The sequence below is a fragment of the candidate division KSB1 bacterium genome (assembly GCA_034506335.1).
In the GTDB taxonomy this organism is placed as follows: Bacteria; Zhuqueibacterota; Zhuqueibacteria; order JANLFK01; family Oleimicrobiaceae; genus Oleimicrobium.
Genome location: JAPDPR010000012.1, coordinates 1 through 57671, shown reverse-complemented (window position 1 = coordinate 57671; position 57671 = coordinate 1). Strand labels below are relative to the sequence as shown.

The 57671-nt window shown below is 58.0% G+C and carries 46 protein-coding genes and 8 tRNA genes (1 of these 54 running past the window's edge); 3 read left to right on the top strand and 51 right to left on the bottom strand.

Annotation, left to right across the window (positions count from 1 at the left end; all coding sequences use genetic code 11):
• The 8 genes from ONB25_05975 to ONB25_05940 all read right to left on the bottom strand — a co-directional run.
• Positions 1 to 355: the beginning of a PorV/PorQ family protein gene (locus tag ONB25_05975; protein ID MDZ7392425.1), read on the bottom strand. 671 nt of this gene lie to the left of the window's left edge; only the first 355 of its 1026 coding nucleotides appear in the window; it begins with the start codon at positions 353 to 355; its stop codon lies beyond the left edge, outside the window.
• Positions 356 to 389: 34 nt separating this feature from the next.
• Positions 390 to 2429 (bottom strand): T9SS C-terminal target domain-containing protein, encoded by a 2040-nt coding sequence (locus tag ONB25_05970; protein ID MDZ7392424.1) that lies wholly within the window; start codon positions 2427 to 2429, stop codon positions 390 to 392.
• A gap of 195 nt (positions 2430 to 2624) precedes the next feature.
• Positions 2625 to 5492 (bottom strand): TonB-dependent receptor, encoded by a 2868-nt coding sequence (locus ONB25_05965; protein ID MDZ7392423.1) that lies wholly within the window; start codon positions 5490 to 5492, stop codon positions 2625 to 2627.
• A 79-nt stretch (positions 5493 to 5571) separates the two neighbouring features.
• A complete protein-coding gene (locus ONB25_05960; GenBank protein MDZ7392422.1) occupies positions 5572 to 6804 on the bottom strand; it encodes a glycoside hydrolase family 88 protein in 1233 nt (410 codons plus the stop codon).
• A gap of 171 nt (positions 6805 to 6975) precedes the next feature.
• Positions 6976 to 8340 carry a pectate lyase gene (locus ONB25_05955; GenBank protein ID MDZ7392421.1) on the bottom strand — a complete coding sequence of 455 codons (1365 nt, stop codon included), beginning with the start codon at positions 8338 to 8340 and terminating at the stop codon, positions 6976 to 6978.
• 36 nt (positions 8341 to 8376) lie between these two features.
• Positions 8377 to 9813 carry a glycoside hydrolase family 28 protein gene (locus ONB25_05950; protein MDZ7392420.1) on the bottom strand — a complete coding sequence of 479 codons (1437 nt, stop codon included), beginning with the start codon at positions 9811 to 9813 and terminating at the stop codon, positions 8377 to 8379.
• 672 nt (positions 9814 to 10485) lie between these two features.
• Complete coding sequence (locus ONB25_05945) at positions 10486 to 12135, bottom strand: T9SS type A sorting domain-containing protein (GenBank protein ID MDZ7392419.1); 1650 nt, start codon at positions 12133 to 12135, stop codon at positions 10486 to 10488.
• A gap of 108 nt (positions 12136 to 12243) precedes the next feature.
• Entirely contained in the window at positions 12244 to 15255 is a 3012-nt protein-coding gene (locus ONB25_05940; protein ID MDZ7392418.1) for a TonB-dependent receptor, read from the bottom strand.
• Positions 15256 to 15793: 538 nt separating this feature from the next.
• Between ONB25_05940 and ONB25_05935 the strand changes: the two genes are divergently transcribed.
• On the top strand, positions 15794 to 17044 hold the full coding sequence (locus ONB25_05935; GenBank protein ID MDZ7392417.1) for a helix-turn-helix domain-containing protein: 1251 nt from the start codon (positions 15794 to 15796) through the stop codon (positions 17042 to 17044).
• 153 nt (positions 17045 to 17197) lie between these two features.
• On the opposite strand, the gene ONB25_05930 is transcribed toward ONB25_05935, so the two are convergent.
• From ONB25_05930 to ONB25_05805, 26 genes are all read right to left on the bottom strand, one after another.
• Positions 17198 to 18574 (bottom strand): tetratricopeptide repeat protein, encoded by a 1377-nt coding sequence (locus ONB25_05930; protein ID MDZ7392416.1) that lies wholly within the window; start codon positions 18572 to 18574, stop codon positions 17198 to 17200.
• Positions 18575 to 18640: 66 nt separating this feature from the next.
• Positions 18641 to 18717 (bottom strand) — tRNA-Arg (locus tag ONB25_05925).
• 9 nt (positions 18718 to 18726) lie between these two features.
• Entirely contained in the window at positions 18727 to 19614 is an 888-nt protein-coding gene (folD, locus tag ONB25_05920) for a bifunctional methylenetetrahydrofolate dehydrogenase/methenyltetrahydrofolate cyclohydrolase FolD (GenBank protein ID MDZ7392415.1), read from the bottom strand.
• Between the two features lie 47 nt (positions 19615 to 19661).
• Complete coding sequence (rny, locus tag ONB25_05915) at positions 19662 to 21221, bottom strand: ribonuclease Y (GenBank protein ID MDZ7392414.1); 1560 nt, start codon at positions 21219 to 21221, stop codon at positions 19662 to 19664.
• Between the two features lie 130 nt (positions 21222 to 21351).
• Positions 21352 to 21717: a cell division protein ZapA gene (locus ONB25_05910; GenBank protein MDZ7392413.1), complete on the bottom strand. Its 366-nt coding sequence runs from the start codon at positions 21715 to 21717 to the stop codon at positions 21352 to 21354.
• Positions 21718 to 21777: 60 nt separating this feature from the next.
• Complete coding sequence (locus ONB25_05905; protein ID MDZ7392412.1) at positions 21778 to 22053, bottom strand: cell division protein ZapB; 276 nt, start codon at positions 22051 to 22053, stop codon at positions 21778 to 21780.
• Between the two features lie 12 nt (positions 22054 to 22065).
• The gene (gene pheT / locus ONB25_05900) at positions 22066 to 24447 is read right to left on the bottom strand and encodes a phenylalanine--tRNA ligase subunit beta (protein MDZ7392411.1); all 2382 of its coding nucleotides are present in this window, start codon (positions 24445 to 24447) and stop codon (positions 22066 to 22068) included.
• 24 nt (positions 24448 to 24471) lie between these two features.
• A complete protein-coding gene (pheS, locus tag ONB25_05895; protein ID MDZ7392410.1) occupies positions 24472 to 25500 on the bottom strand; it encodes a phenylalanine--tRNA ligase subunit alpha in 1029 nt (342 codons plus the stop codon).
• A 4-nt stretch (positions 25501 to 25504) separates the two neighbouring features.
• Positions 25505 to 25852 carry a 50S ribosomal protein L20 gene (rplT, locus tag ONB25_05890; protein MDZ7392409.1) on the bottom strand — a complete coding sequence of 116 codons (348 nt, stop codon included), beginning with the start codon at positions 25850 to 25852 and terminating at the stop codon, positions 25505 to 25507.
• Between the two features lie 33 nt (positions 25853 to 25885).
• Positions 25886 to 26080: a 50S ribosomal protein L35 gene (rpmI, locus tag ONB25_05885; protein ID MDZ7392408.1), complete on the bottom strand. Its 195-nt coding sequence runs from the start codon at positions 26078 to 26080 to the stop codon at positions 25886 to 25888.
• 18 nt (positions 26081 to 26098) lie between these two features.
• Positions 26099 to 26608, bottom strand: a complete 510-nt coding sequence (infC, locus tag ONB25_05880; protein ID MDZ7392407.1) for a translation initiation factor IF-3 — start codon at positions 26606 to 26608, stop codon at positions 26099 to 26101.
• A gap of 35 nt (positions 26609 to 26643) precedes the next feature.
• Entirely contained in the window at positions 26644 to 28557 is a 1914-nt protein-coding gene (thrS, locus tag ONB25_05875; protein ID MDZ7392406.1) for a threonine--tRNA ligase, read from the bottom strand.
• Positions 28558 to 28627: 70 nt separating this feature from the next.
• Positions 28628 to 28704: transfer RNA gene (locus ONB25_05870), tRNA-Val, on the bottom strand.
• A gap of 101 nt (positions 28705 to 28805) precedes the next feature.
• Positions 28806 to 28891, bottom strand: a tRNA-Leu gene (locus ONB25_05865).
• A gap of 26 nt (positions 28892 to 28917) precedes the next feature.
• Positions 28918 to 28990: transfer RNA gene (locus tag ONB25_05860), tRNA-Cys, on the bottom strand.
• 6 nt (positions 28991 to 28996) lie between these two features.
• Positions 28997 to 29071 (bottom strand) — tRNA-Gly (locus ONB25_05855).
• Positions 29072 to 29147: 76 nt separating this feature from the next.
• Complete coding sequence (locus ONB25_05850; protein ID MDZ7392405.1) at positions 29148 to 30407, bottom strand: 4Fe-4S binding protein; 1260 nt, start codon at positions 30405 to 30407, stop codon at positions 29148 to 29150.
• 337 nt (positions 30408 to 30744) lie between these two features.
• Positions 30745 to 31674, bottom strand: coding sequence for a DUF362 domain-containing protein (locus ONB25_05845; protein MDZ7392404.1), 930 nt, complete (start codon positions 31672 to 31674; stop codon positions 30745 to 30747).
• 80 nt (positions 31675 to 31754) lie between these two features.
• On the bottom strand, positions 31755 to 32786 hold the full coding sequence (locus tag ONB25_05840; protein ID MDZ7392403.1) for a tetratricopeptide repeat protein: 1032 nt from the start codon (positions 32784 to 32786) through the stop codon (positions 31755 to 31757).
• 43 nt (positions 32787 to 32829) lie between these two features.
• A tRNA-Leu gene (locus tag ONB25_05835) sits at positions 32830 to 32913 on the bottom strand.
• Between the two features lie 42 nt (positions 32914 to 32955).
• On the bottom strand, positions 32956 to 33324 hold the full coding sequence (gene secG / locus ONB25_05830) for a preprotein translocase subunit SecG (GenBank protein MDZ7392402.1): 369 nt from the start codon (positions 33322 to 33324) through the stop codon (positions 32956 to 32958).
• Between the two features lie 56 nt (positions 33325 to 33380).
• Entirely contained in the window at positions 33381 to 34139 is a 759-nt protein-coding gene (gene tpiA / locus ONB25_05825; protein MDZ7392401.1) for a triose-phosphate isomerase, read from the bottom strand.
• A gap of 74 nt (positions 34140 to 34213) precedes the next feature.
• On the bottom strand, positions 34214 to 35227 hold the full coding sequence (gap, locus tag ONB25_05820; protein ID MDZ7392400.1) for a type I glyceraldehyde-3-phosphate dehydrogenase: 1014 nt from the start codon (positions 35225 to 35227) through the stop codon (positions 34214 to 34216).
• Positions 35228 to 35257: 30 nt separating this feature from the next.
• On the bottom strand, positions 35258 to 36184 hold the full coding sequence (fba, locus tag ONB25_05815) for a class II fructose-1,6-bisphosphate aldolase (GenBank protein ID MDZ7392399.1): 927 nt from the start codon (positions 36182 to 36184) through the stop codon (positions 35258 to 35260).
• Positions 36185 to 36489: 305 nt separating this feature from the next.
• On the bottom strand, positions 36490 to 37200 hold the full coding sequence (locus ONB25_05810; GenBank protein ID MDZ7392398.1) for a ComF family protein: 711 nt from the start codon (positions 37198 to 37200) through the stop codon (positions 36490 to 36492).
• A 419-nt stretch (positions 37201 to 37619) separates the two neighbouring features.
• Positions 37620 to 38933 carry a hypothetical protein gene (locus ONB25_05805; protein ID MDZ7392397.1) on the bottom strand — a complete coding sequence of 438 codons (1314 nt, stop codon included), beginning with the start codon at positions 38931 to 38933 and terminating at the stop codon, positions 37620 to 37622.
• A gap of 205 nt (positions 38934 to 39138) precedes the next feature.
• Here ONB25_05805 and ONB25_05800 point away from each other — a divergent pair, with 205 nt between their 5' ends.
• Positions 39139 to 39771 carry a cyclase family protein gene (locus ONB25_05800; GenBank protein ID MDZ7392396.1) on the top strand — a complete coding sequence of 211 codons (633 nt, stop codon included), beginning with the start codon at positions 39139 to 39141 and terminating at the stop codon, positions 39769 to 39771.
• 226 nt (positions 39772 to 39997) lie between these two features.
• On the opposite strand, the gene ONB25_05795 is transcribed toward ONB25_05800, so the two are convergent.
• The 13 genes from ONB25_05795 to ONB25_05735 all read right to left on the bottom strand — a co-directional run bounded on the left by ONB25_05795 (position 39998) and on the right by ONB25_05735 (position 53573).
• Complete coding sequence (locus tag ONB25_05795; protein MDZ7392395.1) at positions 39998 to 40903, bottom strand: TIGR00730 family Rossman fold protein; 906 nt, start codon at positions 40901 to 40903, stop codon at positions 39998 to 40000.
• Positions 40904 to 40925: 22 nt separating this feature from the next.
• Positions 40926 to 41675, bottom strand: coding sequence for an alpha/beta fold hydrolase (locus ONB25_05790; protein MDZ7392394.1), 750 nt, complete (start codon positions 41673 to 41675; stop codon positions 40926 to 40928).
• Positions 41657 to 42964 (bottom strand): (Fe-S)-binding protein, encoded by a 1308-nt coding sequence (locus tag ONB25_05785; protein MDZ7392393.1) that lies wholly within the window; start codon positions 42962 to 42964, stop codon positions 41657 to 41659. Before ONB25_05785 ends, ONB25_05790 begins: the two co-directional genes overlap by 19 nt.
• On the bottom strand, positions 42965 to 44308 hold the full coding sequence (locus ONB25_05780; GenBank protein ID MDZ7392392.1) for an FAD-binding oxidoreductase: 1344 nt from the start codon (positions 44306 to 44308) through the stop codon (positions 42965 to 42967).
• Positions 44305 to 45711 (bottom strand): FAD-binding protein, encoded by a 1407-nt coding sequence (locus ONB25_05775; GenBank protein MDZ7392391.1) that lies wholly within the window; start codon positions 45709 to 45711, stop codon positions 44305 to 44307. The genes ONB25_05780 and ONB25_05775 overlap by 4 nt, the downstream gene beginning before the upstream one ends.
• Before the next feature lie 27 nt (positions 45712 to 45738).
• Positions 45739 to 47400, bottom strand: a complete 1662-nt coding sequence (locus tag ONB25_05770) for a thiamine pyrophosphate-dependent enzyme (protein MDZ7392390.1) — start codon at positions 47398 to 47400, stop codon at positions 45739 to 45741.
• Positions 47401 to 47438: 38 nt separating this feature from the next.
• On the bottom strand, positions 47439 to 48854 hold the full coding sequence (locus ONB25_05765) for a peptidylprolyl isomerase (GenBank protein MDZ7392389.1): 1416 nt from the start codon (positions 48852 to 48854) through the stop codon (positions 47439 to 47441).
• A gap of 117 nt (positions 48855 to 48971) precedes the next feature.
• Positions 48972 to 49044 (bottom strand) — tRNA-Ile (locus ONB25_05760).
• A 78-nt stretch (positions 49045 to 49122) separates the two neighbouring features.
• Positions 49123 to 49638 carry a DUF2914 domain-containing protein gene (locus tag ONB25_05755; protein MDZ7392388.1) on the bottom strand — a complete coding sequence of 172 codons (516 nt, stop codon included), beginning with the start codon at positions 49636 to 49638 and terminating at the stop codon, positions 49123 to 49125.
• 94 nt (positions 49639 to 49732) lie between these two features.
• Positions 49733 to 50620 (bottom strand): ATP-binding protein, encoded by an 888-nt coding sequence (locus tag ONB25_05750; GenBank protein ID MDZ7392387.1) that lies wholly within the window; start codon positions 50618 to 50620, stop codon positions 49733 to 49735.
• Positions 50621 to 50652: 32 nt separating this feature from the next.
• Positions 50653 to 51585 carry a 1,4-dihydroxy-2-naphthoate octaprenyltransferase gene (menA, locus tag ONB25_05745; GenBank protein MDZ7392386.1) on the bottom strand — a complete coding sequence of 311 codons (933 nt, stop codon included), beginning with the start codon at positions 51583 to 51585 and terminating at the stop codon, positions 50653 to 50655.
• Positions 51582 to 53279, bottom strand: coding sequence for a long-chain fatty acid--CoA ligase (locus ONB25_05740; protein MDZ7392385.1), 1698 nt, complete (start codon positions 53277 to 53279; stop codon positions 51582 to 51584). The genes menA and ONB25_05740 overlap by 4 nt, the downstream gene beginning before the upstream one ends.
• Positions 53280 to 53432: 153 nt before the next feature.
• Positions 53433 to 53573, bottom strand: a complete 141-nt coding sequence (locus ONB25_05735) for a hypothetical protein (protein MDZ7392384.1) — start codon at positions 53571 to 53573, stop codon at positions 53433 to 53435.
• Between the two features lie 176 nt (positions 53574 to 53749).
• Between ONB25_05735 and ONB25_05730 the strand changes: the two genes are divergently transcribed.
• Positions 53750 to 53980 carry a hypothetical protein gene (locus tag ONB25_05730; protein ID MDZ7392383.1) on the top strand — a complete coding sequence of 77 codons (231 nt, stop codon included), beginning with the start codon at positions 53750 to 53752 and terminating at the stop codon, positions 53978 to 53980.
• Positions 53981 to 54042: 62 nt separating this feature from the next.
• Here ONB25_05730 and ONB25_05725 read toward each other — a convergent pair.
• The 4 genes from ONB25_05725 to ONB25_05710 form a co-directional block, all read right to left on the bottom strand.
• Positions 54043 to 54115: transfer RNA gene (locus ONB25_05725), tRNA-Ala, on the bottom strand.
• Between the two features lie 36 nt (positions 54116 to 54151).
• Positions 54152 to 55408, bottom strand: coding sequence for an alanine--tRNA ligase-related protein (locus ONB25_05720; GenBank protein ID MDZ7392382.1), 1257 nt, complete (start codon positions 55406 to 55408; stop codon positions 54152 to 54154).
• Between the two features lie 45 nt (positions 55409 to 55453).
• Positions 55454 to 56227 (bottom strand): hypothetical protein, encoded by a 774-nt coding sequence (locus tag ONB25_05715; protein ID MDZ7392381.1) that lies wholly within the window; start codon positions 56225 to 56227, stop codon positions 55454 to 55456.
• A gap of 54 nt (positions 56228 to 56281) precedes the next feature.
• Entirely contained in the window at positions 56282 to 56437 is a 156-nt protein-coding gene (locus ONB25_05710) for a hypothetical protein (protein ID MDZ7392380.1), read from the bottom strand.
• Positions 56438 to 57671: the final 1234 nt, after the last annotated feature.

The following is a 57671-nucleotide window of genomic DNA, read 5'->3' as shown; positions in this document are numbered from 1 at the left end:
TGGCAGTAGTTGTCTCCTCGAACTCCCCGAAGTCAACGTATTGCAACTGCGCTCCCACTGCTCCGGCGCCCAACGGCATTGCCATGGCCAGGGCGCCCTGCTGGGAGTCGAAGAGCCAGTCGACATAGGTGGTAGCAACCTCGAGTCGCTCCAACTGGGCAAGCCCGGCCGGATTCCAAAAGGACGCCTCTGCTCCGGTCGCCCACACTGCGTAGGCTTCTCCAAGGGCTGCACCTCGCGCGGAAGGCACAACCTTCAGAAACTGCATTGAGGTGCTGCCCACCTTTTGCGCCTCGGTCGGGCCTGGAAAGCACCAGAGCGCCACAAGCACGACCACACCGGTGGATTTGTGCATCAAGCCAACCCTCATGCTATTAGTCCTGTAAGTCTCAGTGAATTACAACGAACTTGCCACGGGCACGTTTTCCCGTTTCCAAGTCCTCAACGACGAAGTAGTACACACCAGAGGCCACAAGTTGGTTGTTGACGCTCAACTGGTACCAAGGATTGCCGTACGTTTCGCGCTCGTGCTTGATCGTCGTCACCAATTGCCCGGTGTAGGAAAAAATCCTGATGACGCAACGCTTTGTCAGGCCCATGAATTGGATGCGGTCGCCAATCTCGCCGCCCGGGTCCGAACCGGTTAGACCACTGGTGACGATCAGCGGATTCGGCACAACGTAGACTTTCCCCAAGCTCTCCGAGGGTGGGGCCTGGGTCTCGTGGAGAGTCAGATTGGTCATACCGCTCCTTCCCCCTAGCTCGTCGATAGATACGACCGCGTATGCCACGTTGTCCCCGAGGTTGCTGTAAGGATCGAGCACAGCGTACTGACCATCCTGGAAGTATCTGGGGTCGCGCACCCCAACAGAGTCGATCACGGTCCACGGCCCTAAGGGGTGTGGCGCACGAAGTACCAGGTAGTGATTGAGTCGCGCCCGCAATCTAGGACAGTCGAATTCTTCAACCTCGGGTCCCCAAACGATACGATTGGCAGCAGCGTGCGTGTCCTCAATGCGAATCGCCGGGGCGGGAAAAGGTATCTGGACTGTATTGTACACGCCTTTCGGTGGTGTCTCTTCCGGTTTGAATTGCAATGTGTCGTATTTCGCGAGTGGAAGGCCCGTGTACATTTGAATAGCGCGGTCCGCTACATCCCGGATGGACACTACCCCTGGCGTGACGTACCAGGGGAGCGGGTGATCCTGCAAATAGGTGCTGCCGATGTAGTCCTTGCTTCCCAGAAAGCTGTATCGCAGCGTGTCATACCAGCTTGGTACCGGATTGAAGTAGTAACCAGCATCCACTCCGGCGCGGACATTTCCACCCAAATCCTTGTACTTACGATCACCAGGGCCTCCTGGGCCATAGCCCACCAGTTCCGCTACCGCAAATCGCATTGTTTCCCCTGGGGGCAACAGATAAGGGAAGAAGCCGTACCCCCGCGAAACCGGCTGCCACCACGAAAGGTTGGCTGAGGTTTTGGTACGTCCCTTCCAATACTTCCACAGCGCAGGTTCAAACTGGGTGCAGAAGCGAGTCGAATCATCCTCCCCTTGCCAGATACCTGTCTTGCGCCTTAGAGTCGGGTCCATCCACGTGGCCGTCTTTGCCTCTGCCGGCAGGTTCCCGTTCTCGTAACGCAGGAGAAACGGTTGCTTAGCTTTACCGTTTTCGTCCCACATACCTGCGCTATCGCTGGGAGCAAGGAAGACCTGGGAGGTTTGCTTTCGGGTGGCCAGGTGCTCGTAATCATAGTGGAGCACCATGATTCCCACTGCCTGGGGTGAATTAAGGCCGCCGCGATTGCCAGGTGATGACCACTCTTCGAAAAACACGGGGTCTGGCAAACCATCGCGCTCGTGGTTGTAGCTCATCCAACGTTTCAGGTCAAAGCGCGCAAAGTGATCTCCGAGGCCTGCCGGCGGCTGCCCCCGGAAGGCGCTTTCAGTCCAATTCCCATGATTCCGCTGGTACCCGAACATCGAGGGGGCAAAGGTGTTGGCAAAGGTGATGAACACGTCGAAGAGCGTATCCGAGGTGATATTTGTGAACTCGTACTCGTAGATGATAAAGCTGTCGTAGCCGGGGTAGCTCCAAGCCCTGCTGGTGCGTGTCACCCGAATGCCCACGGGCGTGTCCCAGCGCGCGATAATGATTTCCTCAGCCTCGTCCGGATTGAACGACGGGTTGAGCGTACCGTCAGCGAGCACCGGAAAGTTCTCTATTCGCTGAATGTCGAGGGGCATGCTGTAGACACCCACCACTGGCACCGGGTCGCCGCTCGAGTTGGAGACGGCACCACAGAACGCGTATTTGCGCCCACTCGGGCGTGTGCCCGCGATCCAGACGCCGCTGCCGAACGAGTTGTGTTGGCCTGGGTAATTCCTCCGCTCAAGGACGATGCGCGAGTACGGAGGCCACTCCATGCAGGGAGTTCCCGGTTGCACGGTGCCACCTGCGCTGTAAGCTCGGCCCAACTCCCCTGTGTTGAAGACGGTCTGGTGGAGCATGCCTCGAGAGTGCACGCGCCAATCCCGTTGCTCCGAGGCAGCCAACTGTACCCAGCATAGCACAAGTAGAATAGATCGCACAGTTCTCATAGTCCGCTCACCCGGATTGGCCTAAAACTCCACCACCATGCCACAGTGGAATGAACGTGGTGCATTGTCATAGATGAGAAACGATTGGTCGAGGCTGAATGGGCCTTGTCTCCCTTTGTCCCACCAGTAGCGTACGCCGTTGTCTTTGTCGTCGATGGGATACTGCTCGTAGTACTGAAGCGGGAGGTTTGGATTTGTGGCAGTCGGGCGCTGGAAAAGATAGTCGTAGTTAAGTATCTTGTGGTTGAAAACGTTGAAGACCTCGAGGTAAAGCCTGCTGGATAGGCCGAGGAACCTATGCAATGTCTTGGTAATGCGGAGGTCCGCGCTGTGCTCTGTCGGGGCGCGCTTCACATTGATGAGGCGGATATCGCTTGGCGAGGTATAGGGTCTGCCACTTCGCACGGTAGCGTAGAAGGAGACCGAGGCCTCAGCAAGCGGGCGCCACCGCCCAAGCGAAGGCCCCCAGTCTTTGCCTGTGGTGTAACTCATGGTCAAAACCAAGTTGTGCGTCCTGTCGAAATCGAGCACTATGTCGCGGGTCGGCACGTTAGTCAGGTCGGTGGTCACAACCATGCTCGTGTCGCGGTTGAAGATCGGCGTAGCGGCCGTGGCCGTTGCGCTCTTACCGGTCGCATACCCGTACTGGTAATTGACCGAGCCAGTTAGAGCGCCCCTCCTCTTGCTCACCATCACCCGGAAGCCGCGAATATCCGCATAGTCCAGGTTGAAGTATGAGCTCACCTGGTACCCCGCCCTTTGGTCGATGAAATTGGCCTGCTGCACAAGGTGTTTGACGTCTTTGTAATAGCCACTCACATCTACGGTAAACCCCTCGCCAAGGGCCTGCACCACGCCGACATCGTAGCTATTGGTCGTCTCGGGCTCCAGTTTAGGGTTACCGAGGATGATGGGATCGTGTAACCTTTGGCCTACGCGCTGGGCAACGAGATACTGTAACGAGGGCCTTTGCATGAAGGCACCGTAGTTGAGGTGAAACACCGTGCTCGCCGACACCGGAAAGGAGAATCCAAGCCGTGGCTGCAGGCGAGCATAGGTGGGCGAGCGCTTTCGTTGCCCTCTATCGGGCGAAAACCTGCCCAAGGAATCTGCGCTCCCGAATGGCGTATAGAGGTCCACATAGTACTCGGCCCCCGAATGCCAGACATCCAATCGCAGCCCCACATTTGCGATAAGGCCCTCGAATTCCATTTTGTCCTGGGCGTAGAAGGCTGCTTCAAATGGGTGCGCAGTGTAGCGCTCTAATTGTCGACTCGAGCGAACATTGAGGAAATTTGACACGTCCACTGAGTAAGCGTTAAGCTGCACCCCCGCGTTGAGCAGGTGCGCTCGTGTCACTTGACTGGTGAATGCACCATCCAGCGAAAGCGTGCGTGTCTTTTCCCTAGTGAAGGAGTCGTAACCCAGTTGGTAACTCAACTGATCAGGCGAGTTGTTGTTCGGGAAGGCGATTGTGCCGACCACCCAGTTGAAGTCAATCGAGTCCGGGAGGACATCCGGCACCGGGGTTGCCCCCACCATGTTGGAGGTGACGAGGGAATTCAACTTCAGCTCATAAAAGGTCTTCTGGCTCAACGTTTTGGTAAACCGTGCACCAAGCTGGGTATTGAGCCTCTTGCGCTGTCTAGTTCCCGTAATACGGTCCCACAGCCATCTCTGGTAGCCACTCACGCTGTTGGCGCCGGGAAAGACAATGTCATCTAAGCGCGACAGTCCACCGCTAATGCGGAGAGTGGCCGTGCCGCCCACGTCAGTCACGAGGTTCCCCATTGCTTGGTGTTCTTGGCTGGGTTGTTCCGTGGGAAAAACTGGCCATTCCCGTTCTGAGCGTAATGCCACAAACATGCGCATCTTCCGGTTGAGGGGCCCGCCCGTGGCCAGTTCCAACGCATAGTCCATGTTGTTTCCGTAGGTGAGGCCGATATCTCTACGGGTTTGTCCCCACAGGGCCCTCGCCACGGCCAGTTGCACCAATGTGTCGCCGGCAAAGCCACTGGTCAGTCCAGAGGCCATGGTGCCATAGTACGGTTGCGCGTGTTCGGCGCTCGGGTCGCCTCGCAGCCACACGTTTTCATCAAGGAGTAAGCGAAGATAGCGATTTGCGTTAGGATCGTAGACACTTGGCCCGAAGTGCTTGCGCCCTGGTGCGCGCACTCGCGACTCAAAGCGGGTGTGCCAGGTGTGCCGATCCCCCTCTTTCATCGAAATGTTCACAATGCCCGACTGGGCGTTCCCGTATTGCGCCCCAAAGCCGCTGGTGATCACCTCCACCTCCTCCACCCCGCTCATGATGGGCAAGAAGGCTGAGGAGCGGTCCAGGGGGTTAACAATACCCAAGCCCTGTAGGAGGTAGTATTCCTCGCCTTGTCGTCCGCCGCGAAAGTGGCCGTCCACAATGTCGGCCGCAAGTCCAATCACATCGCCGATGTCCCGGATGCCGGGAAGCATCTGCACCTCGTCGAAGCGGACGATGGCGCTAGTAGAGGTCTTGTCTCGTTCCACATCAGGGCGGGTCGCCTGCACCACGACCTCCCCTAGCTCCAACACGGTTTGCGTCAAGGCGAAATTGACCGGCGTGGTCCGACCCACGTTCACGATCACGTCGACGACCACCATCGGCTTATACCCCATCATCGAGGCGCGTATGGAGTACTTTCCTGGCGGCACATTGAGGATGTAGTAGGACCCGGTCCCATCCGTTGCCGCCCCCATGGTGGTCCCGACGATCACGACATTGGCGCCAGGTAGTGCCTCGCCGGTGCCCGCATCGGTGACCTTGCCGGCAATCTTACCTACGCTCTGCGCCATTCCTAGGCCAGCAGACCATAACAGCAGCGCGCAGACAGAGCAAAGCCTCATGCCTTTCATTGGCGCAAATTACCTCCCGCGATGGATAGGTGCACTCTGCTCTCCCGCTTCTCGCGTCTTCAGCGGAGCTTTCCAGGCCTCAATGTGGTACGCGACGTGAAAGCCTCGCCAGTTCGGCACAGGCAGCAAGGAAAGGCCCGAGCCCCTTGCCGTCGTTAGGGACCACTGGCTCCATGTACACATAGTACTCGTAGCTGCCATCGCGTACTTTCTCATGGTAGTCTCCACCCAGACCAGCACTCTTGCATATCCTTACCAGGTTAACACCTCCGCCTGAATCCTGGTACAGCGTAAACTTTGTCAGTCCTTGAAATCCTTTTCGAACAGTTGAGAGATACGATTTGTCCAAGTATCCGATGCGTACTGCTTTTGCCAGCGCATAGACGAACATCGCGGATGCCGAGCTTTCGAGGTAGTTCCCGGAGCGGGTCCCTTGATCTATGACCTGGAACCAGAGCCCCGTACGGGCATCCTGGTACCTGCGCACGGCTTGAGCTAGGTTACCCAACGACTTGATGAGGTCGCCGCGCCTCGGGTGGCTTTCCGGGACAAAATCCAACACGTCAACAAGAGCCATCATGTACCATCCCAGGGCTCGAGCCCAAAAGGAAGGCGATACACCAGTGGCCGGATCTGCCCAGCTTGCTTGCCGTGAGTGGTCCCAACCGTGATAATAGAGCCCAGTCCGAGCATCGCGCAGGTGCCGTTCTACAAGCTCGAATTGCCGGAAAACGTCCTCCAGCAGGGTGCTGTCCCCATACATTGCGGCAAACTCTGCACAGAATGGCTGCGCCATGTAGAGTCCATCCAACCACATCTGATGCGGATAGATTGCCTTATGCCACAATCCCCCAAGAGCATTGCGCGGGTGTGTTCTGATCTGTTCCCGTATCTGCTGGGCTGCCTTTGCGTATTTTTGTTCCCCAGTCTGTTTGAACAGGAACAGGAGGAGCCGGCCTTCTTGCACGTCATCAAGACTATACTTGCCCGGGTTATAGCCTGCAATCTCGCCGTCCTCCTTCACTGCCCTATCGACAGTGGCCTTGAGGTACGAGAAATAGCGTTCCTCGTTGGTGACGCGCCACAGCTCTTCAAACCCGCGCAACACCGTCCCTGTTACATAGTCCCAGTCACCGTACCCGGCAGGCTGGCGCTTCATCACTGTCTCTGCAACGCGCGTGGCCCAAAAAAGTGGGTCTTGACTTTCGGGGCCAGGCGTTCGCTCACATGAGCCGAACGCTATTATGAGCGTGCAGAGGGAAACCGCGCTCCACTTTGCCAACCTCTTGTGCCCACTTGTGTCTTCCCACATCATTGCTACTGTATCAGCCCTCTTGCCCACTGCTTCGCCCTGCCTTTTCATGCGCTCGCTGGTGAAGTTGGAGCAATGCCACCCCCGTCTGTTCGCCCAACGGGTCACAGCCTGCTTTTTCCCTCCATGACTGAACAGACCCAGGTGCCTACGCGACTGGGAGCATACAGATCACCACTTGCGGTCTGATGCACCGTTCCCTCCCGTTTCTCCTCGGAGGATGGCCTCTTGGTGACACAAGGCATCAAAATAATCCTCCAGGTTTGTGTACCCATCTCCGTCAGGGTCGGCATTGCCATCTGCAGGATCGTTGGGGTTAAGGTTTCGCGCCAATTCCCACACGTCGGGCATGCCGTCGTGGTCAGAATCAGCAGGCGCGTCCCCATTGCGAAGCTCAGGCCATCCCCCCACTTGTTCCTGTGAATCGATGATCCCGCGTTTGCCCGAGCCGAACCTCGCTGTGCCGGTGCGCACCTCCTGGATGATCCGCTCATCCACCTGGTCGCGCCTGGGCAGCACCGCCCCCGCCTGCGCCAGGACCAATGCGTAGGCAGCCTCGGCGCTGTGCGTGGTCACTGGAGCCACGACAAAAGGTTCTGCAGCTCGAACCTTGCGCCAGAAGTCACCCTGAACTCCCCCGGCCCAGTTGTCCTCTGTGATTTGGTTGAAGCCGAAAACGTAGTTGTCGGCTATGTACCAACGGCCCTGGTCGCTCCACGGCTCCACGATCCTGTTCTTGTGCCTCGTTGCCGGGCCATACTTGTAATAGTTTCCGACAACATTGTATCGACCACCTTCCCCTCCATAGGCACTTTGCTCCCCCCAGTTGTAGATCACGTTGTTCCGGAAATCGACCAGTTCACGCTCGGGTTCTCCGTGGTAACGGCTGCCGTTGAAGCGTGGATTTCTGCTCGCATGGTGAGCGAGCAGGTTGTGGTGAAATGAAGCACCCTTGCCGCCCCAAATGCCGCCATAGCCGTGTGAGCCCTTGTGGTGGTAGGACCGGTTCAGGCTTTCGGCAATGATGCACCATTGCACTGTGGTGTTCTCGTTATCCCGGACTGTCAGCACCTCGTCAGTGGCCCAGCTAAATGAACAATGGTCAATGATGATGTCCTTCCGGAACATGACACTGAGCGCGTCCCCCTCGGTTTTCGCAAGGTCACCCATCCGCACCCGGATGTAGCGGATGATCACATTATCAGCGTCAACGATGAGTGGATAGCCGCGTATACAGATACCGTCCCCCGGGGCTGTCTGGCCGGCGACTGTCACGCTATCGCATGTGATCACCAGAGGTGAGAGCAACGTAATAGTGCCTCCGACCCTGAACACCACAGTTCGCGGCCCAGGTTGAGTGAGAGCCGCGCGTAAGGTGCCGGGACCTGAATCGTCCAGGCTGGTGACCTCGATTACTCTCCCCCCGCGACCGCCACTCACGAAGCGGCCAAAGCCCTCAGCGCCCGGAAAAGCAAGCGGCTGCGCAGAGAGGTAGGCCACAGCCACGAGGCTGGTTATGACAAGAACGACTCGCATGGACAGTCCACATCGCACCCGAACAACCGTCCCCGGCTAAGAGCCAGCGGGACTAACCTTCACGCCGTTGATGGTCACGTCCTTGAAGAAGATCCCTTGCACGTGCTCCAAAACGTTGCCGCTCTGCACACCGTCAAACGAACAATGTTCCAGTCGCAAATTCCTGACGGGGGACCGCTCGTAGGCTTTGACAAATAGAGCATACCGACTCTTCTTGCTGCTCACGTTTGTCAAGAAAATATTGCGAACAACTGGGGTGTGAAATCCCACATCGCCTTCGCCATAATGGTAGAAGATGTGGACCACTGCCTCCTTCACCTCACCCACTTGCACGTTGCGCATAAAGACGTTTTCGACCGTGCCGCCCCGCAGCGAGTTGGTTTTTATGCGCAAGGCTCTCTCCAGGTTGGGGCTGTCCATCACGCAGTCTTCGACGAAAATGTTCCGGCACCCTCCTGTGGTCTCACTTCCCATTACGACGCCACCATGCCCATCCCTCATGGTGCAATTGCGCACCACGATGTTTTCGCTCGGTATACCCACTCGCCTTCCGTCGGCATTCCGGCCGGACTTGATGGCGATGCAATCATCGCCAGTGTCGAAGTAGCAGTCGGTAATCAGAACATCGCGGGAAGACTCTGGGTTACACCCATCGTTGTTTGGGCCATGGCTTACCACCCTTACCCCTCGCACGGTCACATTCTCACAGAGCACAGGGTGAATGACCCACATCGGCGAGCGTTCGATGGTCACACCTTCAACCAGCACTCTCTTGCACTTGTAGAACTGGATGAAGTTTGGCCGCAAGTAGTGTCCTTCGCCAAAGATTCGCTTTTCGCCTGGTACTCCCTCCTCCGCCATGCGGAAAAGCTGCTCCCGATCCAAGTCCTGCTTTGGGGCCCCGGGAAACCAGCCATGCTTAGGGTTGCCGCACCAAGGCCACCACACTGTTGTATCCGCCTGACCGTCCAAAGTTCCTTCACCGGTGATCGCCACATCCTCTTGTCCGAAGGCGTAGATGAACGGTGAATAGTTCATGCACTCCACTCCCTCGAACCTGGTATAGACCACGGGGAGGTATTTCTTGGGGTCTCTGCTGAAGAGCATTCTCGCGCCTTTTTCGAGATGAAGGTTCACCCTGCTCTTGAGATGGATTGCGCCGGTGAGAAAGCTCCCTTCTGGCACGAGCACCAGCCCACCGCCTGCAGCGTGACACGCGTCAATGGCAGCCTGGAGAGCCGCTGTGCAATCGGTCTGGCCATCGCCGATCGCCCCGAAGTTAGTAACCACAAAGGTACGAGCTGGAAAAGTGGGAGGCGTGATGCGTTGCAGAATTGCCTCGACACTGTTCCAACCCGGGTTTTGGTGCTGACATCCCGGCCAAAGGGCCGCAAGAAACCCGAGAAGGAGTGCAAACCCGAAAGGCCAAAGGCCCTTGGGCAACCTTTTGATGGCCGGGCTCCCTCTGATCATGACACACCCTTCCTGCTTTGTTAGTCACACTCCCGTATCATCACCATTCCCCGTAGGGAGGTTTTTTCCCTCCTCAATTCAACTCCAAAGCCGTGGTTCGTACCGGACACCACAGCACCGTGTAATCGGCAAGGTCCTTTCGCTCCCCGAAGCGTCCAGTGCACTTCCTAATGAACGGCGCCCGCGAATCGAGGCAGACATCCAAGTCCCCTCGCCTCTATCCACTCATGAGAACCCGCTTCCTGAGCGATACTGCAGGCGAACCCAGGGGGTCCTGGACGATTGGCCAGTCGTACCTACCAAGTGTTGCGCCCCTTGCCTTGTGGGCACGCAACCCCACAACGACTACCCCTTTTCTGGAGTATGGTACGCGTCCCTTCGCCACCTTCGGCAAGCCGACGACCATACGGACAATCCGTGAGTAACATGCTCAGATTCGCAAGCAATGGTCTGAAGCTGCATGATATGAAAGTCCGAGGCACCCGCGGATGCCACACCCCTCCCTGGACCGAAGAGGGTGAGTAGCCGGCGGGATGAGGCTGTGCCACGCTCGCACGCTTGGGCACCACTGAGCGTCACTTCCCGCCGGCTTGCAAGCAGGACGTACGCAAAGAGTCGCTGAAACAAGACTCTCTGCGGTATTTGTCACCCTCGTTACAACAATGGCGCAGACTACTTCATGAGCACCATCTTCCTAAACGCCTCGTGCCGACCTGCCTGTATGGCGTACAAGTAAACTCCGCTTGGCAATTGGCTGCCGTCAAAACTGATAACGTGTTGCCCAGCCCCCACGCGCTGCGCAAGCGGCGTCGCAACGAGACGACCGAGCATATCGTAGATCTTAAGCGTGACAAACTCTGGTCTGCTGATGTTGAAGCGGATCGTGGTACAAGGGTTGAATGGATTTGGATAGTTCTGATAAAGGGCAAACTCCAGCGGAGCCGCCTGTCGCCGCTCCACCGAAGTCACCCATACCTCCCATTCAGCCTTTTTCGCAGGGAACCAGTTGAGGTCGCCTGCCGGAAAACCGCCCAGCGCGCCAGTATATGCCGCGGTAGAGGTCGGGTAGCTGCAATCAAGCGTGTCGGCAAAGTATTGCCACGGCCTGCGATCATAGTCATCAGTTGCCCGGTTCCACTTGTCGGAAGGAGTGTTCTTGGTCTTGTTTCCGCCGTTGGGGTTGCGGTACCACTCCGCCATGTTGACCATGGGCCGTGGCCGGTTAGCAAGGACAATGTCTTCCTTGACGAAAGCGTTGGAGGAATCGGCTCCGAGTCGGCTGCAGATGTGATGCGTGAGCGCGGGACCCTCACCCAGTAGACCTTCGGCAGCGTGGCGGTCATAAAAGGCCTGCACCTCCGGGCTCACCGCGTAATAGTTGCCCGTTACCACCCAGTGGGTTGTGTCATTGGGCACCGAAAGTACCCAGGCCATGCGCCCCAGGCCATTCCGAGGATCCAGCTCGCCCGGCTCCTCAAATTCTGCCTGGCGGGTGCGGTCGGTGTCCGCACCGGCGATGAAATGGTCAACGAAGAGGTTGTTCGTGATGCGGCACTCCTTACCAAGCCAACCCAAGACCAGCGTCCCGTGGTAGCCTAGCGAGTTGACCACTGTGTTGTGGTCAAATATGAAGTGGTTGATGGCCGCGACACTAGCGCGGTGGCGCACAACGCGGTCGTGGAAGTTAACGAAAGTGTTGTTGATGAAAATGGCCGAGTCACAGGAGGCATTGCGGAAGTCTATGGGCTTGCCTGCGCCAAGGTTCGAGGTGCCCAAGTCGCCCATATTGGCGAAAATGCAGTTTGTAATCTTCACGAGGCGCGTCGCCTGTTCCAGGCGGATGTGTTCCCCGCGCGACTGGGTGATTATGCACCCATCGATGACAAGGTCAAAACCCGCAGCTCGGGAACGGATCAAACGTGGTGGGTTGTTGGCGATTTGTCCCTCCATTGACTCGATAAAACCGACCAGCACGATGTCCTTAAGATACACGTCCTCTCCCATCTCGATGAAATGGGAAGGAAACACGCCCGTTGCCGCGTCGGCTATCAGGTAGATCACCGGCTTCTGACCCGTTCCTTCTTCTGCCCTAATGCGCAGAACCCAGCCATTGTTGGTCAACACACCATTGAATAGGTAGAAGCCGTCCCGCTTCAGCACGTACACACGGCCGGGGGGCCGGCTGACGTCGTCCTCAATCTGCTTGTTGAGGAACGTGGACCCGTCAGTCGGGGGAATTATCAGCTCGTCCTGAGCAACGAGCCCAGCTGGCAGTGCCAAAACAGCTGCCACCAACGCCGCTAGCACTCGGGACCCTCTCATGGCGGTTCCCTCCTACGTTTGGTTTACACCCACAAGCCTGCAACCTCCCGGCCGGCCTCCTGCCGGGCCTGGGCCGCGCAGGGGCCAACCTGTGGAGGTACCTTTTTGTCAAAGGTTGATGCGTACGCCCACATCCGCGGTCCATCCATAGATCTCATCTGTGCTCAGCAGGTCCCATCCCTGAATTCTGTTCAACACCGACGTTCCTTCATGGAGGTTCGACAGATTGTTAAGGTTGAACATGAATGCCAGGTTGTGAGTAATCTGCTGTTTGAGCGCCAGGTCCCAACGCGTATAGGCATTCTGCACTACGTCACTACGTCCATCCACTGAGAATGTTCGGTTGAACCGTCCCTGGTGAAACACCGAAAGCCTTCCTGAAAAGCCCCCAATGTCATAGCCGATCGCAAAATTGCCGAAGAGTTGCGGTTGGCCCTCTAACTTCTGCTTGCGCTCTTCCAAAACGTACCGGGTCTTCTTCACCGGAAACGGTAGCGGTGGAACCACAACTTCGTACGTTTCCACCCTTGTGCTTGGGATAAACGTCTCCGACCGGACTACGGACAGATTGTAGCTGAGAACGATATTGCCTAACAGGCCAGGCAGAAAACGGAGGTTCGCTTGGTGTTCCAGTTCTATCCCCTTCACCACTGTCGGCTTGGTGGAGTTATACGGGAAATAGAGCACGAACTCGTTCACTCCAAAGGGGTTCTTTACCCCAATCCCCAGACTATCCAGCGCCGACTGCCCCACCATGGGCAAACCGTTCATAAAATGGAACATGTCCTCCACTTTCTTATAGAAAGCGGAGATAGAAAGAAGACCAATCTTGTTTCCGAAAAAGGAGGTGTTCACCTCAAAGTTCCATGCCTTTGCCGCCTTAAGATGTGGGTTGCCAACGTGGAGGTTGTTGCCGGGGAAAAACGTACTGCGCGCCTTCAACACGACGTTCGGCAGTCGGTAGTTGAAATCTGGCCGAGCAAGAGCCTTGTACGCGGCGAGACGGACATTCGCAAAAGAAACCGGACGCACCGTTGCGTGGAAATTCGGCAGCCAAACTGTTTCCTGATGAGAGGCCGTGGTGTCTCGAATGGCGCCGGTCGGTACTGGAAAGCCACTCAAGGTCCCCTTTGAGTAACGCGACAGGTAATCGTTGTTCTCGTGCTCAACCCGGACCCCTGCCACGACCGTCACCCTCTGCCCAAACCGTAGAGTGTTCATTAGGTAGGCTGCAGACACACGTTCGGTGATGTCGTAGTAGAGGGCATCCGGCTCAAGATTCCGTTCATATTCGGGATTTCGCCCCGCAGGATCTTGATAGCCATCGCGATTCAGCTCCCACCATAAGCGAACAGCATCTCGGTTGAATAGAGGGTAGAGGGCATACTTACCAAAGAGCTTCCTCTGCGCCGGAACAGGATCGAGGAAATTGGTCATCAGAATCATGTTGCCGGCCTTCTCCAGGCTCGCAAACCGGGTGCCCGCAAAATTCTTGCGAACAATAGTACCGGCCGAGTCAACATATTCCGCAAAAGCTTCATTGTAGTAAGGAGAGAACACTTCGGAACGCGACCTATCCCTTGCCCGATCCCGGTACTTCCCCCCGAGTTTGATCTCCCCTGAAAGGTGGCTGCCCAAGGTGTACTCCCGGGAGATGTTGAGGAAACCGGTCCTCTCTGTGTCGTGGTTTTCCTCCCCACGGAAATACGCTGTGTACAAGTAGGCCATTTTGAAGTTGTTCAGGGCGTAAGGAATGATGAGTTCGGGTGGTCCGTGAAGTACCGAGGTTGGTACGGGCCGCATGTGCGAGAGCGGATTCCCTTGGGGATCGGTCGTGGAAGGTTCGGTGAAGTCAATCTCATAGTCAAAGGGAAACTCGGATTTGGAGTTGGCGTAAGACAAACCCCAATTGGCGCTGAAGCCAAAGAGATGATTGTCTCCGACCAATGACCCCGTGTAGGTGCCAATCTCCTGTTCCCGGTCTCTCGCCGCGTAAAAGAGCTCCTCTCCTGTGGTGGGGTAATTGCGCCGATACTCAATGAAGTTTCTTTTTGTTCGATTGAAAATGTTGTTCAGCCGAATGGAACCACGGTCCGGGGTATCTACATCGAGCAAGACGCTCAATCCCTGCCGGTAGCGCGTTTCGTCGGTGAAGTTGAGGGTAAAATCCGTAATCTCGTAATCGGTACCACTTGCGATTGCTCGCAGTTCATAGTCCAGGTCCAGATTTTCCTTGCTCCTGTCCTTCTTCTCTGCGTTCGCTGACACCTGCACGCCGAGCACATCACCAAAAAAGCGCTGCCCGTAACGAAGTACCCAGTCATACTGGTCGTAGGTACCACTCAGGCGATTGTGCGCCCCCCGTCCGTCTACGCGCATGAGGCGTGAAGAAGGGGCCCTGCGGGTGACAAAATTTACGCTGCCGGCAATAGCATCTCCGTCCTGATCGGCGGTAATGGCTTTATACAGCTCGATGCCCGCCAATGATCCCTGAGAAATCGTGCTGAGGTCAACGCCCCGGGCGTCAGCGTCGGTCGGAGCAATGCGGACCCCATCGACCATGAATGCGCTAAATTTGTCACTCAACCCTCTGAGGACGATCTTGTTCGCTTCCCCGCCCGAGCGGCGCACAGAGACCCCAGGCAGGCGACCTACCGACTCGGCAGCATTGGCGTCGGGTACCTCCTGGATTTTCTCCTCCGAGACCACATTCATTATCGTGTTGGCCGTCAACTGCCGGTTGATGGCCGCAGCTTGGCCCACCGCTTGCGCGGTAACAACTACCGCCTGCCCCTGGAGCACATCAAGGGCCAAGGCGACATCGTGCCGCAAAAGCTGTCCCGGTCGCACTTGCAGGGGGATGTTCTTTGTCTTGTAACCGATGTACGAGACACGCAACACATACTCCCCTGCAGGCACCCGTGTGATGCGGAAGGTGCCCTCTAAGTTGGTGGAGCTACCCAGCGCTGTTCCCACAAGGTAGACATTGGCACCCACGAGCGGCTTGCCGGTAGAAGAATCGCTCACCACCCCATAGATGTGCCCTTGGCCCAACGCTACCACGGGAAAAAGTACTACCCCCAGGGACCCTGCACACAAAAGTGTAGTGAAGGGGCGCATGTATCACCTCCCCATCTGTACGGCATCGCCAAAATGCAGGCTCTGCTCGCCACATGCCAGACCAGAGTGCTGCGGACGCTCGCTCGTGAACATTATTCAACAAAGACATTCGCTCACGCGGGAGACCGAAAAGAATCAGTTCTTTACTTTCGTGAGCAGGACCGCGCAGCTCTAACCCTTCAGCCGCCCGAGCGAAACTCCCTGCGTGCTGCCAGATGACACTGCGGGGTGTGGTGGCCCTTACTCCCGCAGCGATCGCTCCCTCGCTGAGCGGAATTCCGTCACAAATGACCACCGCAATATAACTTCTGCTCCTGAATAAGTAAAGTTCATAACGGTCAAAAACAATGTATTATCAAGTGTCAAGGCATGTCAAAAACTGACTAAAACCTTTGGCCAACGGGCACCATGCTGAATCTCGGACACCTGACCAGAACCATTGACTTTTCGGTTGCTTTTCCCGTTTAGGATGCGTAAATTCACAGCGGGCAAGGGAAACCACACAAGCCATTCGGCCGGTGGGAGGAAGCAAAAGAACATGATCGACGAAGCGATTCAAAAAAGACTGTTGGAGAAGATCCTGGCAAGCGAGGAATTTGCCAGCTCCAAGATTCACCAACAGCTTTTGACTTATCTATTTGAAGCCACAAAAGCGGGAAGGCGACTAAAGGAAACGACTATCGCCATGGAGGTCTTTGGCAAGGACGCGCACTTTAATCCTGCCGAGGACACGACTGTGAGGTCCCACATCTACACGCTAAGGAGAAAACTCGAGAAATACTACCTCACCGAGGGAAAGGAAGACAGGTTTCGGCTGCAGATACCTAAGGGGAACTACGAGGTGCATTTTCTCCCTGAGACTGCTGCGGACCTCTCCTTGCGGCGTTCATTTGCGCGGCGGCTACGTTATGCCCCTCTCATACTCAGCGTTCTACTGGCCGGACTCGCGCTCGGATTGTGGCTCCACAATCGAAGTTTGCGCAGGGAGCTGGCTTCTCACCGCCCAATCCACGTGGAAGACCCCATCTGGTTTCCTTTCGCCCACTCGGCTCTGCCCGTGCTTGTAGCGGTGGGTGATCACTTTTTCTACACAGAGTTTCGACCGGAGTACGGAAGGACTGTGTACGTGAGGGACCTCACTATCAACTCGGAGGAGGATCTCAAGCTTTTCAGAGCGCGTCATCCCCAGGTGCAGGTGACCGATCACCGCGAGAAATACTATCCCCACCACAGCATCTGGAGCTTGCCCCCAGTGCTCACCGCCCTGGCGTCATTTCAGCAGCGCCCTTTGCTGAAAAGCGCATCGGAGCTGCGGCCAGCCAATCTTGAGGAATACAACATCATTTTTGTGGGTAGCATCAAGACACTCGGTATCCTGCGTCACACGGTGATCACCGCATCGGACTTTGACTACGAGATCGTGCCGCATCGCATCCGCTATCGATCTGCAAGTTCGGATTGCGTACGGGTCTTCGAGGCTCCCCTGGCCTCGGAGGGACCGAGTGAGGATCTTGCTCTGATCCTCAAACTGCCCGGACCTCGCAAGAACGTGATTCTCGTCGTAGCTTCCTTCGGCTCCTTGGGCGCACCAGAAGCGGTAAAGCACATCACCGACCCAAGCAAGCTTGCGCTTCTGGAGGAGCTGTTGCGCAAGAAGTGCGGCGTTGTGCCACAATACTTTGAGCTACTAATGCGCATTTCCGGAATCGACAAAGTTGCGTTCGACACTGAGATTTTGGTGGCCGAGGAGATAAGGCGCGACAGAACACATCTTGGCCCCGTGGAGTAGGTGCGCGAAGAAGGAGATACGGGGCAACGTCCACAAGAACACACGGGCAAAGCCCACATTTCCATGCAGCCGCAGAGTTCAGAGGGCGGAGGTTTCAGTTGCTCGACTTCCGATTTGAGCAGGGGACGAAGAAGGCGGGACTGCGCAAGAGCCTCAGGTCTGTGCTTTGTCCAGCTCCGCCAAGAGACGTTCGGCTCGTTGTTTAAGCGGAGAGGCTACACGCACGGCGAGTATGTGCTGAAGATGCTCCTGCGCCTTGAGGGGTAAGCCCAGGTCCACGTATGCAGCAGCCGCATAATAGTGAGCAAGCAGGTTGTTTCGGTTCTGCCGGATTGCTTGCTCCAAAGGTTCCACCGCCTCCCTGAAACGCCCCAAAAGAACGAGGCATTTGCCCTGAAGTGCAAGTGTCGCGCTGTCCGACCGGCCAAGTCTTAGAGCCTGCGACAATGCCTGATGCGCGCCGGTGGGGTCGCCGAGAAGGTCACGCACGATTCCTTGTTTCTTGTAGTGGATGCCTTCGTTCGGCTCTATCTTGATGGCCTGCGCGCATGCCTCCTCCGCTTTGTGGAGTTCCCCCAAGCGCAGGTATGTAGTTGCGAGGAGCGCCCAGACGTGGGCGTCCTTGCGTTTCTTTTCTACATAACTCTCCAATAGCCGTCTTGCCGTGTCATAGTCCCCTTCGGCCAGGGCGCGGTACCCGGAGGAGAACAGGTCGTCAGTACCCATGGCAGTTGGCGCAGACTGTTGGGGCAGCGACCGCGGCACCACGATGGAATGGCGTGCCAATGGGGCAAGAACGCCGCTCTTGTCAAGCTCAACTACCTTTCGGAAGCATTCGTTGGCCTTGTCCGTGTTACCGAGAGCAGAGTAGATTTTCGCCAGACCGAAGTAGGCTCGAGGCTCGTTGGGCTTCAGTGCGAGCACGCGCTCATAAGTAGCGACAGCATTGTCGTGCTCCCGCAGAATGCTCTGCGTGGCTGCCAGATTAATGAGCCCGGCAATGTTGTCCGGTTCAAACCGGAGTCCTTCCGAAAAGCATTTTCGCGCTTCGGCGAATTTGCGCTGTTTGATAAAGGCCCTCCCGAGCAGGAAGTAGGCGCGGTGGTACACAGGACAGATGCTGAGGACACGTTGCAGGGAGGCAATCGCTTCGTCGAATTTTCCCAGTTCGAACTGAGCAATGGAGAGGTTGAACCAGTAGTGGGGGTCATCGGGGTTAGTATCGCATGCCAGTCGCCACTGTGCGGCCGCCTGGGAAAAGTCGCGTTGCCGGGCAAGCTCTAGGGCTTTCCGGTGGTAGCTTTCGGCCACTGCATCGTAGGCAGGTGGGGTCCAGCGCAGAACCGCCCGCTCGCCCTCCACGCTGATCTTCAGCTCCCCCACCGCGAAACGGTATTGGCGTATGAGGGCCTCCTGGAAGGCCAACCGCCACTCGGCGGAGTCAAGGTCGGTGCCTTCGTCGTAAATCATGCCCGCGTTTTGGGCAGTGATGCTGACTTGTACGACTTTCTGGCTGGGTATGGATGTCATGTCCCTGCCCGTTGGCCTGTTGGGTGCGCGGATCCGTCACCCCGGGGGGTGTTCGCAGTGTTGAGGTGGTACGCCAGCCGGGACTTGAACCCGGAACCTTTGGCTCCGGAGGCCAACGCTCTGTCCAATTGAGCTACTGGCGCATGTTACGGTCAATGCCTTGCCAAAGAGGCCTTCGCCGCCTTAACAGTATTGCGCATTAACATTGCGATGGTCATCGGCCCGACCCCGCCGGGGACCGGGGTGATGGCTCCCGCTACCTGAGACACCGCTTCAAAGTCCACGTCACCAACCAGACGGTAGCCTTTGGGCGACAGCGAGTCTTGAACCCGATTTACCCCCACATCGATCACAACCGCCCCGGGCCGGACCATGTCCGCCTTGATAGCCTGTGCCCGACCGAGTGCCGCCACCAGAATGTCGGCAGTCCTCGTCACGGCAGCCAGGTCCTTGGTTCTACTGTGACACAACGTGACCGTGGCGTTGGCGCCAGGGGCTTTCTGCGCCAAAAGGATCGCCAATGGGAGGCCCACAATCTGGCTCCTGCCGACGATCACCACATGCTGCCCATCAGGGTCAAAACCGGACCGCAACAGGAGCTCCTGGATGCCTGCCGGCGTGCACGGAACAAGCGTCTCCTCGCCCGAAACCAACTTTCCCCGATTGATAGGGTGGAAACCGTCCACATCCATCGCGGGGGGAATGGCTTCTAGAATAGCCCGTTCGTCGATGTGCGGCGGCAGCGGGAGCTGCACCAGGAGCCCATGCGCCCAACCGTCGCTAACAATGCGCCTCAGCGTTGCCAGGACTTCCTCCTGGCTTGTCTGCGCAGGAAGGTGGATGGTTTCCGAGTGAATGCCCAGTTCCTCGCACGCTTTCCGCTTCGCGCGAACATAGCTTGCTGAGGCCGGATCATCTCCCACAAGGACCACTGCAAGCCCGGGTTGAAGGCCCAAGGCCCGGAGGCGACTGACCTCAGTTCTGAGCTCGGCTGTGATCTGGCCTGCAATCGCCTTGCCGTCTATCAGTCGCGCAGTCATCGCATTGTACTACCTGGCGCACATTTCGTTCCGCACATGGGCCGGCCTCACTTTGCGTAGTCGACGGCGCGATACTCGCGGATGACCGTCACCTTGATCTGGCCGGGGTATTCCATCTCTGCTTGTATCTTCTGGGCGATTTCCGAGGACAGCTGTTCTGCCATTGCGTCGCTTACCTTTTCCGGTTCCACCATCACCCTGATCTCGCGGCCCGCCTGGATAGCGTATGCCCTGCCCACGCCGCTAAACGACTTGGCAACCTCCTCCAGTTTCTCCAGCCGCTTCACGTAGCTTTCCAACGACTCGCGGCGGGCACCGGGCCTGGAGCTGGAGATCGCGTCGGCAGCTTGCACCAAGATCGAGATAGGCGAGGTAATTTCCACGTCCTCGTGGTGTGCGGCAATGGCGTTGATCACCACCGGGTTCTCGCCGTACTTCTTGGCTAACTCCACGCCAATCTGAGTGTGTGTTCCCTCCGTGTATCGGTCAATAGCCTTGCCGATGTCGTGGAGCAGACCGGCGCGTTTGGCCAGATTTGCATCGAGCCCCAACTGGGCTGCCATCAAGCCCGCCAGGTACGAGACTTCAATGGCGTGCTGCAGAGCATTCTGGCCGTAGCTGGTGCGATAATGAAGTTTGCCCAAAAGCTTAACCAACTCGGGGTGAAGACCGTGCACGCCAGTCTCCAGCATTGCCTTCTCCCCTTCTTGGGAAAGACTCTCTTCGACTTCCTGGGCAGTCTTCTGTACCACCTCCTCGATGCGCGCTGGGTGGATGCGCCCATCGGCGATCAACTTCTCCAGCGCCTGACGGGCAATCTCGCGCCGCAATGGGTCAAATCCGGAAAGAATCACCGCCTCTGGCGTGTCGTCGACGATGATCTCGATGCCCGTGGCCATCTCAAACGCGCGGATATTGCGGCCCTCGCGCCCGATGATGCGTCCCTTCATTTCATCGTTCGGCAGGTTGACCACCGAAACCGTGGTTTCTACCGAATGGTCGGCGGCCGAGCGCTGAATAGCCTGCAGAATGATCTCGCGCGCCTCCCGATTCGCATTTTGCCGCGCCTGGTCTTTGATCTCCTTCACCATCTGCGCGGCTTCTTGGCGCGCCTTCTCCAGCAGGTTATCCATGAGGATCTTTTTCGCCTCCTCATGAGACAACCCGGAAATCTTCTCCAAACGCGCGTTTTGCTCTTCGATGAGACGGTCTAACTCCTCCTGCCTCTTCTTGACTTGAGCTGATTCCTCTTTGAGCTGCTGGCTAAGTTGCTCGAGATCCCGCTCCTTCTTGTTGAGCAGGTCAGCGCGCTTATCGAGGTTCAGCTCCCGATTGGCAAGCTGCCGCTCAAGGTTTTGGAGCTCTACGCGCCTGGACTTGGTCTCATTCTCAAACTCTTGCTTCATCCGAAGCCATTCGTCCTTGGCCTCCAGCAGCTTTTCCTTGCGCAAGGCCTCGGCGGTCTTCTCGGCTTCGGAAACAATCTTCTCGGCCAGCTTTTCTGCGCTGGCGATCTTGCCCTGGCCTACCCTTTTGCTGGCATACCAGCCTGCCACGAAAGCCACCGCAGCACAGCCGATGGCGATGATCAACGTCGTCACATCCATATCCGCTCCACCTCCTGTGGTCACCGAGGCACAACGGTCTCGTGCCACATCCATAGCCGAAACTCGCGGCTCGATCGCGGCGAGTCGCTTCGCCTGCGCACCATCACCTGGGGGCGTGACGACTGGTAGGTCAGGTCTGGCTACCGGCTGACTGTTCGGTTGACCCCGCAGGGGGACACCGCTCCGGGTCAGCCGCTGATGATGACTCTCTTAAGACTACCGCCAGCTTCTCTGCAAGCCTCCGTACCCGTTCTTCATAGGCCTCAAGGGGACGCTCTCTCTGTTCGCGTTCGCGAAAGAGCTCATCTGCGATATTCAATGCGGCCAGGATAGCCACCTTGAGCACTGGACGCCCAGCGGCCACCTGATCGACCTCGCGCATCTTTTGGTCCACGTACCGGGCCACCCGCAGAATGTACTCCGGATCAGTGGACCCGCGCACCGGATAATCGGTCCCGAAGATATTGACTTTTAGAACGGTGTACTCACTTGACATAACGCACGTTTGCCTGGATCCTTGCCAGTCATCTGCCCCAATGGCCCCACTCGCCCCCATTTAGCGAAGCTGTTCTGTCTCCAGTCGTTCCAAGAGGTGGCGAATACGATTGCGCACCTCCTGCAGCGTCTCTTTTTCCTCGGGAGTAGTCACTCGAACGGGCTCGACCTGTGGAGTAGTTCTCACAGCCACTTGTGCCTGCAACCGCTCGATCTCCTCCAGAAGTCGGCTGTTCTGCGCGCGCAACTGCCGGTTCTCTTCGCGCAGACGCTGAATGAGCTCAAGGGCAGCATTGACACGCGCTTCGAGCAACTCTAGATTCTGAAATTCCGCCATTCCCGATTCCACTCACGACCTCAGCACCGCGCCGGTCTTTTCGCGCAAGCCGTTCACGATGCGGTCCATCGCCTCATCCACTTCCTCATCGCGCAGGGTACGATCCTCTTCCTGGAAGGTCAGAGAGAAGGTAAGGCTCTTCTTCCCCGGCGGAATCTGCTTTCCAAGAAAGAGATCCACCACTTGCACGTCCCGCAGAATTCGCCCACCAAAGGTGCGAATGGCCTGCAGAAGCTCTTCCACGTGCACCCTTTGGTCCACGACGACGGAAAGGTCCCTGGGAGCATGTGGAAAACGTGGCACCGGTCGATACACCGCTGGCCGTAGCGCATACTCGCGCACCAGCTCTAAGAGAACTTCTATGGCGAAGACCTGGCGTCGCTCGATGTCAAAGTGGTCGAGCACTTCTTGCGTCACCTGACCGAACCGTACCACTGGCCGACCGTCCACCAATACCTGCAGACCTCCTTGCTTGCAGACCCGCCAATTGCCTGGGGCGAATTTCGGCGCAGGGACGCGCCAAAAGGCACACAGAGCCTCTACAAGGCCTTTCGCATCGAACAACGTCACTTCGCGGTGTTCAGCGGACCAGTTGCGGGGGCGCACCAGCCCGGTGAGCACCACGCCAAGAGCCTTCCACTCCTGATAACCTTCCCCAGTCTTGGAAAAGCACCGCCCCATCTCGAAAACCCGCACCGTCGCAGCTCCACGATTCACGTTGTAGGCGCAGACTTGGAGCAAACCTGGGATAAGGCTTGGACGTAGCGATGAGTATTCCTCACTCAGTGGGTTCTTCAATCGGACGAGGTCCCCCTCTCGCGCAAAAGCAGCAACACGCGTCGAGTCAAGCAGACTGATGGTGCATGCTTCGAAGAAGCCCAGGCCTATCAGGCACTGCCGTGCACGCTCCTCAAGCAGGTCTTGGAACATCTGAGGCCGAGCCTGCTCAATGGTAGAGACCGTACGGGCCGGTATGCGGTCGTACCCCCATACGCGCGCTACTTCCTCAATCAAGTCGACTTCCCGCTCCAGGTCCGGCCGAAACGTGGGTACGCGTACGCTCAACACGTCGTTCCGTTCTTCCACCTCCGCACCGAGAGCAGTCAGAATTCGCACACAGTCCTTGGTTGGGATATCAGCCCCAAGCACATGGCCCACGCGCTGGGGACGGAGGTTGATCTGCTTTGGCGCGATCGGTGACGGGTACACGTCCACAACCCCTTGTGCGACTTTACCGTCGCACAGCGTGACCATCAGCTGCGCGGCCCGCTCGGAAGCAAAGAGCACGCCGTTGGGGTCCACCCCGCGCTCGAAGCGCTGTGAGGACTCGGTCGATATTCCCAAGGCCTTGGAGGTTCGGCGAATGCTCTGAGGGGCAAAGTACGCACTCTCCAAAAGCACCCGGCTGGTGCTTGCACTCACCTCCGAGTTCAACCCACCCATCACACCGGCGATTGCCACAGGCCGGACACCATCGCAGATCAGCAGCATACCTTCGCGCAACAGATGGCTCTTGCCGTCAAGGGTGGTGAACTCTTCGCCTTCTACGGCCTGGCGCACTTCAATCCGCTCTTCCTCAATCAAGTCGTAATCAAAGGCGTGCAGGGGCTGCCCGGTCTCCAGCATCACATAGTTGGTCACATCCACGATATTGTTGATGGAACGAAGCCCGACAGCGTACAAGCGGCTCGCAAGCCACCACGGCGACGGTCCCACTTTCACATCGTATAGAAAGCGGGCCGAATACCGTGGACACCCCTGCAGGTCCTTTACCGCCACCTCGACTCGCTCCTGGGTTGAGAGGTCGGCGGTGGGCAGTGACACGGAGGGTCGTGTGAGGACATGGCCGAACCTGGCAGCGAGCTCGCGCGCGACACCAATGACCGAGAGGCAGTCCGGACGATTTGGGGTCACGTTCAGCTCGAGCACATAGTCTTCGGCAGGCACAAGAGCTGAGAGGCTTTCCCCGACCTTCGCGTTGTCCGCGAGCGTCATGATAAACTCTCCCCGCTCGCTGATGCCCAGCTCCAGCTCCGAGCAGAGCATTGCCTGCGACGTGACGCCTCCAAACTCTCGCGGCCCAATGACTGTTCCATTGGCGAGAACTGCCCCGGGCAAAGCCACCGCCACCTGAAGGCCTGGCGCCACATTGGGCGCCCCGCACACGACGACAAGGGTCTCCCGCCCTATGCTGACCAGGCAACGCTTGAGCGAAGAGGAGCCATCCAGCGGTTCAATCGCCCGCACCTCGCCGACCACCACGCGCGAAAAATCCCGGTGTAGAGGCGTGATCCCCTCGACCTCGATCCCTTGGTTGGTCAAGGCAGAAGCAGCCTCTTCGACCGAGACGGTCAGAGGCACATACTCCTTAAGCCATGTGTACGTTACTTTCACGACAAGGACGCCACGAATAGCCGTTCAGAATTGCTGGAGGAAGCGCAAGTCGTTATCATAAAACAGGCGAATATCATCCACCTGGTACATGAGCATGGCGATGCGTTCCACACCCATGCCGAAGGCGTAGCCGGTGTACTTCTCTGGGTCGTACCCTACGAAGCGAAACACTGCCGGATCCACCATACCGGCGCCAGAGATCTCCAGCCAGCCTGTCCCTTTGCACACGCGGCACCCTTTGCCGCCACACATGATGCAGGAGAAATCATACTCCGCGCTGGGCTCGGTGAAAGGAAAAAAACTCGGTCGAAAGCGAATCCGCACCTCCGGACCAAACAACCGCTTCGCAAATGTTTCAACCACGCCTTTAAGGTCGGCAAAGGTTACACCTTCGTCCACGCACAAACCTTCCACCTGATGGAACACCGGTGAGTGCGTCGCGTCAGGCGTGTCCTTACGATAACACCGGCCCGGGGCTATCATGCGCACTGGCGGGCGGCAGCGCTCCATGGTGCGGATTTGTACTGGCGACGTGTGCGTGCGCATGAGAAAGGGACTCTCGAGGTAGAAGGTGTCCTGCAGATCGCGCGACGGGTGGTCAGCAGGAACATTCAGTGCCTCAAAGTTGTGGTAGTCATCCTCGATCTCCGGCCCTTCCTCGACCGTGAACCCCATGCCGTAGAAGATTTCTTTGATGCGGTCCATCACCTGCAGCACCGGATGGCGGGCTCCGATGAAGGGCACAAGGCCAGGGAGGGTGTAGTCCACCTCCTCCTTTTCGGACTCTGGGGCAATCAGTTCCTCGCGGCGCCTCGCCAGCGCCTCGCCCCATTCTGTCCGGAGCTCGTTCAAGGTCTTGCCCAAGAGGCGGCGGTCCTCAGGGCCAAGGCTCGGCAGTAGATCGAAGTATCGCGCTAAGACTCCCTTCCTTCCCAAGTAGCGCACGCGCACCTCATCCACGGCCCTTGGCTCGCCCGCTTGGGCCAGTTCGCGTGCGAACGCTTTGCGCTGACCTTCGACCTCGGCCAAAAGCTCTGTCAGACCTTCACCCATCGCCTCAGCTCTTGACGCTCTCCACGACTTTCTGGAATGCAGCCGGATCGGTCACTGCAAGATCGGCAAGTTGCTTGCGGTCCAATTCAATGTGTTTGTCTTTGAGCAATCCCATAAACGTCGAATAGCTCAAGCCATGGAGGCGCACCGCTGCGTTGATGCGCGCGATCCAAAGGCGACGAAAATCCCTGCGGCGTTGGCGGCGGTCACGATACGCATACTGCCAAGCCCGCTCCACGCTCTCCTTCGCTGAACGCAGCAGGCGGCTTTTGCCGCCCCAATAGCCCTTCGCGTGGTGCAGGATCTTCTTACGTCGCCGATGGGAAGGCACACTGTATGTTGCTCGTGGCATAAGATTCCTCCTCAGAAAAAAACTAAACGGGGTCTATCGGCCCAGAAGCCGAAGTGCCCGTCGTGTATCACTGGCCGAAACCAAAGTGGCTTTGCGCAGATTCCGTTTCCGCTTCGCGGACTTTTTTGTCAACAAATGGCTCGCACAGGCTTTGTAACGCCGGACATGCCCGCCTCCTGTTATCCGGAACCTCTTGGCTGCTGCCCGGTTTGTCCTTATCTTGGGCATTGTTCACCCGCTCCTTTCTCACTTCTTCACAAAGTACGCGATGATCGTCCTGTTTTCAAACTGGGGTTCCCGTTCCAACTTGGCCACATCCTCCAAGTCCGCCGTGAGGCGTTCGATGATCTTGGTGCCAAACTCCTGATAGGCCATCTCACGCCCTCGGAACATTACGGTCACTTTGACTCTATTGCCCTCCTCGATGAACTTGCGGATATGGTTACGCTTAAATTCATAGTCGTGCGTTTCGATTTTCGGCCGCAGTCGGATCTCTTTCACATGAATCACATGTTGCTTTTTCTTGGTGAGCTTTTCTTTCTTGCTCACCTCGTACAGATACTTGCCGAAATCCATGATCTTGCACACGGGTGGCGTGGAGTTTGGCGCCACTTCGACAAGATCCAGACCCGCCTGGGCAGCCAGTTCCAGGGCCCGATCCACCGTGACGATACCCACCTGGGCCCCATCTGCACCGATCAGCCGCACGGATGGTGCAGTGATCTGGTCGTTCACGCGGACTGTTCGCTTCTTGATGGCTGACCTCCTTGAGTTTGGTCTGCAAGTGTTGCCTACTGAGGGGCCTTGCTGGCGATTTCACCACCAATTAGTTGCAGGAATCGCTCTACCGGCATTTGTCCCAAATCCCCCATCCGCCGCCTACGTACCGCTACCTGCCCGCTGGCCGCCTCCTTGGCACCCACTACGAGCATGTACGGAATCTTTGCCAATTCTGCCTCGCGAATCTTGTGGCCAATCTTCTCGCTGCTGTCATCCAGCAGAGCGCGAATACCCGCGGTCCGCAGCTGCTCAACTACCTGTGAAGCATACTCTCTGTTTTGGTCCGAGACAGGCAGTACGATGGCTTGAACTGGGGCCAACCAGATCGGAAAAGCCCCGGCATAGTGCTCGATGAGAATGCCGAAAAACCGCTCCATCGACCCCAACAAGGCGCGGTGGATCATGATGGGGCGATGTGGCCTGTTGTCCTCGCCAACATAGGTCAGGTCAAATCGTTCCGGCTCATTAAAATCAACTTGTACGGTGGTGCACTGCCACGATCTCCCCAAGACGTCCTTGATCTTGATGTCGATCTTGGGACCGTAGAATACACCCTCCCCCGGGTCTATCTGGTAGCTGATTCCCTTTCGCTCCAGGGTGTCTCGCAGCGCCGATGTGGCCCGCTCCCAGTTTTCGAGAGACCCCACGTAGCGCTCTGGCCTTGTCGAGAGGAACACCTCGTACTCGTGAAAGCCGAACGAGCCCAACATGTGCATAGTCAAGTCCAGTACGCCGGCAATCTCTGCATCCAGCTGGTCTGGACGCAGAAAGAGGTGGGCATCGTCCTGGGTAAAACCGCGCACGCGCAGCAAACCGTGCAACACCCCAGAGCGTTCGTAACGGTACACGGTGCCCAGCTCTGCCCAGCGCAGCGGCAACTCGCGATAGCTGCGGGTCCTACTCTTGTATACGACCAGGTGGAAGGGGCAGTTCATGGGCTTGATCTGATAAGGAACTTCCTCCACCTCAGTCGGGGCAAACATGTTTTCGCGAAAAAAGTCCAAATGCCCGCTTCGTGCCCAAAGGTCGAGCCGTGCAAGATGTGGGCTGTAAAGGAGTTCGTATCCGTGCTTCAGGTGTTCGCGCCGCCAAAAGTCTTCGATAAGGTGGCGGACCAAAGCCCCTTTGGGGTGCCAGAGCACAAGACCTGGCCCTATCTCATCAGAAATGCTGAAGAGGTCCAGGTCCTTTCCCAGCCGGCGGTGGTCCCTTTTGCGTGCTTCTTCCTGTCGCGCCACATACTCATCAAGCTGAGCCTTCTCAGGGAAAGAGATGCCATAGATGCGCTGGAGCATGGGGTTGTGCTCGTCGCCACGCCAATATGCACCCGCCACGCTCAGCAGCTTAAAATGCTTGATCAGACCCGTAGCCGGCACGTGCGGCCCCCGGCACAGATCCACGAAATCGCCCTCTTCATAGATGATCGCCGGCTCTTCCATCTCGGCAAGCAGCTCGAGTTTGTACGTTTCGCCCCGCTGTTGAAAGAGCTTCCTCGCCTCTTCCTTGCTCAGCTCGCGGCGACGAAAGGCGTTGTTCTCTTCGACGATGGCCCGCATCTCGGCTTCGATCTTGCCAAGATCCTCAGGGGTAAAGGCATTCTGGACGTCAATGTCGTAGTAGAATCCCGCCTCAATGGCCGGCCCAATACCAAAGCGTGCCTCCGGGTAAAGGCGTTTCACCGCATGGGCCATGATATGGGCCGTGCTGTGCCAGTAGGTCTCCCTCCCTTCCTGGTCCTCGAAGGTAAGAATGCGCACGTCGGCGTCCTGGAAGATGGGGCTGGAAAGGTCCACAAGCCGACCGTCTACCTTTGCAGCCAAGGCGTTGGCGGCCAGACGCGCGTCGACCCGTTGAGCAACCTGCGCCACAGTCACTCCAGGTTCGGTCTGAAGCTCGCAGTTGTCAGGAAGGCGAATCGTGATCATGTTCGATCCAGATGACACCGCACCTTTGCGTAGATACAAAAAAATTGCGGAAACCGCAATTGAGGGACATTGGTGGGCGGTACTGGATTTGAACCAGTGACCCCTTGCATGTCAAGCAAGTACTCTGACCAACTGAGCTAACCGCCCGAAGTGGATTGAAAGAAAAAAAGCGTGCCATGTACACAGTGGTCACGCTTCCTGTCTATGTAAATGGCACCGATGCTCTGCGTGCGAATGTCCCATTGTCGTGCCGAGGGCCGGAGTCGAACCGGCACGGACCCGGAAGTCCAAGGGATTTTAAGTCCCTAGCGTCTACCAGTTCCGCCACCCCGGCGCATTGCGGCTCTATCGAAAACACAGAGGCGGCGATCGGAGTCGAACCGATGAATAGAGGTTTTGCAGACCTCCGCCTTAGCCACTTGGCTACGCCGCCCACTCGTGGAGCGGGAGACGGGGGTTGAACCCGCGACCCCCACCTTGGCAAGGTGGTGTTCTACCACTGAACTACTCCCGCGGTGCCTGAAATATAAACAAAACTTGCGTGCCATGCAAGCATTTTTTTCGCGCTCCAGAGAACCCGCGACTATCCGTCAGGACGAACGGCGCCAACGCTCTTCCCCAGCGTTGGTGACAAAGATCCCGGCACTCCCGGTGACCGGACACTTGGTGACGCAAATGCCACATCCGATACACAGTTCTTCCACGACATATGGGAGCTTAACGATCGCCTGCGTCCCATCCGGTCGTCGCACAGATCGAACATCAAAACGGATGGCCTTGTCCGGCACCGGACAGTGTTCCTCACACACCAAGCAATCCTCTCCCCGGTACCAGGGGATGCACCGACTCTTGTCGAAGAAGGCCGTGCCCATCTTGGTGTGCTGCTTTGTCTCTAGGGGCAGTCTCTGAATCGCGCCGGTCGGGCATACCTCCCCGCAAAGTGTACACGTGTACTCGCAGTACCCTTGGCGGGGCTTGGAAATGGGCGTCCACAGCCCACTGAGACCGCTCTCCCACAGCGAGGGCTGCAAGCACCCACCGGTCGTGGAGCACGCTTTCACACAGGCCTGGCAGCGAACACACCGGTCCATGAACTCTGCCTCGGGCAATGCACCCGGGGGACGAATTACCGCACCCACCTTCTCTCGGTCCACAAACCCGACTCCCAAGACGCTGACGGCCGCCAGACCAGTCACACTTGCCCCCAAGAATCGCCGCCTGTCCAAGTCGACCTCGCCTCCTCGCATCGGTCGACCGAAGCGATAGTGAATGGAGCCAACCGGGCACACCGCGACGCACTCGCCACAGGCAATGCATTCCACCGCGGAGGAACTGACATAGTCATCTTCAACCGCGTTCATTCGGCAGCGATTCTTGCAAAGACCGCACCCGGTACAGCTGGTTTCCACCTCCCGATGCAATAGTCGCCACTGTGAGAAGACACCAAGCAACGCACCAAGCGGGCAGATAGAACGGCACCAAAAACGCCTGCTCGCGCGTTCCAGCATGAGGATGAACAGAAACAGTATGCAGAACAGCCCGGCAAGCTGGAAGGATGGCTGCGCCAATGGGAAAAGGTGTGCCTGAAGAACCATATAACCTTTGCGCGCCGCCCCTTCAAGAAGGGGTAATCGTTCCATGGCAGCAATAAGGTGTTGAACCGCGTAGGTAAGCACCGGGTACAGCACCGTACCGACCGTGCGCGTCATGATGACGATGGGGTCAAAGGGCCAGAGGAGTTGTAGACCCAGGAGCGCAGCGAAAAGGATTGCCACGAGCAGAGCAAATTTGAGCCAGCGCCACCTTCGCGGGTTTTGAAGTCCTGTCCTGGTGCGCGAAGGACGTCTCAACCTGTGCCAGCAGTCAAGGGAGGTGCCGAGTGGGCACACCCAACCACAGAAAACTCGACCCAACGGCACGGCGACCGCAAGCACCACGAGCCCGAGGACCAAAGTCCCGATCCAAGAGCGTGTGGCCAACATTGTCGTAAGCGCGACCAAGGGGTCGCCTTGAAGGAAAAGGTCAGAGGGAGGAGCCCCTTTGTACGGGAAAGCGGCACGCCAGATAAGCCAAAGAAACAGAAGAAAGAAGAGGGTTTGTGAAATTCGACGAGCAGTGCGCATGCTGTTCAGTGGGTTCGTCTGTGAGGCTGCAAAGGGAACCGTACTCAGAAGACAAAGGGAGCGCTCAGGAGGAGCCCTCCCGCAACGTAGTTTTCTGGATTCTTAGTTTGGTCAGGTCTATCTTGCCCAACCCCCGCTGTGCTGCTTCCACCAGAAAACCCATCTTTTCGGGTTGGAGCCCGAAGACCTGGGCCCCATAGGCATCCACCGCGACTCTATCCACGCCGGCGACGACCGTGTCCATAACCCGCACATCGCGCACATTGCCCCCTTGGGGCCCATTGCGTACCAGCACGCGAGTGGCGTCAAGCACGGTCAGCTGGGGCCGCAGCACTGTGTTGATATCTGAGATCTTCTTGTCAAAGCTGTGGTGAAGCTGACCACGGTCGCCGCCTAGGACACCCATCATGTTTTTCAGCCCCATTGTGAGACCCGAGACGGAGTGATGCTTGAGAATGGGTACGTTGATCAGGACATCCGCCTCGAGAACATCGCGGTACATGGGCCAGGACTTGAGCAGTTCGCCCTCTGGGATATGGACCTCGCGGAATCTTTGCTCCATGACGAAGCTGACCTCTGCCCCCTCCTTGGCAGCAGCTGCTTGGATGCCGCTCCGCTGGTAACAACGCCTTGGTTCATTGCACGTGCGGTCGAACACTTTGACTTTGCGCGCACCCGCCTCAATGCAAAGACGAACTATTTCCGCCACGACCTCCGGGTTGGTATTGGCGGCTTGTTCCGGCAGCCTGTCCCAGGACATGTTTGGCTTCACGACCACCACATCGCCGCGACGAACAAAGGCACCTATCCCACCCAACAGATTGAGTGCGTGCCGAACGTTTTCTCTCGGCGAGGGGCCTTGGACCACCACCAACTCCGGAGTTAGACTGTTCACCTGGCCCCGTAGAAGGCGCAATCCTGGAGGAATTGTGCAGCTCAGAGCCACACCCGTGGCGAATTTGGCGAGAAACTCTCTGCGACTGATTTCGGCCATGTTGCCGGAGTCTCTTCTTCTGGCCCAAAAGCAAAAGACCCGTCACGCGGACGGGTCGCAAAAACTCCCGAACCCCCGTGTCACTTCTTCTTCAACTCATCGATGTGGTATTGGGCGGCTGGGGCCCAGCGTCGATCTTTTGCGGCAAGCTCAAAGTAGGCCAGTGCCTTGTCCTTCTCCCCCAGTCCCTCAGCCGCGCGTCCTGCTTCGAACTGGGCCGGCGCAAAACCTTCCTTGTACTTTAGGCACATTTCCGCCGCCTCGAGGGCTTCCCGGTATCGGCCAAGGTTGTTGAAAATTTCGGCCAAGCGGTAATGACTGAAGTAGTAGTTCTCCTTGATAGCCAGCGCCGTCTGATGCGCCAGGATCGCCTCTTGAAACTTGCCCTGGTCCGAGAGAGCCACGCCCAGGCTGCCAAACGCCTGGTAGTAGTTGGGGTCCACTTGTGTCGCCTTCCGGAAAGCCTCTGCGGCTTTGGCAGGATCCTTCAAGTGGTTTTGGTAGACGGTTCCCAGGTTGTAGTACGCTTTCGCATTCTGTGGGTCATAGCTCAGGGCTTTAGTATATACGTCTATGGCTTCGGTATACTTCCCCATCTGCTGGAAAAGGTTACCGAGTGCAGTATAAGCTTCATCATACACGGGGTCCAGCGCTACTGCCTTTTGGTATGCGGCCAAAGCCTCGTCAAAACGACGGAGCTTGGATAGCGCCAACCCGCGACCGTAGAAAGCTTTGGCGAAGGTGCTGTCCTGAGCAATGGCCTGCTCATAAGCCTTGAGGGCCTCCTCATACCGACCTGTCTTGGCAAAGGTGTTGCCCTCGTTATAGGCACGCTTTGCCGCCGCCTGCCGTTCCTGCAGCGCCTTGTCTTGCAGCAGCTCCTTGCCCAGCACTTCGATCTCGGCCGAGAGCTTGTCGTATTGAGCCTTAAGCTCATTGTACTTTTCGGGTGTCACCCCCGGTGCCTGCATTTGAGCTGTAAGCTCCTTGAGCTGCAGAACCTTCTGATCGTATAGGACCTTCTTGTCCTGCGCCAACGCCGCCCACGAAACTAGCACGACCATGCACAGAACGCCAATCGCCACGGTTCTGGTCCGGTGTGTTGGCTTCATTGTAGCCATTCCTCCTTGACTTGCTCCGCTCTTACCCCATGTGTGCCGAAGGCGGGATTCGAACCCGCACACCCGGTGGGTACTGCCCCCTCAAGACAGCGTGTCTACCAAATTCCACCACTTCGGCATTCTGTTTTCCTCGCCCGAGGCGAGAAAACTATCCGTTGAGCTAAGGCTCAGGGTTTGCTGGTGCGCTTTGTTCCCCCGCCTCCTGCTCGGTCGGGACCACCGGTAAGACCGACGCAGGAGTGGAGCCCCTCTTGCTGCGCTCTTCTTCCACTACGCTTTTTTCTCGTGGCATAACCCCACGGGTCATAAGACCCAAGGTCATCGATAGCACCATGAAAACGGCAGCCAGTCCGATGGTGATCTTGCTCAACAAGGGTGCTGCCCCTCGGCCTCCAAACATAGCGCCAACAGTCCCACCCCCACCAAAGGCTCCGGCGAGCCCACCACCCTTGCTCGATTGGAGCAGGATAGCGATGGTCATGAGCACGCACACAAAAACATGAATCAACAGCAGAAAAGTATAGAGCACGTTTCCTCCTGCGCTACCTTTGGTCAGCGCCTTCCCTTGTCCAGCAGCCTTCGGGTTTAGAGCGCAGCTTTAACAATTGCCGCGAACGAGTCCGCATCTAAGCTGGCGCCGCCCACCAGGGCACCATCTACATCGGGCAACGTGAGCAGGGAACGCGCATTGTCCGGCTTGACGCTTCCGCCGTATTGGATCCGAATGGCCTCGGCGCACCCATCGCCGGCCATCTCCGCGATGAGCTTTCGTATGAAGCTATGCGCCTCTTGCGCCTGTTCGGGGGTTGCATTTACGCCCGTACCAATAGCCCACACAGGCTCGTAGGCGATCACCACGTTGCGTAGTTCCTCGGGCCGGAGCCCATGCAGCCCGGTACGCAGCTGCCGTTCCAGCACCCGCAACGTCTCTCCTGCGTTCCGTTGCTCTAGCGTCTCCCCGATGCAGACGATGGGCGTCAGCCCGGCCTGGAGCGCGGCATTCAGCCGACGGTTGACCGTCTCATCCGTCTCGCCGAAGAACTGCCGCCGCTCCGAGTGTCCGATAATGACGTAGCGTGCGCCGGTAGACTTGATCATCTCACCGGACACTTCGCCCGTGAGCGCGCCGGTGCGCTCCCAGTGCATGTGTTGAGCGCCCCACTCGATGCCGCATTCGCGCAGTATCTCCGCAACCGCCAGCAAGTCGGTAAACGGTGGGATCACCACCACATCTACTCTCTTTACTTCATTCACAAGACGAACCTTGAGGGCCTTAGCCAACTCTTTGGCCTCACTGACCGTCTTGTGCATCTTCCAATTGCCGGCGATTATCTTCCTGCGCATGAAATTATCGTGTCCTTTTCAGCAGACGCAAATCACCTGTTGTGTGCAACGCAAAGTTCTGCCAAAAGTTCCTCTTAGGCCATCTTCTTCATCAGGTCCACTACCCTGCAAGAGTAGCCCCACTCGTTGTCATACCAGGCAAGCACCTTCACGAAGCGACCCTTGCCCGAGGCGTCTTCGGCCATCACGTTGGTCGACTCTGCATCGAATATCGCCGAGTGGCTATTGCCGATGATATCGCACGAGACGATCGGGTCCTCAGTGTACTCGATGATCCCCTTCATCGGGCCTTTGGCTGCCTCCTTCATTGCCGCATTGATCTCCTCTGCCGTGACGGCTACCTTCAGCTCGGCAACAAAGTCGACGATGGAGCCATCTGCCACCGGCACGCGAAGGGCAAGACCGTCCAGCTTACCTTTCAACTCGGGGATGACCTTGCCGACGGTTCTGGCCGCGCCCGTAGTTGTCGGGATAATGGAAGCTGCTGCAGCACGAGCCCGGCGAAGATCCTTATGCGGGAGGTCCAAGATGCGCTGATCGTTGGTGTAAGCATGCACGGTGGTCATGAAGCCTTTCACCACGCCGAACTTGTCATGCAAGACCTTCACTATCGGGGCCAGGCAGTTTGTAGTACACGAAGCGTTAGAAACGATGGCGTGCTCTGGCTTCAGCATGTGGTCGTTAACGCCCACCACGATGGTGGCGTCGATCTCGTCTTTAGCGGGAACGGTCAGCACCACTTTCTTCGCGCCGGCTGCCAGGTGCTTCGCTACCTGCTCGCGCTTGCGGAACACGCCCGTGGCCTCCACGACTATGTCGACCTGCTTTGACTTCCAGGGCAGCTTGGCCGGATCAGTCTCGGCGGTCACCTCGTAGGCACGCCCGTTCACCACGATGGCGTTCCCCTCGGCCTTCACGTCGCCCTTAAATCGCCCATGAACCGAATCGTATTTCAGCAGATGGGCCAGGGTTGGTGCATCAGTGATATCGTTGATGTGGACTACCTCGAACGCCTTGTCCTGCTCCAAGATGCGGAAGACCAGCCGCCCAATGCGCCCAAATCCGTTGATTGCAACCTTTGTCGCCATGCTCTTATCCTCCTGACCAACACTCAGTTCCTAAGCCTTACCATTACACCCGAGTACATGCAACTTGTGTCGCACCATCTCCTTAATAGCCTGGCGCGCAGGTCCCAAGTAGAGCCGCGGGTCAAAATTCGCGGGATTTTCTGCAAACTCTTTGCGAATAGTCGCAGTCATTGCCAGGCGCAGGTCAGTGTCGATGTTCACTTTGCAAACGCCGCCTTTTACTGCGCGCGAAATCATCTCTTCGGGCACGCCCTTCGCCCCCGGGAGCTTTCCGCCGTATTTGTTGCACAGCTCTACGTACTCCTGCAATACGCTGGAAGCCCCGTGAAGCACCAACGGGAAACCGGGTAGACGCTCCTCGATAGCCTTCAGCCGCTCGAAATCAAGCCTCGGTTCGCCTTTGAATTTGTACGCCCCGTGGCTCGTACCGATGGCCACAGCCAGAGAGTCGCACCCCGTGCGCTCGACAAATTCGCGCGCCTGGTCAGGATTGGTAAAGACCGCATCCTGCTCAGTCACGGAAACGTGCTCCTCGACGCCAGCCAACTTTCCTAGTTCGGCCTCCACCGGAATGCCTCGCGGATGGGCATACTCCACTACCTTCTTGGTCAACGCCACGTTGTCTTCGAAAGAAAGATGCGAACCGTCAATCATTACTGAAGTGAATCCCCCATCGATGCAGGCCTTACAAAGCTCAAAACTATCCCCATGGTCGAGGTGCACGGCGATGGGCAAGTCGGATATCTGCAGCGCCGCTTCGATGAGTTTCATCAAGTATTCGTGGCGGGCGTATTTGCGTGCACCCTTGGAAATCTGCAGAATCAGCGGGGCACGTTCCTCCTCCGCCGCCTCCACGATTCCCTGGATGATCTCCATGTTGTTGACATTGAACGCGCCAATGGCATACCCACCCTCGTATGCCTTCGCAAACATCTCCTTTGTGGTGACCAGTGGCATTGTTCCTCGCTTCCAGTCCAGTCTTTGATTTGATTTCAAAAAAGCAGCACATGAAGCGTGCTGCTCGCAAGAGTCTGTCAGCGCCCGATTATGCGGACACTAATTATATGAAAAAATCGGCAAAATGTCAAGCCATTATTCCCTGAACCGCAAGATTCTCGAATTCGTCCCTTAGGAAAGTGTTACCGCGAGCGATTGCAGCAGTGGGTGACCCCACCGGACCTCACTCTTGGGGAACAAAGTGCTTCTTGTAGCCCATCTGCCCGAGTTCTGGAAGTGCACCCTCCTGGTCCACGAGCACAGCACTAAGCCCTCGCAGCGGTTGCAAGGAAAACCTCTAAAGCACCCGCTTCTTTCAGCACGCGGGCGCACTCACTAGCTGTGGCACCGGTCGTCAAGACGTCATCCACGAGGATGACTCTCCTCCCGCCCACTTCTGCCGGCAGCCTGACCGCAAATGCGCCTGCCACATTTTTGGCGCGCTCACTGGCTCCCAGTTGGGATTGGGGCCTTGTGTAGCGGGTCCGGCGCAGCAGGTCGGTTTCTACCGGAAGCCCGCACACCTTGGCAGCTCGCCGCGCCAAGAGTTCGCTCTGGTTGTAGCCTCGTTCCCTCCTACGCGCGGGGTGAAGGGGAATGGGGACCAGGACGTCTCCCCTGTCACAAAGACCCGTCGCCACCAGGGTCCCCCCCACGGCCAAACCAAGGGGCCGGGCCAAACACGTGTACCCTCCATACTTGAACAGATGGATGATGCGCTCCACCTGTTCGTCGTAGCGCCACACGGCAACCGAAGCGTCCAGGTGTTGTGGCTGCCCATGTTTCGCCCCGCCGGTATGAACAACACCGCCTGGGCTCGGAGTCAACGGGAGCGCAAACCAGCAGTTGTAGCACACCAGGCACTCATGGCGAGCCAGATGCGCGCCACAGAACATACAGTAGGGCGGAAAGACAAAATCCAGCAGCGGCGCCAGGAGTTCTTCCAGCTTCTCCCGCCAAGCGAGCGCATTCCCCATTTTTACTCTCCAGAACACCTACCCCCGAACCTACGGTGAGCACAGGTCGCTCTAGGCTATAACCCAAGGGTCCCTGTTACGCCTGCTTGGGGAATTTCCACCATCTGGCTGAATGTTTGGTGGCCCCATGTGCCCGTGCCATAGGGTTAGACCAAGGCACAAGGACGGCCTCACAATCTTCGCACCGCCTCTTCCGTCGCGTTATCAGGCCCGATTGGGCACGTGCTCTATCCGCCTCCGGTATTCTCTTCCCCTGATGGCTGCCAGAAGTCGTTCCCCCCTCTCCCATTATGGACGCGACCTCAGCAAGAAGAGCGTCACCACACCAGAAGGAGAACCAATTCGCGCACGATCGCTTGTCTGGACCCGATATTAGCCGACTCCTCACGACGATCGAGCAATGCGGGCAGCAACCTGGCTCACTTTAGAAAGTTCCACACGAACGAAACGCTTGGCTGCACCCGTTCTTGAGGTTTGTACTGCTTGTTGGTCTCGTCCCACTCCAGTGTCCATATGTAGTCGCAATACAGAATCAGGTACGGCTTGATCTTGTAGCCGAGCCCAACCTTGGCCACCGAGTGGCGGTCCAATGTAAAGATGTCACGTAGCGTTTCCACGCCGACCTTGCTGTAGGAGGCACGCGCCGCAATCATGGGCACGTTGGGCACGTCCGCACCCAGGTGTAGGACGCCGCTCTGCTTGGTCTCATCCAGGCGCTCGAACATCCCGATAAGGCGCACAGTCTTGAGAATTTCCCCGTAAAGCTCGCCGAAATAGCCCTTTTTCTCGGTGGTAATAAAGCGGAGGGAGTCGGCCTTGGTAGCAATCTCACGATTGCTTGTGTATCCCGCCATGAAGTGCCGCTCCACTTCGTAGAAAGGCCCAAAATAGGTAGGCAAGTACTCTTTCCCCAGCCAGCGGCGCTCGAATTTCGCGTGCACGTCCACCAAACCCCAGAGGTTACCCAGATCGGCGCTGATCCCTGCTGCCTGCCCAGAGCCGAAATCGACGATCTTGGCAAAGTCAGCGTACAAGCCCGTGCGGAAGATGCGGGTTTGGATTAGAGGTAGTTCGGCATCGAAGCCGTACTCCGCCACTCCATCGTCAGTACCGCGGTAGCAGTCCGGGTCGATATCGGTGACGTAAGTTGCGCCCACTGCAAAGTTCTTGATGATCGGCAGGGTCGTGAGAGCGCGCAAAGGACGCCAATAGACGCGGCCCCCCATGATCTCTGCCCGGCCCAGGTTACTGGTGAATGACTCAAAACCGGCAGTGCCAAGGTCAAGGTCAAACACCAACCCGATCTTGCGCTCGTCGTAGTTGACGTCGTTGGCGTAGTAGTTGACAATAAAGCCATGCCCCAACCGCGTGCCGTCCAAACCTCCAATCCGCGCGTACACCGGGTCGTACTTCCGGCCATAGCGGACATAACGGATCAACCGAAAGTAGTCGTAGCCGGTATCCCAGTCTTTTGATCGGATCTTGCCGCTCTCAACATTATACAGAAGGTTGATGTTTAGTCCCACCCCGATCTTGCCGAAGCCCAGTTCTGGGCGGACCGTGAACGCAAGATAGTTGTCGCCGTCAATGTTCGCGTAGCCGAGCCCCCCGATGAATATTCCCCCCTGCCCTAGGTAGCCAACTCCCCCGTCATAGATCTGTCCCCTCAAAGGAGAGATCCCCATAGTCGCAAGGACAAGGGGAAGCCACACAATCAGCAGGTTTTTGCGCATAGCCTTCACCTCCATTAGTCCAACAGCACGTGGCTTCACACGTCACAATCTACCCAACCCCCGGCAAAAAGTCAAGTTATTTTTTCTTGAGAGGTCGAATGCAACGGCCCACAAGAATGCACTTGACTTTTTGCGTCGACGTTCATAACTTGTCCGAGCAATCGGTACCTACGATAGACTCAAAGTGAACCGGCCAGAGGCAGGTATGCGCGTCTACGATTGCTCTGTGGCGCTGAAAGAAGGGGTGGTCATCTATCCCGGGGACCCGCCCTTTCGTGCTGAGTGGTTGGATGATGGGGTTGCAGGTGGCGGGGGCAGACTGCGACGTCTGTCGATGAGCACCCACACTGGCACTCATGTTGATGCCCCTGCCCACGTTTTTCCAGGAGGGCGCACCCTCGACCAGTTCCCGCTCGACGTATGGCTCGGACAGGTACGCATAGCGGCGGTCCCGTCAAAGTGCCACGTCACCGCCGAAGACCTCCGTCGAGTGGACCTTGAGGGCTGCACGAGGGTGTTTATCAAGACCTCGAACTCGTTGCTCTGGGATGCCCACGTTAGGTTCTTTGTGAAAGACTACGTCTACCTGGCCCCTGATGCAGCCCGCTATCTCGCTGACTTGGGCCTTGTTCTTCTGGGTTTTGACTATCTTTCGGTCGACAAATTCGGTGACCAGTCGCTGCCCGCCCATAAGATTCTCCTCGGCCAGGGTATCCCCATTGTGGAAGCCCTCAATCTCGCCGCTGTGACGCCGGGTGACTATGAGGTCGTGTGTGCCCCTCTGCTCCTTGCCGAAGCAGAGGGTGCGCCGGCCAGGGTCTTCTTGCTCGAGGAGTGACGCACGCCAAGCTTTTTCCCGCGTGCCACTAAAGCAACGTCCATTTCCAACCCACAGCTTCGCTTTGAGAGCGATGCAGGCACGCCGCGCGCACACAGGTCCCTTTGCCGCGCCGCCCTTGAGGACCCACACTGACTGGAACCACGCGCCTAAGACGAGCAGAAACCAGCCACTCTCGCGGTCAGTCGTCCTCGCCTGGCATTCCACCTCTCACGGCGGGAGAGGTCTACAGGTACCAGTATTTGCGCCGTCTTCCTCTTAGGAAACGTTGGGTGAGCTCAGTGGTGAGGAATTCGTACGCCTCATCCACCGTTGAGGCAAATGAGAAAAGCTCCATATCCTTCTCAGAAATCACGCCATACTCGAGGAGCTTGTCAAAGTTGATTACCTGCTCCCAGTACTCCCTGCCGTACGCAAGCACGGGTACGAGCTTCTTCATTTTCCCTGTCTGCAGCAGCGTCAGAACCTCAAACCACTCATCGAGGGTACCGAAGCCGCCGGGGAATACAGCAAGCGCTTTTGCCAGGTAAACAAACCAGAACTTGCGCATGAAGAAGTAGTGGAATTCGAACCCGAGGCCTGGTGATATCCATGGGTTCGGCTCTTGCTCGTGGGGCAGGCTAATGTTCATGCCGATGGTGTGCCCTCCAGCCTCGGCAGCGCCCCTGTTGGCCGCCTCCATGATCCCAGGGCCACCACCAGAACAGACCACGAAGCGCTGGTTTTCGTTCAGACTCATCGACCACTCGGTCAAACGCCGAGCAAGCTCACGCGCGTCCTCGTAGTACTTTGACAGGTAAAGCTGATTCTGCGCCGCCTTGAGGGCAGCGGCCAACTGCTCCGGCTCGCCTTCCCCGCGAGCAAGAGCGGCTTGCGCTGCAGCGAGTTGCCTCTCGGCCTGCTCTCTGGGTATAGCCCTGGCAGAGCCGAAAAAAACGATTGTATCTTTCACGCGCCGTTTTCGCAGACGCTGAAACGGCTCCAGATACTCGGCCAACATCCGCAGTACGCGCGCGTCTGAACTGTTCAGAAAGCGGGCGTTACGATAAGCCTTCTGCAGGTGCCTATTGTGTTTCCTGCGCGGCCCGGAGGTCTGAGCTTCTGAGACCTTGCTGTCTACGTCGATCTCCATCGGACCACCTCCCTCCTTCCCTTCACCGCAAATGGCGCCGCAGCCACCGCACCGTGGTGGTGATGAGCTTGCGGCGAAAACGAACTGTTTCGAACATGTGTCCTGCTCCGGGGATCATGTAAAAGTCTGCAGGTGGCAGTGCCTTGACCTGCATGAGCCGAAATCCATCAACAAAGAGCGGGTCGTCCTTATCACCCTGGATGAGCAGCTTGGGCATGGCCAGTTTGCGAAAAGCGCGAAGCACGTCACGCTTGACAGCATCTTCCCAGAACTGGCGTTTGAGGAACCACCCGTCGTGCTCGTAGCCGGGAAGGCTTTGATCGGACCGTACGGCTTCAGGGGCGCGCGCCTCGAAGAGCTTGCGCAAATCCGGCACCACCGACCACCCCACGAAAGCATCAACGGGGTGGCGCGCCAAGGTGAGGATGGCGGTCGCGCCGCCAAGACTGACGCCCAACACCGCCAGTCGGTTGCAGTCCTGTTGTTTCATGAATGCCAATGCATCAATGAGATTGGCAATGTTATGGGCCAGACTAGTATCGGCAAAGTCTCCTTCGCTGTCTCCAGACCCGTAGAAGTCGAAGCGAAATGCGGCCAGGCCTGCTTCGGCAAAAGCTCGAGCCGCCTCCACGAACAACCGCCTGCTTTCCACCTTGTTGCCAGTGAAGCCGTGGCACATGACCACGCCACGCCCCGTGTGCACTTCGGGCAGATGGAGCATGCCCACGAGCTGGTGCCCCTCGCTGGAAAAGGCTACTGGGTACTCACGCATGCCGGTACCTCGGGGCCGTTCGACTGACCCATCGTCTTCGCGGCTACCAATTCCACCACATGCATCACGCGCACATTCAGCTTGTGGCGCCGCACCCCATATGAGAGTTGCATCAGACACGACGGACAGGCAGTGGTGAGCACCTGTGCACCAGTCCGTGCCACATTCGCCATCTTTCTGGCCAGAATCGCCTCTGACACATCGGGGTGCGTAATGTTGTACGAGCCCGCACCCCCGCAGCACCAGTCGGACTCTGGCAGTTCCACGAAATCAACCCCTGGAAGCGAACGGAGTAGCTGTCGAGGGGCATTGCGCTCTCTGAGGTGATGACTGAGGTGACATGGGTCGTGGTAAGTGACGCTTATTCTCTCCGCTTCAGGCGTCGGCTTCATCGGAAGGGTGCGGAGAAACTGTGTAGCGTCTTGAACCCGCGCGGCAATCGTGTGCGCCAGCTCCTCATAGGGTGCATCGCCAGAAAGAAGGTGTGGGTACTCTTTGAGGAACGACACACAACTTGCGCATTCGCTAATCACCACGTCTGCGTCGACTTTGGCCATTACGTCCAGGTTATGTCGGGCCAACTTTTGCGCGCTTTCAATGTCGCCATAGGCGTATGGAGGAAGGCCGCAGCAGAGGTTGTCCAAAAGGGTAACTGTGCACTTGGCGTCTTGGAGCACACGCAACGTGGCGCTCCCCACGTGCGGCAAAGCAAAATTGATGGCACACCCGACAAAATACGCCACTCGCGGCTTTTGCTGAGAGGAGCTGGGGGATTCCACTCTCACAACCTCGCGCAAGAAACGACGTGGAATGCGCGGTACTAACGCCTCTGCCGTGGCGATACTCTTGCCGTACCACCCCAAGATACGTAGCACCCGTGCCAAACCAGAGAGGCCGCTGTTCTTGCCGAGGCGGGCCAAGGACAGCAGACGGCCAAGTGCACCGGGATTGGGCAGAAGACGCTCAAAGATGACCTGCTGAATGGCCGGCCGTCCGAAGTGCTCGTAGTAAGCAGCACGGGCGGCTGCTACAATGTGGTCGGTACGCACTTCGGGGTGGCAATTACTCACGCAGGCGGCGCACATTAGACAACCGAAAATGGCCGACTTGACGTCGCGATTCAGAGGCATCCTCCCTTCATACACGGCCCGAACTAGGTTGTTGCGGCCTCGCGCGACGTTTCGCTCCACATGCGTCAGGGAGAAGGTCGGGCACGTTGGCTGGCAGTACCCGCACCTATTGCACCGCGACGCCTCATCGTACACCCAGCGCAATGGGCTTTCAGACATTCACAGGCCTCCAATGAAACGTCCGCCCACAAACACCCCTCGCGGGTCGAACTGCTGCTTAATGCGACGCATCAGGTCCAGCGTCTCTTCATGTGCACCCCACACATCCGCATGCCGCTTGGTTTCCGCGCTGGCTCGCGTAATCACGACCGACCCTCCGGATGCAGCCACGCCACCGCGGAGCTCCACCAGCCGCTCTACTACACGTTGCTGGTCACCCTGACTGGCGGCCACGTTGGCTACCACAACACCCAAACCAAAATGACACACGATTTCTGCCGCGAAGCCCACCTCTCGCACACGTTCCTCAATTGCCACGCACATGGCCTCCACATCACTTATCGGCACATTCGCACGCACCTGAAGGGTTCCCGGTTCTCCACGCAACACGGCACTCAGCTCCCTGCGAAAGCCTAACGCCTTCTTGGACGTGAGCTCTCGCGTATCCCCCCCGTAGGTCGCAGTGAGCTCTTGTGCTGCTTCCTGTGCGGTCGCGGCTACCACTTGGCGCTTACCCTCAAACATAATGGCCAGCACGTACGACGCGGAACTTTTCGCGCAGTCAGTTTTGCTGAGCCGAGCGAGCGCAGCTGAGTTGAGCACCTCTACAGCAGCTGGGCAAAGAGGAGAGTTGACCAGCGCTGCAGCGGCACGGCAACACTCTCGCCGGCTGGCAAAACTGGCAAGGACGATACGCGTTGTCTCCGGGGCGGGCAGCAAACGCAGAGTCACGCGGGTCAATGTTCCGATTGAGCCGAGCGACCCCACAAACAACTTGCACAAGTCATAGCCGGCAACGTTTTTGACCGTTTTTCCCCCGGATTTGATTACGGTTCCGTCGGCCAGAACGGCGGTACAGCCTAGTAGCAGATCTCTCATTCCACCGTAAAGCAAGCGGATCGGCCCAAAAGCGTTCGCCGCTACCAGCCCACCGATTGTGGCCTTTCCTGACACAGGCGGGTCAAGGGGCAGCCGGAGGTTCCGCTGACGAACGATGTGCTGCAGTAGGGCAATGGGCATTCCCGCCTGAACAGAGACCGTGAGGTTTTCCGCGTCGAAATCGAGGAGTTGGGTCAATCGCGTGGTGCAAACAACCAAGTCAAATGGTTCGGGCACCCCGCCGAGGTGCAAGAGTTCACCTGCACCACGGACTAGCACCTTCGCATGCTGGCGATGCGCCTCGCGAAGCCACTGAGCCAGTTCCTCCTCGCTTTCTGGCCAAACTACGGCTGAGGGCGTCACGCCGTCGATGGAGTAGCGGGCGACAGTCGCGCTGTCCAGGCGAATTTCGGACTTGCCAGTGACCAGCGCCCCATGCAGGCGATGCTTTGATTGGTTGTTCACGCTGGGGCACCTCCTCTGCCGTAGTAGTGCTCGGGGAAAATCTTACCAGGGTTCAAGACAAGACGAGGATCGAACACTCGTTTCAAGGCGAACATTGCCTCCATGTCTTCTTCGCGAAAAACGAGCGACATGGCAGCGATCTTTTCCAGGCCGATTCCGTGCTCGCCGCTGATGGTCCCCCCTACTGCTACGCACACTTCCAAGATCTCATGACTGGCCTTGATGACTCGTTGCCGCTCATCGGGGTCACGGGCGTCGAACATCAAATTGGGATGCAAATTGCCATCGCCGGCATGGAGGAGGTTGGCGTGCTGGAGGCGGTATTTGCGGGCGATACGCCCCACCTCGCGCAGCACCGCGGGCAGCTTCTCGCGGGGCACGGTGCCATCAGCCACCATGATAGAGGGACGAACGCGAGTCATCGCGCCGAATGCACCGCGCCTGCCTGCCCAAAGAGCCTGCCGCTCCTGTTCATCACGTGCCAGGCGTACCTCACGCGCTCCGTGCCGAGTGCAAAGAAGGCTCACTTCGCGCGCCTGAGCCTCTAGCCCGGCAGCTGGGCCATCCACCTCGATAACCAGCACCGCCTCGGCGTCGGTGGGATATCCAACGGCCAACGAGGCCTCCACAGCCTGAATGGTCAGCCGGTCCATCATCTCCAGTGTGGCGGGCACTATGCCCCGTCCAATGATGTCGGAGACCGCATCAGCCGCGTGGTCCAGGGAGTCGAAGATCGCCAAGAGTGTCTTGACCTGCTGCGGCAGGGGCATAATACGTACGACGATCTTTGTGAAAACGCAGAGGGTCCCCTCCGAGCCCACCAATGTGCCCACAAGGTCGTAACCCGGTACGTCGAGTGCCTTTCCTCCCAGCTGGCATACCCTCCCGTCGGCGAGCACCACCTCAAGGCCCAGCACATGATTGGTGGTCACTCCGTACTTCAGGCAATGAGGACCGCCGGCGTTCTCCGCCACGTTGCCGCCGATGGTGGATACCTTTTGACTGGCCGGGTCAGGAGCGTAGAAAAAGCCGAGCGGAGCCAACGCATTCTGCAAGTCCAAGTTATAGACGCCGGGCTCCACCACCGCCCGCTGATTGGCCGTGTCGATTTCCAAAATGCGGTTCATCCGGGAGAGTTCCAGCACTATTCCGCCCCTCGCCGGCACAGACCCACCGCTCAGATTCGTGCCCGATCCCCGCGGCACACAGGGGATACCATGGCGATGCGCTAAAGCCAGGACCTGGCTTACCTCGTGCGTGGAATGCGCAAAGACAACAACATCCGGCCGCATGGCGTCCATGCTGCCGTCGTACTCGTACAAGAGAAGATCTACCTCCGCCGTCAGGACGTTCTCCTTACCCACAATCTTGCGAAGGTTCTTGAGGGTTTCCGATGAGAGCATAGGGACTTTGACCAGTTTTGGTATCAGTTACGGGATCAAAGGACATGGTGAGCGAAGCACTACCACACGCAATCCATCCACCGTGAGCGCCTCCGAGAAGACCTGTCGGGTACGCGTCTCGTTCTCTGGGTCCACCACCCGCAGGAGGTCGACACCGCAGGCGCTAACCAACTCTTCCAAGGCCACCCGCTTGAAGCGCTCGTTCTGGAGCACATAGGTGCTGCCAGGATTCGGCTGGAATCCCGTGGTGGCCGACGTCTGGTTGTCGAAGATAACCACGATCAGTTGTGCCTTTTCGCGGGCAGCCTCGATCAGGCTATTGATACCCCAGGCGAAGAAGGCTGTGTCGCCCATCACCGCGATAACCGGCAAGGTGCTCACCTGCCGTGCGAGCCCCTTTGCGAGACTGATTGCCGCCCCGAGGTTGTAGGAGACGTCAACCAGACTTAGCGGAGGTACTGCGGCGCGCATGGTGCAGCCAGGGTCGCCAACGATGATGGGGGGCGCATCGCCGAACACGGCGCGGAGCACCTGCTTGAGCACCCGGAAGGCATGCACATGGGGGCACCCGGTGCAGAAACCCTTCTCTGCTTTGGGCTTGTCTGGCTTTTCCTCGTACGGAAAGAAAGGCCGAGCCGGGGCAAAGCGTGGTTCAAACTGCGACAGAATCTCTTCGATCTGCCAGCGGAACAGCTCCCCGCCGCCAGGCACCAAGCCGCTGTACCGCCCCTTGATTTCCACGTTCAGCTTACGTCGATGCACGAGCTCTACGAGGGCTTGCTCAACCACAGGGGCACCCTCTTCGAGCACGGCAACCTCGTCAGTGGACTGGAGGGACCCTGCCAACCACGCCGCTGGCAGCGGCACTGGGGTACCAAGGCTGCAGAGCGTGAAATGCCCGTGCGCCAGGTCGCCCACAATGTCGCTGACCTCAGAGGCGACGTGTCCCACGGCTACTACTGCCCGCCGCGCAGCACCTGTCACCTCGTTGAACAGCGAATGCGAAAAGCCCTCTGCGATGCGCTCCCACTTCCAAAGCAGACGTTCCCGCCGTTCTGCCGCCACAGAGGGCGTGGCAACCCACTTGCCTGGTTCACGGGCAAGGCGCGTTTCCGACCCAGGGGTGCGTACCAACTTCTCTACCACTACCTCCCCGCGCATGCGCGCATAGGCGGGGACGATACGAACCACCACCGGCAGCTGGTACTCTTCAGACAGCCGAAAGGCCTCCTCCACCATCTCCGCGCCTTGAGCTGGAGTAGCCGGCTCCAACACGGGCACGGAGGCCAGCGCCGCCAGGGTACGTGCATCAACGTGAGCACTGGACTCTGTGGTGCCTGGGTCATCTCCTGCCAGAAGCACAAGCCCTGCGTTCGTGCCAGTCGTCGCCGCCACCAGGAGTGCGTCCAGCGCTGTTGCCAGGCCACTCCCCGGCAGACACACCAGGACCCTACGACCCAGCAATGACGCGCCCACCGCCTCCTCTACTGCAGCGACCGGGCTAACATTCCACGTGGCGGTAACGCCCCTGCTTTGCCCTGCCGCGGCCAGCAGTTGCAACGTGCGGGCCCCGGGGCGACCAGGGAATCCGCAGACCACCTGGACGCCGGCTCGGAATGCACCCAAGGCAAGGGCTTCCTCGCCTGAAACCTCTCTGCGCAGGGTTGTTACCCGACCTGTGGTCTGCATAGAAAAACTCCAACCCCCTAAACATCCGCCCGAGCGCCTTACTTCTGACCCTGACGCCGCGCCTCTAACTGCGCTGCCGCCTCTTGCAATGCCTTTTGGTTCCAGCGAATCTTGTGCCTGCTGCGCAACTCCGCCACCACCTTGTCTTGCAGGGCACTAGTGCGGGAACCCACAAGATAGCTATAGACCCGTGCCCGCGCTTGCACGAAGCTCAGCCCCTTGTACTTGGTCTCTTTGTTCCTCTCGTATTCCTCCAGCGCTTCGTCTTCACTCACTTGCACCTTGCTGGTCACAAGTCGGCGCCTGCACTCTTGAAATACCACGCGCTGAGTGATCTCCTCAACGCGCTGCGCAAAATCCTCCCCCGTGTCCAGGCGCAAAGCCTTTGCCTCTTGGTAAAGGAGATCCGGGAAGAGGGCGTGTTTCGCGAAATCGACAAAGTCCTCCGTGCAATGGAAAGGGACCCGTTCGCTGACGTCAAGCTCGTTGTAACGGCGCACCAGGTCCACTGCGCGCCAACTGCCCGTGGCCCATGAAATTGCCTCTGTCTGCAGGCTCAGACCAGGTGAGCGCGCTGGGTCAAGCCGACTAGGCACCCCATCGTTGGGAGGTACGTACATCTTCACAAAGTGGGGCCCAAGAGTGTCATTGACGGTGACTCTGTAGCGCTTGAACAGCTCCTCCACCCATCCATCCATGTACTGGCTGGTCTTCGCCATCCGCAGTTGGAGGTCCAACTCACGCCGGACCTGCGCATAGGGACGCGGTTTGAAACCGCGTTTGTCGATGAGCTTCACAATGTGATAGCCAATGGCGGTCTTGACCGGCCGGGATATCTCACCCACGCTCAAGGAAAACGCTGCCTCTTCCAATGGTGGAGCTAGGTAGCCGCGCGTGTAGTAGCGCGTCATTTGTCCGCCATTCAGTGCCGTGGGGATGTCGGCCGAAAACTGGCGCGCGAGACGGGCAAAATCCGCACCCTTTCTTAGCTCCTGGTACAGGGAATCTGCCATACGCGCCGACTTGACCACTATCTGGGCGATCAGTACCTCCTGGTCCAGCTGCGCGTAGAGACGGTGTAGATCAGCCTCCGTGATCTCTAATTGCTTCGGCGCCACAGCACGGTAAAGGGGACCGTTGGGCATAGTGAGCAGATCTCGTTTCTCCGCTTCTATCCGGGCAAGCACCAGACTGTCCCGCTGCAGCCCGAGCCGGAAACCCTCGGCCCGAAACAAAAGCTCCCAGAGCATGTTCTTGTCCACATACTCCTTGACCACTTCGGGAGTGATCTGCTTACCTTGATGAAATTCCCGGCTCCACCTGAAGCGGTCCACCACCGCACGCACATCCAGGCGCTGCTTCCCCACCCGCACGACAGCTGTCGACTTTTGACCCTCGCATCCCAATCCCAGCACCGCAATTCCCAACAGAGCGTAGGCGATCACTCGCTTCACCCGGAACACCTCCTTGCCTCTTCTAAAGTCAACGCCGAGCCACCTGCGGCGCTCCAGAGACCAAAAAAGGCCATCTCCTGGCAGGATCTGGCCTTTGCCATGGTCGATTCTCAGGCGTGGGCCCTGCAGGGCTCGAACCTGCGACCGACGGATTATGAGTCCGCTGCTCTACCGGCTGAGCTAAGGGCCCCAGCTGGTTCCGACGTCGAAAATTATAGCAATAATCCCAGACAATTTCAACCCTTTTTTGCTGCCGATTCCGGTCCTTTCAGCGGCCTCCTGCGACAATCTCAAATCTGGTTTGACCCAGCAGCCTCCCCTGACTGTCTCTCACTTTCACCTGCCATGCTCCCACTTGCGAGGGCCTAATGGACTTCTTACTCCAGGTCCGCCAGCTGTCGTCTTCGACGCTGAGAGGGACAGAGGTCACCCGTCCCCCTCCGTACTGCCACTCATGGTATATTACCTCAGGACGAGAGGCGCCTTGTACCTCTGTGAAACAGTAGAGGGTCCCCACATTTGCGGGAAAGCGAGCGCCACCCTCTACGGGCTCGAGCCCTTCGACGCGTCGACATATCTGGAGCTGGGTCACTCGCAACACAGAGCGGCTGGTGTGATCTGAGAAAAGCGGCTTGCTGCGCTTCCCCTGTTCCGTCGGAGCCACAGTTCGCACTTCCCTCCGCGCTGCGCGTCTTGAACTCCTTCGCTCTGGGGGCACAATGAGCTGCAGCAGAACAAAAAGACCCACCAACCCCACAACCGCATACGTCAGTTTGTTCGCCATCCCCGCTACCTCCACCTTCGCCAAGAGCGGCTACGTCAGATCCCCCGAATCTGAAGGTCCTCCTGGGCAGAACCGAGCAAAACGCTTCCGCAGCTCACCCTTTGCCCTTCTCGGAACGCAGATACTTGACCATGACCAGTTTGTTGCCCAGCACGGGGTCTGCCTGGTAGCGAAGCTCGTCTACGGACCGCCGGATGATGTGCAGGCCAAAGCCGCCTGTTTTCCGATGGTCGGCCGCCTCGAATACATCATACGACTCGCTCACCTCCTCTTTGAAGCTCTCGCCCTCGTCATGCACCACCACGGTGAGCTTCTCGTCGTTGTAACCGACAGCTACCGAAATCCACTGGGTGGGATCGCCGTGATAGGCATGTTCGATGACGTTCAGGCACGCCTCGTACACGGCGATCTTTAGCTTGGCAATATCACGTTCAGCCATCCGCGCCTTGGTAGCCAACTCCGTGACAAAGTTGCACACCTTGTACAGCGCCTCCGGTTGACTTTGGATGCGGATGTGCCGCTTGACTTGACTATCGTCACGCTCTGCCGCTCCTTGTGGCGCAGCCAACTGGGCGGTCTCTCGCTCCAAGGGGGGTGCGCTCTTTTCCGCCACGGGCGCCCGGAGTGCCCGCAGCTCCCGGAAAGCCTCCCGCTCGTCGCCATCGATGGAGAGGTAAGTCAGGGGGCTGAATGTGAGAATGTTGTTCTTGGCTGTCTGGGTGAGATTCACCAGGCGCACATCCCCGCCTGCTCGCCGCGCTCTAGCAGTGGCTTCGAAAAGGGTCACAATAAAGCTGGAAGACGGAAAACGTACTCGCGACATGTCCACCACAATCTTGTACTGCCCACGCTCGAAACAGCGTTCAAAGGACTTGTGGACCTCTGCGACGGCCGACGGGTGCCCTGCCTCAGCTGCTGGACGCAGCCGAACAATCTCAGCGCGTTCGCCAATCTTCTCCACCAAACGATCGTCTTCAGCCATCTCACGTGCTCCACCACCTCTTCGATCGCAGATTAGGCGAGCTGGACAAGCAAATAGCTCACCGACAGAAGTACTCCAAATGCCAAGTGCACAACGATCGTCAATGCGTTCGCTGGCGCCAACGCCTTGGGCACACTATGGTAGACCCTTGCCACTCTTACCGCCTTCACGGCAAGCGGCACAGTGAGCGCTACCGCCACGCTGCCGACAGGCAACCACTTGGCCGTTACGGCCAGCACAACCCATACATACGCGAAAACCAGCATCATTGCGTACACCAACGAGCTCCTCTCCCTCCCCAGCCTTACCACCCAATGCCGCTTCCCCACGGCCGCATCGCCTTTCATGTCTTGAAACTGATTTATGAACACCACCGCTGCTATAAGCACGGCCAAAGGCAGCGAAGCAACAACCGGTTCCCAGGCAAACCTCCCTGTCTGCACGTAGTAGGCCCCCAACGTTATCAACGTGCCGAAATTGAGGCCAATTGTCAACTCCCCAACCCCTCTGCTGGCAAGGGAAAAGCCCGGCCAGGTGTAGAGAAGCCCGCTCAACAAGCCTACTGCCCCTAAGGCCAAGACCCCATAACCGACTCTTGCGGTGAGATAAGCCCCAATGATGCAGCTAAGGGCATAAAGCGCGATTGCCTCATGCAGTACCTGTTGCGGTGAGAGCCTGCCACTTTGAATCAGGCGGCTACCGCCTGTGAACGGGCGCACGAAGTCACGGTTTGCTTCGTCGGCCCCAGTCAGATGATCGAAAAAGTCGTTAATAACATTGGAGCCGGCATGGAGCAGCAAAGCACCCAGCAGAGTTAGAAAAAAGAGGCTCGGTTGGAATAGACCTTCCCGGACCCAGGCTATGGCCGTCCCTAGCAAAACCGGCAACGCACTGGCGGTGAAAAATGGTGCCCTCAACTCAGCAAGGTAGGCCCTGAGGGTTTGGGGCGGGCGCAATTCCTTCATGACTTTCCCTCCATCTTCTTCTGCCCCTGGGCTCCAGGCTGAGCGGCCAAATGCTGTTCTATCAGGACGCGTCTCAGCACTTTGCCGATCAACGACTTGGGTAAGCAGTCTCGGAATTCCACTTCCTTTGGGATCTTGTACCTGGCCAACCTCTCTTGGCAGAAGCTGATCACATCCTCTGCCGTCAGCGTCGCTCCTTCGTGGGGCACTACAAAAACCTTCACCCGCTCACCATAGTACTCATCTGGGACACCGACTGCAGCCACTTCCTTGATGCACGGGTGTTCGTAGAGCACCTCCTCCACCTCCCGGGGGTAGACATTCAGTCCCCCGGTGACGATCATGTCCTTCTTGCGGTCAACGATGTAAAAAAAGCCGTCCTCGTCCATGCGCGCGATGTCGCCGGTAGCAAGCCACCCTTCGTGAAAGGCCTCTGCGGTCTCCTCCTGGTTCCGCCAATAGCCCCGCATCACTTGCGGTCCGCGCACCATCAGTTCGCCCACCTCTCCCACCGGAAGAGGAGCCCTTGTCTCAACGTCCACAATGCGGGCATCCGTGCCTGGCCATGGCACACCGATGGACCCTACCTTCCGCTTGCCATAGATAGGGTTGCAGTGCGTGACCGGGGAGCACTCGGACAGACCATAGCCCTCAACAAGCTTGCCGTGCGTCAATTGTTCAAACCGGGTCTGGACTTCAACCGGCAAGGGCGCTCCCCCGCTGATGCAGACGCGCACCGAGCCCAAATTGAATCGCCGCACGCGAGGGTGGTGGTTGATTGCGACGTACATGGTGGGCACACCGGGGAAAATAGTGACTCTGTACCTGTGGATGGCCTTCATGACTTGCAACGGATCAAAACGTGGGACCAACACCATGGCCGAACTGGACTGAACCGCCAGATGATGGCATGCGGTCATGGCGTAGCTGTGAAACAAGGGGATGGCCGTGAGGATTACCTCTTCACCGTCCTTGATGTCCCACACCCACTGCCGCGCCTGCAGGACGTTGGCAACCAGATTTGAGTGCGTCAGCTCGGCCCCCTTGGCGAGTCCTGTCGTTCCCCCGGTGTAAAGCAAGACCGCTGTTTCCTCCGGCTTCATTTCCACCTTGGGTGGCGTGGCTTCCCCCTGGGCGAGCAGTGTCATAAAGTCCTGGACACGCTCTCCGGCGAGCACGCGCACGCCCTTTCGCAACTGCCTGAGAGAAAAAAGAAGCTTCAGGCCAGGAGGCAAGAAATCCTTCACCGAGGTGACGATCACATGTTTGATCGCAAGCCGGGGCAGCAAAGCCGTCAGGCGTGGTGAAATGGCGTCCAGGACCAGGACCGTCTCAGCTCCACTGTCGCGAAGTTGGTGCTCAAGCTCTCGCTCCGTGTAAAGAGGGTTTGTGGGTACAACGATGCCCCCCAATCTCAGTGCAGCCCAGTAGCCAATTACGTATTGGGGAATATTCGGCAATACCAGGGCCACGCGGTCCCCTTTTCGCACGCCCAGGCGATGCAGCGCACCTGCGAGACGATTGACCAGAATATCCAATTCGCCGTAGGAAATGACCCGTCCACAGAAGATAATAGCGGGACTTTGAGGTCTCTTCCTTACTGCTTCAGCCAGGAGGTCGGTGATGCGGATATCCGGAATGGTAACGGTGCGAGCTACTTCCGGATCATACGAACTGAACCAGGGCCGGTCCATCGATCTCTCCAGCTGCGTCCATAGGCAGATTCGACCATGAAGCTCCGTTGGGAGCGGAAAAACCCTGCACAAATCTACTAAAAGGGCCGATGGAATCCAAGGGGAAAGCACCTCCTTCGGCAACTCCGCACGCCGCCACTCACGAGAGCGCACTCACTGGCGATCGTGACGTTCTCTGAGACGGGAGAGATAGCGCGCCCGTTGTGCCCGCGCCCGCTGGTGGGTCTTACGGGCTACCCGCATCAACACCAGTGTCGTCAAACACAGGAGGAGAATAACGACGAGCTTTATCATAGCGTCCCCTCGTGCTGTCCTGAATGTGAGACAATGTCTCCGGGGTGAGACAATTACAGTCCCGGGCCACCGTATGCAAAGCCGGTGTTCACGACACTTAGCACTGCTGGGCCACTGGCACCGGCCTTGCAACACCACGGTCACCAATCGCAGAACGAAACGCAGCGGAGAAGCTCATGATGAACATTGAGGTGAAGCAACTGATCATTACCTGCGAGGCCTGCGGCTATGTGCGCCATTTCTCCGTGTCTAGCACGGAGGACTGTGAACAGATTTTCAACGAGTTTCAGTGCCCCAACAACTGCGGACGCAACCTCTATAGCTACATTACCGTGGGCACGTTCCGCCGGCAGACCGTCGCCGCGAGCAAGGAACCGGTGGGAGCATACACGGTGCGCGAGTTGTGAGGGGCGGCGCCTTTGCTCTCGGCGAACAAAAAAGGGCCTCACGATAGGCCCTTTTTTTTCTGTGGAGCTGAACGGATTTGAACCGTCGACCTCTTGTCTGCCAGACAAGCGCTCTCCCAGCTGAGCTACAGCCCCGACGCTGTGCAAAAATAAGCATATTCCTTGTAAAAATCAAGAAGAAAGTTTCTCATTGGACTGCGATCCGCCCGCAAGACTCCCTGGTTGCGAAGAGGCATCCCCGGGAGTTAGACCCTCCACCTTGGTCTTCAGCAAAGCCGTTGCAAGCGCAAGGCGATCCGCATCTCCTCCAGCCAATTCGACAAAATCGGGCCTCCCACCTCCTTTGGCCCCCATCATGGCGCACAACTCCGGAAGGAGGGCACGCAAGTCCACCCCCGCTCGTTTAGTGCCCACTGCTATCCGCACCTCAGGAGCAGATTGCATCATGACCACGGTCTCAACGCCGTCCGCCAGGAGCTGGAAGGCGAGCTTACGTACCAGTGCCCACTCTATCCCATTCAGTTCTTCGGAAGGAAGGCACAAACCCCGGGGAGACGAGGCCAGCACTTTTCCGCGGATCGCCTCAAGAAAGCGTTCCTGAGCGGCCCGGAGTTGTTTTGCCGCGACCTGGTGCTGGCTCCGCAGCTTCTGCACCGCAGTCAGTATTTCCTCCGTCCCCGTTGTCAGCTCGGCAGAGAGCTGGTCTAGGGTCTGCACGCGGCGCCTGAAATCGCGTAGGGCTCGTGCTCCTGCCAGAAAACGAAGCCGAACGTGTCCCCTCAGTTTTTCCTTGCCCACTATCTTGATCAGACCCACTTCTCCCGTGGCAGCCACGTGGGTACCACTGCACGGATCAAGATCAAACTCTTCCACTTCCACCAAACGTACGGGACCTTCCACCTTCGGCTCCTTCCGGAGGGTAAGGCCACGCGCCTCCTCCGGTTGCACGATGTAGGTGCGAACCGGCCGATTCTCCCACACCACCACGTTCGCCAGGTCCTCGACCTCATCGAAAACCGCCTGGCTTACCTCCGCTGTATCCAACTCCAAAGTAGACATCTCCTCCCCCAGGTGGGAAGAGAGCGTGTGCGCGCCGGCAACCCGCAAGAAGGCCTGGGCCAACAGATGGAAGGCGGTATGCTGTTGCATAAAGTCAAAGCGCCGAGGCCAATCCAACGCGCAGTGCACAGTTGCGCCCTTTGTTACGTGCCCGCGAACAAAGTGCACCACATCGCCGTCCCGTTCAACGACATCCTCTACCGACAAGCCTGCCAGTAGACCGGTGTCATGCATCTGCCCGCCCGAAGTGGGGTAGAAGGCCGTACGGTCCAGCACCACCTGGCATCCTTCGCCCGAGGGTCTTGCCTCGAGAATCTGGGCGTCGAATTCCCGCAGATAGGCATCAGCCCAATAAAGCCGCTCAGTCATCGGTGACTCCCAGTCCTCAGGGTCATGACACCAACCTTACGCTACTTACCTGGGACGAGCCTCGGTGTTCTGCATCAGCGAAGCGCGCCATTCCTCTAGTCTCTTCTGGTGTTCGTTGAGGATGGCTACCATGTCGGGGTCGTCAGGATACGAATCGTCCAAGAGTTGCTCCGTTGGGTTGAAAGCAATCACCCCTTGGTCGCCGGCACGCACTTTCACCAGCCGAGCAAGCTTCCCCTGCCTCCCGCCTGGCAGGTAGAGCACGCCGCTTTCAAGAGAGGGCTTCTGATTCTGGTAGCCCGAATTGCCGACCACCACCACATGCGGGGCTCCTGCTTTTTCCACGAGCTCATGCGCCTCTGCCCAGGTCATGAACGCCAGCACCACCACCAGGTCACACTTCTTACGCAGATCGGCCAGGACCCTCTGTACCTCTGGTACCGGGTCGCGAAAGGTAGGCTTCACCATCCCTGGCGGAGGTTGCCAGGTCATCTCATACGGCGGGCTCACGCCAATGATGCCCACACGAATGCTTCGCTTGCTCCCTTGGCCGGGAAGTTCCACGATGCGGCTCGGGGGAAACAGAAGGTTCCCTTTTTCTCCATATGCGTTGGCCGAGAGCAAGGGGATCTCTTCCTTCTTCGCCCACTCGAGTAGCGGCTGGGCGCCGTGTGCCAGGTCTCGCTGCGACACGTTGATGGCGTGGTAGCCCATCTTCGCGAGTCCTTTGAGGAGAAACTCGGCCTTGAATTTGTTCAGGGTACCTGCGCCCGCGTTGAATCCACCTGCATCAACAAGGAGCCACTGGCTCCCTTTCATGTTCTTTCTGATGTAACTGGCCCTCCGGGCCAGCCCGCCTGCGCGTCCCTCTCCTCAGCCGCATGGCTCCAGGTACCCACAGATGTCCGCCGAGTAGAAGATGGTGAGCTCGACCTCTTCGCCAAGGGAGGTGAGGGCCGTCGCGTTTTCGGCAATTTCTACTACGGCCATGGCCGCAAGAAACAGGCACAAGCGTACGAGCAACGACATGATCGACCTCCTACCCTCTTCTCAACAACGCGAACAAAATATAGCAAACCACGGCAAAAAAACAACATGTTTTCCGTCTCTGAGATGGCATCTCGAGTCTTGAAGAACCCAGGGCACCTGAACCCCCCTTGCCTGCCTTCCTCCAGCCGTGACACTGGCCCGCATTGATGGACCCGGCGTAGCGGCAGCTGAGTTCTGTAAGTTAGGTGAGGGCCGCCCCTCCTCCAGTGACGTGCGGGACGCTTGTGGCACCTGTCTTCGGCCGATTTCCCCCGGCCACGCGCCTCAAAACAGCAACGCCCACAAGGGTCAAAGCCCCGCGTGGGCGCGCATTACTGGCCGGATTTCGTGCTTTATCTCGGACGGTGCCGCTTGGACGGTCTCGTTCTCTATGTGCGCGAAGTTCGGGTCCGCACTTTACCGTCGCGTTGGGTGCCTGTCCACATCCTTTCCCGGGAAGACTTTGATTGGAGAACTCTGAAGTCTCTCGACTCTTGCCTGGGTGGTGACACGCGCATCTCCCGTTCCCGAGCTTGAGGGCGCTGACGAACCGCAGACTCCGTCCTGTAGGCCTTGCTTCCGGGACCCGCTTCGCGCGAAAAGCTGATTCGGTTTCGGCGGCCGATTGTTTCCCTGGGCGCGGGATTCTCCAGCTTTGGGGTGTGCGACGGGCTGATACCAGCAGGTTCGCGCGCCGACCTGGGCGAGGGTCTCCTTTCGGCATCCGAATATGTGGCTGGGCCAGCCGGAAGGTCACCGTATTGGCTTTGTGGCGCGCGTGTCCTCCCCTCGCTTTGCCCCGCAGGCGTCGGACGCGCGACACGTGTCCATCCGCGAGCTTCGCGGCTCTCCGGTTCATCGTGCCCACGGCGTTCCGAGTGTCGCTCCACGGCACGGACCCACGCAGGCGGCTCCGGGTGGGGGGAGGCGCGGAAAGTTCGCGGTCGTTCAAACGGGCGCCTTGCCAAGCGCTCCAGGCCGAACCGCCGCTGGCCGTTGTGCCGCACGCCAGCCGGCGGCAAACGGTAGAAACGGTCGTGGTGCCGCCACACACGTTCGTACACCGGTCGAGTGACAATGCGAACTTCCCAATAACGCGGGTGCCAGATCGGGAAAACCGGCACGTTGCAATGGTCCACATAGAACCAACAATAGCCGAACCCTAGCCTCAATCCTATGCCCCAGTCTGCAACAATCCGCTCGTTTAGGTCGCAGATGGCGAGGTATGGCTCCA

What these genes read in the sequence shown, in the direction of transcription:
- ONB25_05970 (MDZ7392424.1), bottom strand. Translation starts at nt 2,429, where the DNA reads ATGGAGTGGCCTCCGTACTCGCGCATCGTCCTTGAGCGGAGGAATTAC.
- ONB25_05965 (MDZ7392423.1), bottom strand. Translation starts at nt 5,492, where the DNA reads ATGAAAGGCATGAGGCTTTGCTCTGTCTGCGCGCTGCTGTTATGGTCT.
- ONB25_05960 (MDZ7392422.1), bottom strand. Translation starts at nt 6,804, where the DNA reads ATGTGGGAAGACACAAGTGGGCACAAGAGGTTGGCAAAGTGGAGCGCG.
- ONB25_05955 (MDZ7392421.1), bottom strand. Translation starts at nt 8,340, where the DNA reads ATGCGAGTCGTTCTTGTCATAACCAGCCTCGTGGCTGTGGCCTACCTC.
- ONB25_05950 (MDZ7392420.1), bottom strand. Translation starts at nt 9,813, where the DNA reads ATGATCAGAGGGAGCCCGGCCATCAAAAGGTTGCCCAAGGGCCTTTGG.
- ONB25_05945 (MDZ7392419.1), bottom strand. Translation starts at nt 12,135, where the DNA reads ATGAGAGGGTCCCGAGTGCTAGCGGCGTTGGTGGCAGCTGTTTTGGCA.
- ONB25_05940 (MDZ7392418.1), bottom strand. Translation starts at nt 15,255, where the DNA reads ATGCGCCCCTTCACTACACTTTTGTGTGCAGGGTCCCTGGGGGTAGTA.
- ONB25_05935 (MDZ7392417.1), top strand. Translation starts at nt 15,794, where the DNA reads ATGATCGACGAAGCGATTCAAAAAAGACTGTTGGAGAAGATCCTGGCA.
- ONB25_05930 (MDZ7392416.1), bottom strand. Translation starts at nt 18,574, where the DNA reads ATGACATCCATACCCAGCCAGAAAGTCGTACAAGTCAGCATCACTGCC.
- folD (MDZ7392415.1), bottom strand. Translation starts at nt 19,614, where the DNA reads ATGACTGCGCGACTGATAGACGGCAAGGCGATTGCAGGCCAGATCACA.
- rny (MDZ7392414.1), bottom strand. Translation starts at nt 21,221, where the DNA reads ATGGATGTGACGACGTTGATCATCGCCATCGGCTGTGCTGCGGTGGCT.
- ONB25_05910 (MDZ7392413.1), bottom strand. Translation starts at nt 21,717, where the DNA reads ATGTCAAGTGAGTACACCGTTCTAAAAGTCAATATCTTCGGGACCGAT.
- ONB25_05905 (MDZ7392412.1), bottom strand. Translation starts at nt 22,053, where the DNA reads ATGGCGGAATTTCAGAATCTAGAGTTGCTCGAAGCGCGTGTCAATGCT.
- pheS (MDZ7392410.1), bottom strand. Translation starts at nt 25,500, where the DNA reads ATGGGTGAAGGTCTGACAGAGCTTTTGGCCGAGGTCGAAGGTCAGCGC.
- rplT (MDZ7392409.1), bottom strand. Translation starts at nt 25,852, where the DNA reads ATGCCACGAGCAACATACAGTGTGCCTTCCCATCGGCGACGTAAGAAG.
- rpmI (MDZ7392408.1), bottom strand. Translation starts at nt 26,080, where the DNA reads ATGCCCAAGATAAGGACAAACCGGGCAGCAGCCAAGAGGTTCCGGATA.
- thrS (MDZ7392406.1), bottom strand. Translation starts at nt 28,557, where the DNA reads ATGATCACGATTCGCCTTCCTGACAACTGCGAGCTTCAGACCGAACCT.
- ONB25_05845 (MDZ7392404.1), bottom strand. Translation starts at nt 31,674, where the DNA reads ATGGCCGAAATCAGTCGCAGAGAGTTTCTCGCCAAATTCGCCACGGGT.
- ONB25_05840 (MDZ7392403.1), bottom strand. Translation starts at nt 32,786, where the DNA reads ATGAAGCCAACACACCGGACCAGAACCGTGGCGATTGGCGTTCTGTGC.
- tpiA (MDZ7392401.1), bottom strand. Translation starts at nt 34,139, where the DNA reads ATGCGCAGGAAGATAATCGCCGGCAATTGGAAGATGCACAAGACGGTC.
- gap (MDZ7392400.1), bottom strand. Translation starts at nt 35,227, where the DNA reads ATGGCGACAAAGGTTGCAATCAACGGATTTGGGCGCATTGGGCGGCTG.
- fba (MDZ7392399.1), bottom strand. Translation starts at nt 36,184, where the DNA reads ATGCCACTGGTCACCACAAAGGAGATGTTTGCGAAGGCATACGAGGGT.
- ONB25_05810 (MDZ7392398.1), bottom strand. Translation starts at nt 37,200, where the DNA reads ATGGGGAATGCGCTCGCTTGGCGGGAGAAGCTGGAAGAACTCCTGGCG.
- ONB25_05805 (MDZ7392397.1), bottom strand. Translation starts at nt 38,933, where the DNA reads ATGCGCAAAAACCTGCTGATTGTGTGGCTTCCCCTTGTCCTTGCGACT.
- ONB25_05800 (MDZ7392396.1), top strand. Translation starts at nt 39,139, where the DNA reads ATGCGCGTCTACGATTGCTCTGTGGCGCTGAAAGAAGGGGTGGTCATC.
- ONB25_05795 (MDZ7392395.1), bottom strand. Translation starts at nt 40,903, where the DNA reads ATGGAGATCGACGTAGACAGCAAGGTCTCAGAAGCTCAGACCTCCGGG.
- ONB25_05790 (MDZ7392394.1), bottom strand. Translation starts at nt 41,675, where the DNA reads ATGCGTGAGTACCCAGTAGCCTTTTCCAGCGAGGGGCACCAGCTCGTG.
- ONB25_05785 (MDZ7392393.1), bottom strand. Translation starts at nt 42,964, where the DNA reads ATGTCTGAAAGCCCATTGCGCTGGGTGTACGATGAGGCGTCGCGGTGC.
- ONB25_05775 (MDZ7392391.1), bottom strand. Translation starts at nt 45,711, where the DNA reads ATGCTCTCATCGGAAACCCTCAAGAACCTTCGCAAGATTGTGGGTAAG.
- ONB25_05770 (MDZ7392390.1), bottom strand. Translation starts at nt 47,400, where the DNA reads ATGCAGACCACAGGTCGGGTAACAACCCTGCGCAGAGAGGTTTCAGGC.
- ONB25_05755 (MDZ7392388.1), bottom strand. Translation starts at nt 49,638, where the DNA reads ATGGCGAACAAACTGACGTATGCGGTTGTGGGGTTGGTGGGTCTTTTT.
- ONB25_05750 (MDZ7392387.1), bottom strand. Translation starts at nt 50,620, where the DNA reads ATGGCTGAAGACGATCGTTTGGTGGAGAAGATTGGCGAACGCGCTGAG.
- menA (MDZ7392386.1), bottom strand. Translation starts at nt 51,585, where the DNA reads ATGAAGGAATTGCGCCCGCCCCAAACCCTCAGGGCCTACCTTGCTGAG.
- ONB25_05740 (MDZ7392385.1), bottom strand. Translation starts at nt 53,279, where the DNA reads ATGGACCGGCCCTGGTTCAGTTCGTATGATCCGGAAGTAGCTCGCACC.
- ONB25_05735 (MDZ7392384.1), bottom strand. Translation starts at nt 53,573, where the DNA reads ATGATAAAGCTCGTCGTTATTCTCCTCCTGTGTTTGACGACACTGGTG.
- ONB25_05730 (MDZ7392383.1), top strand. Translation starts at nt 53,750, where the DNA reads ATGATGAACATTGAGGTGAAGCAACTGATCATTACCTGCGAGGCCTGC.
- ONB25_05720 (MDZ7392382.1), bottom strand. Translation starts at nt 55,408, where the DNA reads ATGACTGAGCGGCTTTATTGGGCTGATGCCTATCTGCGGGAATTCGAC.
- ONB25_05715 (MDZ7392381.1), bottom strand. Translation starts at nt 56,227, where the DNA reads ATGAAAGGGAGCCAGTGGCTCCTTGTTGATGCAGGTGGATTCAACGCG.
- ONB25_05710 (MDZ7392380.1), bottom strand. Translation starts at nt 56,437, where the DNA reads ATGTCGTTGCTCGTACGCTTGTGCCTGTTTCTTGCGGCCATGGCCGTA.